Annotated in this window: 56 protein-coding genes and 4 tRNA genes (2 of these 60 only partly in view); 16 read left to right on the top strand and 44 right to left on the bottom strand. The window is 71.0% G+C overall.

The window, feature by feature from the left end; all coding sequences use genetic code 11:
• Positions 1-283 carry the 5' portion of an ABC transporter ATP-binding protein gene (locus MT346_RS04800; RefSeq protein ID WP_243561683.1) on the bottom strand. The gene continues 1583 nt to the left of window position 1, outside the view, so 283 of the gene's 1866 nt are visible here — the first part of the coding sequence; it begins with the start codon at positions 281-283; its stop codon lies off the left edge, out of view.
• 179 nt (positions 284-462) lie between these two features.
• Between MT346_RS04800 and MT346_RS04805 the strand changes: the two genes are divergently transcribed.
• On the top strand, positions 463-1890 hold the full coding sequence (locus tag MT346_RS04805) for an APC family permease (RefSeq protein ID WP_243561684.1): 1428 nt from the start codon (positions 463-465) through the stop codon (positions 1888-1890).
• 193 nt (positions 1891-2083) lie between these two features.
• On the opposite strand, the gene MT346_RS04810 is transcribed toward MT346_RS04805, so the two are convergent.
• The 5 genes from MT346_RS04810 to MT346_RS04830 all read right to left on the bottom strand — a co-directional run bounded on the left by MT346_RS04810 (position 2084) and on the right by MT346_RS04830 (position 6750).
• Positions 2084-3001: a hypothetical protein gene (locus tag MT346_RS04810; RefSeq protein ID WP_243561685.1), complete on the bottom strand. Its 918-nt coding sequence runs from the start codon at positions 2999-3001 to the stop codon at positions 2084-2086.
• Positions 3002-3297: 296 nt separating this feature from the next.
• On the bottom strand, positions 3298-3681 hold the full coding sequence (gene rplL / locus MT346_RS04815; RefSeq protein ID WP_243561686.1) for a 50S ribosomal protein L7/L12: 384 nt from the start codon (positions 3679-3681) through the stop codon (positions 3298-3300).
• Between the two features lie 51 nt (positions 3682-3732).
• Positions 3733-4248: a 50S ribosomal protein L10 gene (gene rplJ, locus MT346_RS04820; protein ID WP_123655473.1), complete on the bottom strand. Its 516-nt coding sequence runs from the start codon at positions 4246-4248 to the stop codon at positions 3733-3735.
• Positions 4249-4538: 290 nt separating this feature from the next.
• Positions 4539-6002, bottom strand: coding sequence for a cell wall metabolism sensor histidine kinase WalK (locus MT346_RS04825; protein WP_243561687.1), 1464 nt, complete (start codon positions 6000-6002; stop codon positions 4539-4541).
• A 7-nt stretch (positions 6003-6009) separates the two neighbouring features.
• Positions 6010-6750 (bottom strand): response regulator transcription factor, encoded by a 741-nt coding sequence (locus tag MT346_RS04830; protein WP_308221875.1) that lies wholly within the window; start codon positions 6748-6750, stop codon positions 6010-6012.
• Between the two features lie 107 nt (positions 6751-6857).
• Here MT346_RS04830 and MT346_RS04835 point away from each other — a divergent pair, with 107 nt between their 5' ends.
• From MT346_RS04835 to MT346_RS04855, 5 genes are all read left to right on the top strand, one after another.
• Complete coding sequence (locus MT346_RS04835) at positions 6858-7901, top strand: acyl-CoA dehydrogenase (protein ID WP_243561688.1); 1044 nt, start codon at positions 6858-6860, stop codon at positions 7899-7901.
• Entirely contained in the window at positions 7898-9259 is a 1362-nt protein-coding gene (locus tag MT346_RS04840) for a bifunctional PIG-L family deacetylase/class I SAM-dependent methyltransferase (RefSeq protein ID WP_243561689.1), read from the top strand. The genes MT346_RS04835 and MT346_RS04840 overlap by 4 nt, the downstream gene beginning before the upstream one ends.
• Positions 9256-9945, top strand: a complete 690-nt coding sequence (locus MT346_RS04845; RefSeq protein ID WP_243561690.1) for a glycosyltransferase family 2 protein — start codon at positions 9256-9258, stop codon at positions 9943-9945. The genes MT346_RS04840 and MT346_RS04845 overlap by 4 nt, the downstream gene beginning before the upstream one ends.
• A 122-nt stretch (positions 9946-10067) precedes the next feature.
• A complete protein-coding gene (locus MT346_RS04850; protein ID WP_243561691.1) occupies positions 10068-11609 on the top strand; it encodes an ABC transporter permease in 1542 nt (513 codons plus the stop codon).
• 197 nt (positions 11610-11806) lie between these two features.
• On the top strand, positions 11807-12484 hold the full coding sequence (locus MT346_RS04855; RefSeq protein WP_243561816.1) for an ABC transporter ATP-binding protein: 678 nt from the start codon (positions 11807-11809) through the stop codon (positions 12482-12484).
• Positions 12485-12670: 186 nt separating this feature from the next.
• On the opposite strand, the gene MT346_RS04860 is transcribed toward MT346_RS04855, so the two are convergent.
• The 6 genes from MT346_RS04860 to MT346_RS04885 form a co-directional block, all read right to left on the bottom strand.
• The gene (locus tag MT346_RS04860) at positions 12671-13606 is read right to left on the bottom strand and encodes a biopolymer transporter Tol (protein ID WP_243561692.1); all 936 of its coding nucleotides are present in this window, start codon (positions 13604-13606) and stop codon (positions 12671-12673) included.
• A gap of 158 nt (positions 13607-13764) precedes the next feature.
• Positions 13765-14604 carry a carbohydrate ABC transporter permease gene (locus MT346_RS04865; protein WP_243561693.1) on the bottom strand — a complete coding sequence of 280 codons (840 nt, stop codon included), beginning with the start codon at positions 14602-14604 and terminating at the stop codon, positions 13765-13767.
• Complete coding sequence (locus MT346_RS04870; protein ID WP_243561694.1) at positions 14597-15592, bottom strand: carbohydrate ABC transporter permease; 996 nt, start codon at positions 15590-15592, stop codon at positions 14597-14599. The genes MT346_RS04865 and MT346_RS04870 overlap by 8 nt, the downstream gene beginning before the upstream one ends.
• A 135-nt stretch (positions 15593-15727) precedes the next feature.
• Entirely contained in the window at positions 15728-17029 is a 1302-nt protein-coding gene (locus MT346_RS04875) for an ABC transporter substrate-binding protein (RefSeq protein ID WP_243561695.1), read from the bottom strand.
• 130 nt (positions 17030-17159) lie between these two features.
• Positions 17160-18320, bottom strand: coding sequence for a Gfo/Idh/MocA family protein (locus MT346_RS04880; RefSeq protein WP_243561696.1), 1161 nt, complete (start codon positions 18318-18320; stop codon positions 17160-17162).
• Positions 18317-19063, bottom strand: coding sequence for a sugar phosphate isomerase/epimerase (locus MT346_RS04885; RefSeq protein ID WP_243561697.1), 747 nt, complete (start codon positions 19061-19063; stop codon positions 18317-18319). The genes MT346_RS04880 and MT346_RS04885 overlap by 4 nt, the downstream gene beginning before the upstream one ends.
• Before the next feature lie 142 nt (positions 19064-19205).
• On the opposite strand from MT346_RS04885, the gene MT346_RS04890 reads away from it, so the two are divergent.
• Complete coding sequence (locus MT346_RS04890) at positions 19206-20417, top strand: ROK family transcriptional regulator (protein ID WP_243561698.1); 1212 nt, start codon at positions 19206-19208, stop codon at positions 20415-20417.
• Positions 20418-20518: 101 nt separating this feature from the next.
• Positions 20519-21187, top strand: coding sequence for a YqaJ viral recombinase family protein (locus MT346_RS04895; RefSeq protein WP_374202502.1), 669 nt, complete (start codon positions 20519-20521; stop codon positions 21185-21187).
• A 28-nt stretch (positions 21188-21215) separates the two neighbouring features.
• Here the strand turns inward: MT346_RS04895 and MT346_RS04900 are convergent, their stop codons facing one another.
• The 8 genes from MT346_RS04900 to MT346_RS04935 form a co-directional block, all read right to left on the bottom strand.
• On the bottom strand, positions 21216-21575 hold the full coding sequence (locus tag MT346_RS04900) for a GntR family transcriptional regulator (RefSeq protein ID WP_243561699.1): 360 nt from the start codon (positions 21573-21575) through the stop codon (positions 21216-21218).
• Positions 21572-22417, bottom strand: a complete 846-nt coding sequence (locus MT346_RS04905; protein WP_243561700.1) for a hypothetical protein — start codon at positions 22415-22417, stop codon at positions 21572-21574. Before MT346_RS04905 ends, MT346_RS04900 begins: the two co-directional genes overlap by 4 nt.
• Before the next feature lie 59 nt (positions 22418-22476).
• Positions 22477-23085 (bottom strand): Pr6Pr family membrane protein, encoded by a 609-nt coding sequence (locus MT346_RS04910; protein ID WP_243561701.1) that lies wholly within the window; start codon positions 23083-23085, stop codon positions 22477-22479.
• 178 nt (positions 23086-23263) lie between these two features.
• Complete coding sequence (rplA, locus tag MT346_RS04915; protein ID WP_243561702.1) at positions 23264-23953, bottom strand: 50S ribosomal protein L1; 690 nt, start codon at positions 23951-23953, stop codon at positions 23264-23266.
• 103 nt (positions 23954-24056) lie between these two features.
• Positions 24057-24488 carry a 50S ribosomal protein L11 gene (gene rplK / locus MT346_RS04920; RefSeq protein WP_243561703.1) on the bottom strand — a complete coding sequence of 144 codons (432 nt, stop codon included), beginning with the start codon at positions 24486-24488 and terminating at the stop codon, positions 24057-24059.
• A gap of 143 nt (positions 24489-24631) precedes the next feature.
• Positions 24632-25753, bottom strand: coding sequence for a transcription termination/antitermination protein NusG (nusG, locus tag MT346_RS04925; RefSeq protein WP_243561704.1), 1122 nt, complete (start codon positions 25751-25753; stop codon positions 24632-24634).
• 131 nt (positions 25754-25884) lie between these two features.
• Positions 25885-26148, bottom strand: coding sequence for a preprotein translocase subunit SecE (gene secE, locus MT346_RS04930; RefSeq protein WP_243561818.1), 264 nt, complete (start codon positions 26146-26148; stop codon positions 25885-25887).
• Between the two features lie 36 nt (positions 26149-26184).
• Positions 26185-26257 (bottom strand) — tRNA-Trp (locus tag MT346_RS04935).
• 138 nt (positions 26258-26395) lie between these two features.
• Here MT346_RS04935 and MT346_RS04940 point away from each other — a divergent pair.
• Entirely contained in the window at positions 26396-27628 is a 1233-nt protein-coding gene (locus MT346_RS04940) for a pyridoxal phosphate-dependent aminotransferase (protein ID WP_243561705.1), read from the top strand.
• 116 nt (positions 27629-27744) lie between these two features.
• On the opposite strand, the gene MT346_RS04945 is transcribed toward MT346_RS04940, so the two are convergent.
• The 3 genes from MT346_RS04945 to MT346_RS04955 are packed head-to-tail and all read right to left on the bottom strand — an operon-like array spanning position 27745 to position 29647.
• Entirely contained in the window at positions 27745-28779 is a 1035-nt protein-coding gene (locus MT346_RS04945) for a UDP-N-acetylmuramate dehydrogenase (protein WP_279396731.1), read from the bottom strand.
• Complete coding sequence (locus MT346_RS04950) at positions 28776-29201, bottom strand: MaoC/PaaZ C-terminal domain-containing protein (RefSeq protein ID WP_243561707.1); 426 nt, start codon at positions 29199-29201, stop codon at positions 28776-28778. Before MT346_RS04950 ends, MT346_RS04945 begins: the two co-directional genes overlap by 4 nt.
• Positions 29198-29647 (bottom strand): MaoC family dehydratase N-terminal domain-containing protein, encoded by a 450-nt coding sequence (locus MT346_RS04955; protein WP_243561708.1) that lies wholly within the window; start codon positions 29645-29647, stop codon positions 29198-29200. Before MT346_RS04955 ends, MT346_RS04950 begins: the two co-directional genes overlap by 4 nt.
• A 106-nt stretch (positions 29648-29753) precedes the next feature.
• Here MT346_RS04955 and MT346_RS04960 point away from each other — a divergent pair, with 106 nt between their 5' ends.
• The gene (locus MT346_RS04960) at positions 29754-30134 is read left to right on the top strand and encodes a hypothetical protein (RefSeq protein WP_243561709.1); all 381 of its coding nucleotides are present in this window, start codon (positions 29754-29756) and stop codon (positions 30132-30134) included.
• Positions 30135-30381: 247 nt separating this feature from the next.
• Here the strand turns inward: MT346_RS04960 and MT346_RS04965 are convergent.
• From MT346_RS04965 to MT346_RS04985, 5 genes are all read right to left on the bottom strand, one after another.
• Positions 30382-30455, bottom strand: a tRNA-Met gene (locus tag MT346_RS04965).
• A 32-nt stretch (positions 30456-30487) separates the two neighbouring features.
• Positions 30488-30559 (bottom strand) — tRNA-Thr (locus MT346_RS04970).
• An 89-nt stretch (positions 30560-30648) separates the two neighbouring features.
• On the bottom strand, positions 30649-31887 hold the full coding sequence (locus tag MT346_RS04975) for a M23 family metallopeptidase (protein ID WP_243561710.1): 1239 nt from the start codon (positions 31885-31887) through the stop codon (positions 30649-30651).
• 135 nt (positions 31888-32022) lie between these two features.
• Entirely contained in the window at positions 32023-32844 is an 822-nt protein-coding gene (locus tag MT346_RS04980; protein ID WP_243561711.1) for an inositol monophosphatase family protein, read from the bottom strand.
• A 251-nt stretch (positions 32845-33095) separates the two neighbouring features.
• Positions 33096-33177 (bottom strand) — tRNA-Tyr (locus MT346_RS04985).
• A gap of 123 nt (positions 33178-33300) precedes the next feature.
• Here MT346_RS04985 and MT346_RS04990 point away from each other — a divergent pair.
• Both MT346_RS04990 and cls read left to right on the top strand, forming a co-directional pair.
• Complete coding sequence (locus MT346_RS04990) at positions 33301-33789, top strand: YajQ family cyclic di-GMP-binding protein (protein WP_243561712.1); 489 nt, start codon at positions 33301-33303, stop codon at positions 33787-33789.
• A 31-nt stretch (positions 33790-33820) separates the two neighbouring features.
• Positions 33821-35281, top strand: coding sequence for a cardiolipin synthase (gene cls, locus MT346_RS04995; protein WP_243561713.1), 1461 nt, complete (start codon positions 33821-33823; stop codon positions 35279-35281).
• 132 nt (positions 35282-35413) lie between these two features.
• Here cls and MT346_RS05000 read toward each other — a convergent pair whose 3' ends face one another.
• The 4 genes from MT346_RS05000 to MT346_RS05015 form a co-directional block, all read right to left on the bottom strand.
• Positions 35414-36511: a heparan-alpha-glucosaminide N-acetyltransferase domain-containing protein gene (locus MT346_RS05000; protein WP_243561714.1), complete on the bottom strand. Its 1098-nt coding sequence runs from the start codon at positions 36509-36511 to the stop codon at positions 35414-35416.
• Positions 36512-36515: 4 nt separating this feature from the next.
• Positions 36516-37889: an FAD-dependent oxidoreductase gene (locus tag MT346_RS05005; protein ID WP_243561715.1), complete on the bottom strand. Its 1374-nt coding sequence runs from the start codon at positions 37887-37889 to the stop codon at positions 36516-36518.
• A gap of 81 nt (positions 37890-37970) precedes the next feature.
• Complete coding sequence (locus tag MT346_RS05010) at positions 37971-39047, bottom strand: polyprenyl synthetase family protein (protein WP_243561716.1); 1077 nt, start codon at positions 39045-39047, stop codon at positions 37971-37973.
• A 44-nt stretch (positions 39048-39091) separates the two neighbouring features.
• A complete protein-coding gene (locus tag MT346_RS05015; RefSeq protein ID WP_243561717.1) occupies positions 39092-39883 on the bottom strand; it encodes a demethylmenaquinone methyltransferase in 792 nt (263 codons plus the stop codon).
• A 151-nt stretch (positions 39884-40034) separates the two neighbouring features.
• Here MT346_RS05015 and MT346_RS05020 point away from each other — a divergent pair, with 151 nt between their 5' ends.
• Complete coding sequence (locus MT346_RS05020; protein WP_243561718.1) at positions 40035-41294, top strand: isochorismate synthase MenF; 1260 nt, start codon at positions 40035-40037, stop codon at positions 41292-41294.
• A gap of 331 nt (positions 41295-41625) precedes the next feature.
• Here the strand turns inward: MT346_RS05020 and menD are convergent, their stop codons facing one another.
• Entirely contained in the window at positions 41626-43299 is a 1674-nt protein-coding gene (gene menD, locus MT346_RS05025; RefSeq protein ID WP_243561719.1) for a 2-succinyl-5-enolpyruvyl-6-hydroxy-3-cyclohexene-1-carboxylic-acid synthase, read from the bottom strand.
• Between the two features lie 58 nt (positions 43300-43357).
• Positions 43358-43711: a PLDc N-terminal domain-containing protein gene (locus MT346_RS05030; RefSeq protein WP_243561720.1), complete on the bottom strand. Its 354-nt coding sequence runs from the start codon at positions 43709-43711 to the stop codon at positions 43358-43360.
• 64 nt (positions 43712-43775) lie between these two features.
• Between MT346_RS05030 and MT346_RS05035 the strand changes: the two genes are divergently transcribed.
• A complete protein-coding gene (locus MT346_RS05035; protein WP_243561721.1) occupies positions 43776-44102 on the top strand; it encodes a DUF4229 domain-containing protein in 327 nt (108 codons plus the stop codon).
• An 11-nt stretch (positions 44103-44113) separates the two neighbouring features.
• On the opposite strand, the gene MT346_RS05040 is transcribed toward MT346_RS05035, so the two are convergent.
• From MT346_RS05040 to MT346_RS05055, 4 genes are all read right to left on the bottom strand, one after another.
• A complete protein-coding gene (locus MT346_RS05040) occupies positions 44114-45109 on the bottom strand; it encodes a 1,4-dihydroxy-2-naphthoate polyprenyltransferase (RefSeq protein ID WP_243561722.1) in 996 nt (331 codons plus the stop codon).
• 36 nt (positions 45110-45145) lie between these two features.
• Positions 45146-46276, bottom strand: a complete 1131-nt coding sequence (locus MT346_RS05045) for an AMP-binding protein (protein ID WP_243561723.1) — start codon at positions 46274-46276, stop codon at positions 45146-45148.
• Complete coding sequence (locus MT346_RS05050; RefSeq protein ID WP_243561724.1) at positions 46276-47205, bottom strand: 1,4-dihydroxy-2-naphthoyl-CoA synthase; 930 nt, start codon at positions 47203-47205, stop codon at positions 46276-46278. The genes MT346_RS05045 and MT346_RS05050 overlap by 1 nt, the downstream gene beginning before the upstream one ends.
• 141 nt (positions 47206-47346) lie before the next feature.
• Complete coding sequence (locus MT346_RS05055; RefSeq protein WP_243561725.1) at positions 47347-47904, bottom strand: hypothetical protein; 558 nt, start codon at positions 47902-47904, stop codon at positions 47347-47349.
• Positions 47905-48097: 193 nt separating this feature from the next.
• Here MT346_RS05055 and MT346_RS05060 point away from each other — a divergent pair, with 193 nt between their 5' ends.
• Complete coding sequence (locus tag MT346_RS05060) at positions 48098-49090, top strand: o-succinylbenzoate synthase (protein WP_243561726.1); 993 nt, start codon at positions 48098-48100, stop codon at positions 49088-49090.
• A 571-nt stretch (positions 49091-49661) separates the two neighbouring features.
• Here the strand turns inward: MT346_RS05060 and ccsB are convergent.
• The 6 genes from ccsB to MT346_RS05090 form a co-directional block, all read right to left on the bottom strand.
• Positions 49662-50663 carry a c-type cytochrome biogenesis protein CcsB gene (gene ccsB / locus MT346_RS05065; RefSeq protein WP_243561727.1) on the bottom strand — a complete coding sequence of 334 codons (1002 nt, stop codon included), beginning with the start codon at positions 50661-50663 and terminating at the stop codon, positions 49662-49664.
• Positions 50660-52324: a cytochrome c biogenesis protein ResB gene (locus MT346_RS05070; protein ID WP_374202505.1), complete on the bottom strand. Its 1665-nt coding sequence runs from the start codon at positions 52322-52324 to the stop codon at positions 50660-50662. Before MT346_RS05070 ends, ccsB begins: the two co-directional genes overlap by 4 nt.
• Before the next feature lie 43 nt (positions 52325-52367).
• Positions 52368-53069 (bottom strand): cytochrome c biogenesis CcdA family protein, encoded by a 702-nt coding sequence (locus MT346_RS05075; protein WP_243561819.1) that lies wholly within the window; start codon positions 53067-53069, stop codon positions 52368-52370.
• Between the two features lie 45 nt (positions 53070-53114).
• The gene (locus tag MT346_RS05080; protein WP_243561729.1) at positions 53115-53738 is read right to left on the bottom strand and encodes a TlpA disulfide reductase family protein; all 624 of its coding nucleotides are present in this window, start codon (positions 53736-53738) and stop codon (positions 53115-53117) included.
• Positions 53735-54391 carry a histidine phosphatase family protein gene (locus MT346_RS05085; RefSeq protein WP_243561730.1) on the bottom strand — a complete coding sequence of 219 codons (657 nt, stop codon included), beginning with the start codon at positions 54389-54391 and terminating at the stop codon, positions 53735-53737. The genes MT346_RS05080 and MT346_RS05085 overlap by 4 nt, the downstream gene beginning before the upstream one ends.
• Positions 54392-54458: 67 nt before the next feature.
• Positions 54459-55949, bottom strand: a complete 1491-nt coding sequence (locus tag MT346_RS05090) for a SulP family inorganic anion transporter (protein ID WP_243561731.1) — start codon at positions 55947-55949, stop codon at positions 54459-54461.
• Positions 55950-55990: 41 nt separating this feature from the next.
• On the opposite strand from MT346_RS05090, the gene MT346_RS05095 reads away from it, so the two are divergent.
• Positions 55991-56190, top strand: the start of a protein-coding gene (locus MT346_RS05095) for a MerR family transcriptional regulator (RefSeq protein ID WP_243561732.1). The gene runs 202 nt beyond the window's last position; the window shows 200 of its 402 coding nt (coding positions 1-200); it begins with the start codon at positions 55991-55993; its stop codon lies beyond the right edge, outside the window.

Consider the following 56190-nt stretch of genomic DNA (forward strand, 5'->3'; position numbering starts at 1 on the left):
TGACCAACCAGACCAGCACGGGCACGTCCGGGGTTCCCGACTTCGGGAACAGGCCCAGGTCGAACGCCTTCTGGGTCAGGAGCGGCGGGATCACCGACAGCGCGGCACCGATCAGCACCAGCACGACCGTGAAGACGATCGAACGGCGGTGCGGGACGAACAACCCGGCGATCCGACGCAGCAGGTGGGGGACCTCGGGCGCCTGGGCGTTCGCGGCGCGCTGCGCGTCGAAGTCGCCGCTCGAGATGCGACCGCCGTGGCCGCCGCCGCGCATCATGCTCATGCGAGTTCCCTTCCGCTCGGAGGGCCCGATCGGTCATCCGCGAGAGCAAATGTATCCCCGCGGTACGACAGCCGTGACGCGCGTCGGGACATCTGTGGAGAAGGCCGCTGACAGCGGAATTGACCCGTTCCAGAGGCCGTGCGAGCATGACCCGTCCCGTCCCCCGATCACGAGGTCCCATGTCGTCCGCGCCGCCCCGTCCTGCTCCGCCCCTCCGCCACCAGCTCGCCCGGCGGAAGCCGATCGACCAGCTGCAGGCCGACGCCGCAGCGGGTGTGGACGGCCAGCCGCTCCGCCGGACCCTGGGCGTCTGGCACCTGACGATGATCAGTGTCGGCGCGACGCTCGGCACCGGGATCCTGGTCGTCCTCGGCACGGCGGTCCCGCTCGCCGGCCCCGCGGTCTGGATCTCCTTCGTCCTGGCGGGTGTCGCGGCGCTGCTGTCCGCGCTGTCCTACGCCGAGATGGCTGGTGCGGTGCCGACCTCGGGCTCCAGCTACTCGTACACGTACGCGACGATGGGCGAGGGCATCGCATGGGTCTGCGGCTGGTGCCTCGTGCTCGAGTACGCCGTCTCCGTCGCGGCGGTCGCCGTGGGCGCGAGCGAGTACGTGGACGAGACGCTGCGGGTGTTCGGCCTGCACCTGCCGACGGCGCTCTCCGCTCCCCCGGGTGACGGCGGTCTGGTGAACCTGCCCGCGGCGGCGCTCGTGCTGATCGCCACAGCCGTGCTGCTGCCGGGTGCCCGTGAGAGCGCGTGGGTGAACACGCTCATGGTGCTCGTGAAGATCGCCTTGCTCGTCTTCTTCGTCGTCGTGGCGTTCACGGCGTTCCGGGCCGGCAACTTCGCGCCGCTCGCCCCGATGGGAGCCGCCGGCGTGACCGCGGCGGCGTCGCGGTTGTTCTTCTCGTACATCGGGTTCGATGCCGCGTCGACTGCCGGGGAAGAAGCGAAGGACCCGCGCCGCGACCTGCCCCGGGCGATCATCGGTTCGATCGTGATCATCACCGTGCTCTACATCCTGGTGGCGATCGCGGCGATCGGCGCCCGCCCGTGGGAGTCGTTCTCGTCGACCGAGGCCTCGCTCGTGCGCATCGTCGTCGACGTCACCGGTCGGCCCTGGGTCGCGCTGGTGTTCTCGATCGGCGCCGTCATCGCCATCGCCAGCGTCGTCCTGACGGTTCTGTACGGCCAGACCCGCGTGTTGCTGACCATGGCCCGCGACGGTCTGGTGCCGAAGGTCTTCGGTCGTGTCTCGCCGCGCACCGGCACCCCGGTCGCCAACACCGTCATCGTCGGGCTGGTCGTCACCGTCGTGGCCGCGCTCGTCCCGCTCGGCGAGCTCGCCGATGCGACGAGCATCGGCACGCTGGTGGCGTTCGCCCTGGTCAACGTGTCGGTGATCATCCTGCGCCGCTCGCAGCCACACCTGGAGCGCTCGTACCGCGTCCCACTGTTCCCGGTCGTCCCCGTCCTCGGCACCCTGTGCTGCGTGCTGCTCGCGGTCTTCCTCGGCGCCGGCACCTGGATCGCGTTCGGCGTGTGGATGCTCGCCGGTGCCGCGCTGTACCTGCTCTACGGCCGTCGTCACAGCACCCTGTCCTGAGCCGCCCGCGCCGCTGCCCCCCCCCCCCCTGCCCCCTGCCCCCTGCCCCCTGCCCCCGAACTGTCGACCTCGCAAAAGCGACAGTTCTCCGCGAACGTTCCGGCCCGAACTGTCGTTCTGACGGGAGGAACGGTGCGGGTCCGGCCCGATCTGTCCCTCTGGCGAGGTGGTCGCGGTGCCCAGCCCGCTGCGGTCAGTGACACGGCACACGGTGCTGACGGAGGTGTGCCCGGAGGAGTTCCGGGTCTGTCAGGTGGCGCCAGTGCACGCGGACGAACCCGTTCACCTCGTGCCGGGCACGGACGCGGTCTTCGCGCACCTTCTCCACCCACACTGCCTCGGCACCGCTGCGCCCGCCGAGCATCGCCGGGTCCTCGTACTTCTGCCGCCCGTCGAACTCGATGACGATGCCCTCGCGCGGCAGCCAGAAGTCCACCCGGTCGACGGTGCCGTCGGCGTAGCGGAACTCGTGCTGGGGCTCCATCTCCGGGCATCCGAGCTCGGCGGCGCGAGCGGCGAAGAAGGACTCTCCCACCGACTCGTGCCTGGGGTCGCAGACCACCAGCGCATGCTCGACACGGGTGCTCCCCCATGGTCCGGCGTCCAGCGCGAGCTGCGCGAGGTCGTCCAATGCGCCGCCGTGCCGGAGAGCGTGGTCGAGCACGACGACGGCCGTCGAGAACGATCCGCGTCGTGCGAGCTCGACGGTGGTCTGCGCGAGGTCCGTGTACTCGACGCCGTGGAACCGACCGCCAGACGGACGCGGTCGGCCAGCGTGCAGCGTCAGCCCGACGCGTTGGAGGTCGTGCGCAATGCCCGGATCCACGACGTGGACCCGATCAGGCCACTTTTCGAGCCGCGGGACGCCGAGGATCGCCGCCGCGGAGTCCAGAGCCCACACCGCGTCCGGCCGGAGCAACGGCAGCACCGCACGCATCCGGACGAGGTGACGGCCGCGGCCGTCAAGCGCCTCCCACGCCGTTCGCTCGACGTACACCCCGTGCCGCACCCGCACGAGCTCGCCGGAACGGCGACGGCGTTGCAGGTGCCGCGCCGCTGCGCGATCGATCGCGGTGGTCCGGAGCATGTCGATGGAGTTCGCTGGGTGCATGGCGGCACTCTGTCGCTGCGCGCTGCCGCGTGGACGGTCGTCAGCCGATCTGTGGAGAAGTGCCGAGCGTCCCGACAGCCCGTCGTGTGCGCAATCGCGACAGATCTCACCCCGCGCCATCCCTCACCCGCGCGAAAGCGACAGATCGCGCCGAACAGCTGCAACTGATCTGTCGCTTTCGCGAAAGCGACAGATCGAGACTCGGCGCCGGCACGACCCGCACGCCGCACGACCCACCCCGCACACGACGACGGCCGCCGCCCCGAAGGGCGACGGCCGTCATGCTGTGGAACGAGTTACGCGACCTCGACCGTGGCGCCAGCAGCCTCGAGGGCAGCCTTCGCCTTGTCAGCGGCTTCCTTGTTCGCACCCTCGAGCACCTTGGCGTCGGGGGTCTCGACCAGGGCCTTGGCCTCGCCGAGGCCGAGCGACGTGAGGCCACGGACCTCCTTGATGACCTGGATCTTCTTGTCGCCAGCCGACTTGAGGATGACGTCGAACTCGGTCTTCTCCTCGACCTCTTCGGCCGGGGCAGCAGCACCGGGCGCCGCGGCAGCGGCGACGGGAGCGGCAGCGGTGACCTCGAAGACCTCTTCGAACTTCTTCACGAAGTCCGAGAGCTCGATGAGCGTGAGCTCCTTGAAGGCCTCGATGAGCTCGTCCTGCGAAAGCTTCGCCATGATTTTCTCCTACTACTCAGTACGTGATGTGGTTGTGGAACGCGTGCCTGGTCAGGCCGCGGACTCCTGCTTCTCGCGGAGGGCGTCCACCGTGCGGACGGCCTGCGAGAGGGGTGCGTTGAACAGGTACGCAGCACCGAACAGCGAAGCCTTGAAGGCGCCGGCGAGCTTGCCGAGCAGCACTTCACGGGATTCGAGGTCGGCGAGCTTGTCCACCTCGGTCGCGGTGAGCGGGTTACCGTCGAAGTAACCGCCCTTGACCACGAGCTCGGGGTTCGCCTTGGCGAATGCACGCAGCGACTTCGCGACGGCGACGGTGTCACCGTGGACGAAGGCGAGAGCGGACGGACCGGCGAGCTCGTCGTCGAACGACGAGATGCCGGCGTTGTTCGCCGCGATCTTGGTCAGCGTGTTCTTCACCACGGCGTACGTGGCGTGCTCACGGATCGAGTTGCGGAGCTCCTTGAGCTGCGCGACCGTGAGACCGCGGTACTCGGTGAGCAGAACGGCGTTCGAGCTACGGAAGGACTCCGTGAGCTCGGCGACCGCAGCTTCCTTGTTCGCCATGGTTCTCCTTGGGGGTCTTGCCGGCTAGCCCCAGGTCCCCGGTTGCGACGTACACAACCCACCACACGAAAAAAGCTCCGGCGCAGAGGCTCGGAGCTGCTCCCCCGCAAGCGGATGGAGTGGTTCGGAACACCTGCGCGGGCTGCCTCGTGAGAGAGGACCTTCGGTTGTCATGCAAGCACGACAACGACCGGCGGTCTTTGGCTTCGAGAACTGTAGCAGACCGCGGTGGCCCGGACCAACCACCGGACTGGAGGCCCGGTGCCGGCCCGCACCGCGCCTCCTGTCCGTCAGCGGGTCGCGTCCGCGACCATCGGGGTCTCCGCCCAGGCACCCGCCTGCGGAGCGGCCGCGGGCAGGTGCACCGTGAACACCGTGTCCCCGGGCTCGCTCGTGACCTCGACCGAGCCGCCGTGCGCCTGCACGACCGCATCGACGATCGCGAGCCCCAGGCCCGTCGAGCCCGCGCTGCGGGACCGGGAGCTGTCGGCACGGGCGAACCGCTCGAACAGCTTCGGCAGGAACCCCGGGTCGATGCCCTGCCCGGTGTCGCGCACGGTCAGGTCGACACCCGCGGCGGTCGGAGCGATCCCCACCGTGATGCGGGTGCCGTCGGGGGTGTGGGTGCGGGCGTTCGTGACCAGGTTCACGATGACCTGGTGCAGCCGGGCGGCATCACCGAGGACGACCACGGGCGCGTCGGGCACGTCGACCTCGATCGGGTGCTCGGGCGATGCGGCGTGCGCGTCGTTCACGGCGTCGAACACCAGCCCGGTCAGGTCCACGTCGTCGAACTGGATCTCGCGGCCCTCGTCGAGCCGGGCCAGCAGCAGCAGGTCCTCGACCATGCTCGTCATCCGGAGCGACTCGCTCTCGATGCGGCTCATGGCGTAGACCACGTCCTTCGGCAGGTCCCCGCCCATGCGTCGCGTGAGCTCGGCGTACCCGCGGACCGACGCCAAGGGCGTGCGGAGCTCGTGCGAGGCGTCGGCGACGAACTGCCGGACCTTCTGTTCCGAGCGTTCACGGGCCTGCATGGCGCCGCCGATGTGCTCGAGCATCCGGTTGAACGCGGTGCCGACGCGGCCGACCTCGGTGCGGGGGTCGGTGTCGGGCACGCGGACGCCGTCCAGCGCGTCGCTGCGCTCCAGCGGCATGCGGGCGACGGTCGACGCGGTCTCGGCGACGCGTTCGAGCGGCCGCAGTGAGCGTCGGACCACGATCGCCGCTCCCAGCGAGGCCGCGAGCAGCGCGAGCGCGGTGACCACGAGGACCACCCCGAACAGCTTCCACACGCTCTGGTACACCGGCGCCATCGGCAGCCCGACCACCAGGACCGCGGGCCCGACCGTTGCGGCCGTGACGCGGTAGCGGCCGAGGTCGCCGCCGAGGTCGATCGTGTGCGGCTGCTTGTCGACGGTCACCGATCCGAGCGGTGCGACCACGGAGCCGGACAGGCGCTCGATGTTGCCGTCGTTGTCGAGCACGCTGCCGACGACGGCGTCCCCGTTCAGGAAGTACACCGTCAGCGTGCCCGAGGCCTGCCCGGACGGCCGGCCGATGTCGAGCCCGGGGCCGTTGCCGCCCTGCTGTTCCACCGACCGCTGCGCACGACTGGTGGCGTACCGGAGCTGCTCGTCGATCGCCGAGCGCTGGATCGAGAACAGCGCGATGATGCTGCCCGCGCCGATGACCGCACTGACGGCGACGACGAGGGCGACGATGCTCAGGACGAGCCGGCGGCGCAGGGTCACGGGGTGCTCAGGAGATCGGCTTGATGACGTACCCGACGCCACGCACCGTGTGGATCATCGGCTGCTCGCCGGCGTCGATCTTCTTGCGCAGGTACGAGATGTAGATCTCGACGACGCTGGACTTGCCGCCGAAGTCGTACGACCACACGCGGTCCAGGATCTGCGCCTTGCTCAGCACGCGGCGGGGGTTGCGCATCAGGAACCGCAGCAGCTCGAACTCGGTGGCGGTCAGCTCGATGGGCCGTCCGGCACGGGAGACCTCGTAGGACTCCTCGTCGAGCACCAGGTCACCCACGACGATGCGCGAGTCACCCGCCTCGGAGACGGAGATCTGCGAACGACGGATCAGTCCACGCAGGCGTGCGACGACCTCTTCGAGCGAGAACGGCTTGGTGACGTAGTCGTCACCGCCGGCGGTCAGCCCCGTGACGCGGTCCTCGACCGAGTCCTTCGCGGTGAGGAACAGCACCGGGGTGTCGTCGTTGTTCTGGCGCAGCCGGTTCAGCACCTGCAGGCCGTCGAGGTCGGGCATCATGACGTCGAGCACCATGGCGTCCGGCTTGAACTCGCGGGCCTTGGCCAGGGCGTCCTGGCCACCGTTCGCGCTCGTGACGTCCCAGCCCTCGTAGCGGAGCGCCATCGAGAGCAGGTCGGTGAGGCTGGCCTCGTCGTCGACGACGAGGATGCGCAACGGGGATCCGTCGGCACGTGTGAGGCGCGGGGCTGTCTGCGGCGGGGAGATGGTCACGTGTTCGAGTGTCGAAGGGATTCCTATGAGTGGTCTGTGGAGCACCCCTCCACGCTCTGTGGATGATCCGGCAGTGCGCGGAGGAGCGTCTCCGTAGCGTCGGCCGCATGATCCGTTCCGCAGCCTGGCCCGCCGGTGCCACCGCCGTCGACGTCGACGCGCTCACCGCAGCGGCCGGGAGGACCGGCTCGGCCCCGGCAGACCGGCTCGCCCTGGCGCGCGCGGTCGCGGCCACCACCCCACCACTGACCGCAGGCACGGCCGGCCGGGTGTTCGTCACGCTCGCCGCGGTCGCCGCGGTCGACGTCGCGCTGGCCCGCACCGTCGAACCGCACCTCGACGCGCTCGGGATCCTCGCGCAGGCCAGGGTCGCCGCGCCGGCCGGGTCGACCTGGGGCGTCTTCGCTGCCGAGGCGTCCGGCGTCCGGTTGACGGCGATGCCCGCCGCCGACGGCTCCGTGCTGCTCGAGGGCACCAAGCCGTGGTGCTCGCTCGCGTCGTCGCTGTCGCACGCACTGGTGACCGCGCACGTCGGGGACGCTCGGCAGCTGTTCGCCGTCGACCTTCGCCAGGACGGTGTGACCCCGCACGACGAGGCCTGGGTCGCGCGCGGGATGCCCGACGTGCCGAGCGGCCCCGTCGACTTCGACGGGGTGTCGGCGAGCGCCGTCGGTGGACCCGGCTGGTACCTGACCCGTCCGGGCTTCGCGTGGGGCGGCATCGCGGTGGCGGCGTGCTGGTGGGGCGGTGCGGTGGGCCTCGCACGGGTCCTGCGTGCGCACGCCGGGGCCCGCCCGGACGCGGAGCTGCTGCACGTCGCGCTCGGTGGGGTGGTGGCGGACCTGGCCGACGCCGAGGACGCCCTCGCCGATGCCGCAGCCCGGATCGACGTCCGGCCGACGGACGCTCCAGCCGCCCCGGACGTCGACTGGGCGCTGCTCGCGCAGACCGTCCGCTCGCGGGTCCGCCGTGCCGTGGACGCCGTGCGCACCAGGACCGTCGGCGCCGTGGGCCCGGGTCCGCTGACGTCCGACCCCGCGGTGGCGGCCCGGGTCGCCGACCTGGAGCTGTACGTCCTGCAGGACCACGGCGACCGGGACCTGGCGCGCATCGGCCGGATGGTCCTCGAGCGCGGCGGTGTCGCGTGGTGACGTTCGACCACCGCGAACCGGGTACCGCGCCCGAGGACTGGACGGCCTTCCTCGACACCCTCCACCCCGTGCTGGTCGACCTGACCGACATCGCCGCCGTGCTGGTCGTCGCGCCGCACCCGGACGACGAGACCCTCGGCGCCGGTGGACTCATCGCCGTGGCGGCCGACGCCGGGCTGCCCGTGCACGTCGTCCTCGCGACGCTCGGCGAGGGGTCGCACCCGGACTCGCCCACCACCACGCCGTCCGAGCTCGCCGCGACCCGGGCCGCCGAGTTCCGGGAGGCCGTGGCGACGCTGCACCCGTCCGTCACGGCGGAGCCGCTCGGCATCCCCGACGTCGGGCTCCGTGAACGGCCGGACGTCCTGCGCGCGGCCCTGCTCGCCCGGCTCGACGCCACCGCCGGGCGCACGCTGCTCGTGGCGCCGTGGTCGGGCGACGGTCACCGCGACCACCGCGTCGCCGGCGAGGTCGCCACCGCGGTCGCCGCGGACCGCGACGACGTCGCGCTGCTGTCGTACCCGGTCTGGGCCTGGCACTGGGACGACGTCCGAGCGCCGGCCGCGCCGTGGCACACCGCCCGCGCGCTGCCGCTCACGGCGGCGATCCGTTCCCGCAAGCGCGCGGCCCTGGGGACCCATCGTTCCCAGGTCCTGCCGCTGTCTCCGGCGCCGGGTGACGAACCCGTCGTCGACGAGCGGCACGCTGCGCACCACCTGCGCGACACCGAGTGGTACTTCGGTGCGATGGGCTCGGGGTCGGGCTCGCGGTCCCGTGCGTCGTTCGACGAGCACTACGCGCGGAAGCCCGAGGGGTGGGACTTCGACGGGTCCTGGTACGAGCGGCGGAAGCGTGCCCTCACCCTCGCCGCGATCCCCCGCGAGCGCTACCGGTCCGCAGTCGAGATCGGCTGCGCCACCGGCGTGCTGACGGCAGCGCTCACCGAGCGTGCGGACGCGGTGCTCGGCACGGACATCGCCGCCGCTCCCCTCGCCCGGGCTCGGATCCGGGCACCACGGGCACGGTTCGTGCAGGCGGCGCTGCCCGACGAGTGGCCCGCGGGACACTTCGACCTGGTCGTGCTGTCCGAGGTCGGCTACTACCTGTCGCCAGCGGACCTCGACGCCACGATCGACCACGTCCTGGCGTCCCTGGACGACGACGGCGTGCTCGTCGCCTGTCACTGGCGGCACCCCGACGACCAGGCGGTGTCGAGTGGCGACGCCGTGGATGCCCGGCTCACCGCGCGTTGGCCCCGCGCAGCCCTGGTCCGCCACGTCGAGGACGACTTCGTGCTGAGCGTCCTGCCCGGTCCAGCGGTGTCCTCGGTCGCGCGGGCCCAGGGACTCGTCCGGTGACGGCCCGCATCGACGTCGTCGTCCCGGCGCACGACGAGCAGGACCGGATCGGCGCGTGTCTGGCAGCGCTCGAGGTCGCCGTGGGGCGGCTGCACGGCGAGCGGCCCGGCGTCGAGGTCGGTGTCACCGTCGTCCTCGACGGCTGCTCGGACGACACCGCCGGCCTCGTTGCCCGGCACCGGGTGCGGGTCCTCGAAACGCCGCACGTGGGCGTCGGGCGAGCGCGGTCACTCGGCACGGCGCAGGCGCTGGCGTCCGCACCGGGTGGGCTGCATGCGGTCTGGCTCGCCCACACCGATGCCGACTCCCGCGTCGACCCGGGCTGGCTCGTGCAGCAGGCCGACGCCCTGTCCGACGGCCTGCACCTGCTGGTCGGTGCGGTGGTGCCGGACCCCGACGACCTGACGGCCGACGTCCTCGACCGGTGGCGACTCGCGCACCCACCGGGCGCCGCACTCGGACACGTGCACGGGGCGAACCTCGGCATCCGCGCGGACGCGTACGTGGCGGTCGGCGGCTTCGACCCGGTGCGCGAGCACGAGGACGTCCGGCTGGTCGAACGGGCTCGCGCGCTGGGTCTGCAGGTGCGGGCGACGACCGAGCTGCCCGTGGTGACGAGCGGCCGGTTCGACGGACGGACCCCGGGCGGCTACGCCGAGCACCTCCGGCGGACCTACGCCCCTTAGACGACTCATGGGAACGCCTTGGCCCGGTCATCGCCGGCGTCCCTAGCTTCTCCTCAGGTCGGCCCCGCCGCGCTCCCGATGCGCGACCGGTGACCAGCGAGCCGGCCCCACCGAGGAGAACCATGTTCCTGACCTACCTCCGGCGCGAACTCACGAACCGCCGGAAGCAGACCGTCATCATCGCGATCGGCATGGCACTCGCCATCGCGCTCGTGGTCATCGTCTCCTCGATCGCGGGCGGCGTGAAGGCAGCGCAGTCGAGCGTGCTGCAGTCCGTGTACGGCGTCGGCACCGACATCACCGTGTCGAAGACCGAGACCCCGTCGTCGACGAACGGTGGACGCCCGAGCTTCGACTTCGGCGACCAGGGTTCGACCTCCGGCGGCAGCACGGACCTGTCGCAGTCGCGGCTCGCCGTCTCGCGGGGTGCGAGCACACTGACGACCGCGAACGTGGCGACGGTCGCCGGCACCGACGGGGTCAAGGCCGCCACGGGTGTCCTGACGCTCGAGAACAGCACGTTCTCCGGGTCGGTCCAACAGGGCAGCGGCACGGACGGCAGCTCCGGCACCAGCGGGGGCACCAGCACGGGCACGCAGCAGGGACCGCCGAGCGGTGGCACGGGCGAGAGCGGCGGCGGCTTCGGCGGCGGGTCGTTCAGCGTCGACTCGTTCACCGTGACCGGCATCCCCGTCACGGGCGACGCCGTCGGTCCGCTGACCAGCACCGAGATCACGAAGGGCCGCACCTTCACCAAGGCCGACACCGGCAAGGACGTCGTCGTCCTCGACGCCGCCTACGCCAAGAGCGAGTCGAAGGCCGTGGGAGACACGCTGTCGATCGGTGGCAAGGACTTCACCGTGATCGGCATCGTCGCCTCGACGGGGTCCGCCAGCACGACCGGGTCGAACACCTACATCCCGCTCGACACCGCCCAGACGCTCGCCGACCTGGACGGCAAGGTCACCTCGATCTACGTCTCCGCCGACTCGTCCTCCGACGTCCAGGCGATCAAGACCGCACTGCAGGCGAAGCTGACCAGCGCGACCGTGTCCACCGAGTCCGACCTGGCCTCGAGCGTCTCCGGTTCGCTGTCGACCGCGTCGACCCTGGTCTCGAACCTCGGGACCTGGCTGTCGATCGTCGTCCTGGCCGCCGCGTTCCTCATCGCGATCCTGTTCACGATCTCGGGCGTCACCCGTCGCACCCGCGAGTTCGGCACCCTCAAGGCGATCGGCTGGTCGAACGGCCGGATCACCCGCCAGGTCGCCGGCGAGTCCCTCGTCCAGGGCCTGATCGGTGGGGTCATCGGCGCCGCGGCAGGCTTGCTCGGCATCCTGGTCGTCAACGTCATCGCACCGACGATCTCGGCGAGCGCCTCGACCTCGACCGATGCCCGGCCGGGTGCCGGCGGCGGGATGCCCGGCAGTGCAGCCACAGGGGCAGCCGGCAGCGGTGCCGCGGGCGGTGCGCCCGCGGGCGGGTTCGGGGGTGGCGGGGCGAGCGCATCCACCACCGACGTCGTCCTGCACGCGCCCGTGACCGTCGAGGTGATCCTGCTCGCGATCGGACTCGCCGTCCTCGGGGGCCTGATCGCCGGCGCGCTCGGCGGGTGGCGTGCGTCGCGTCTCCGTCCGGCCGAGGCACTGCGGAGCGTTGCGTGATGCCGGGCCCCACCACCGGGACGAACCCGACCGCACCGCACCCCACCACCGGGACGAACCCGACCGCACCGCACCCCACAACCACTGACCGGACCGATCCGGCCACACCCGAGAAGAACCGACAGACCGGAGGACCCACCGTGACCAGCACCGAGACCGCACCGTCCGCGGCGGACGCCAGCCGGGCCTCCCGGCCGATGTACCACCTGACCAACGTGAGCAAGACCTACCAGCAGAAGAACCGGACGGTCACTGCGCTGACGAACGTCGACCTGACGATCCCGCAGGGGCAGATGGTCGCGGTGCAGGGTCCGACGGGTGGGGGCAAGTCGACGCTCCTGCAGATGCTCGGTGCGCTGGACCGGCCGACTGCCGGATCCGTCGCGCTCGGCGACCGCGACGTGGCGAAGCTCGGCGACCGCGCCCTGACCGACCTGCGCGCGACCGAGATCGGCTTCGTGTTCCAGAGCTTCAACCTCATCCCGACGCTCACCGCGCTGGAGAACGTCGAGACCGCGTTCGCCGGGTCGCTGGCGAACCGCAGCCGCGCCGAGATCCGGCAGCGGGCGACCGATGCACTGCAGGAGGTCGGCCTCGGCGAGCGCCTCGACCACCTGCCGGCCGAGCTGTCGGGCGGGCAGCAGCAGCGCGTCGCGATCGCCCGCGCGCTGGTGAAGAACCCGAGCGTGCTGCTGGCCGACGAGCCGACGGGTGCGCTCGACGAGGGCACGCGCGACGAGATCATGGGGCTCATCGAGCGGCAGTGGAAGGACCGTGGGCTGACGGTCGTCATCGTCACGCACGACTCGTGGGTGGCGCGCCGCGCCGAGCGGCGGCTGCACATCAAGCAGGGGCAGGTGCGCGAGGTGCAGTAGCGTCAGCAGACCTGCGCGGGCCTGGAGGCTCGGTGCGCGCCCGCCGCGCACGTCGCGTCCGCCGGACCGCCCCCCTTGGCCATCGCGTGCCCCGCCCACGGACCGCACCCCCGCACCGACATCGCGCCCCGCTCCAACGGGGTGCGATGTCGGTGCCGGGGTGCGGTGTGCCGGACTCCCGGAGTGTCAGCGGGTCGTCGGGTAGTCGCAGTACGCGAACCAGGTCGAGTCGGGGGCCCACGGCGGGACGTTGACGGTGCCCTGCCCGCCCTCGAGCGACACGAGGGTCTCGGGCACGACCGCCATCCGCGCGCCGCGCACCAGCACCCCGGGCAGCAGCCGGAGCTCCACGCGGTGGTCGGCCGGGTGCCCCTGCACGCCGGGCTCGTACGACAGGTACAGCAGGTGGGCGCCGTCCGGTGACACGTGCGGGAACCAGTTCACCCGGTCGTCCGCCGTGATCCGCACGGGGTCGGTCGCACCGGGCGCGAGGGCGACGAGCTGCGCCGTGCCGGGGGTGAACACCTCGGAGTTGAACACGAGCGTGTCGCCGGCGAACGAGCAGCCGTCGGCCGGGAACGCGTCGCGGGTGACGAACGTCGGCGCTCCCGTGGCGGGGTCGACGAGCGCGACGTCGGTCGTCCAGACACCGTCCTCGGACAGCTCCCCCACGATCGACGCCAGCGAGGACCCGTCGGGCGCGATGCCGTGCAGGTAGAACTTGCGCTTGACGGGCAGCTCGGCGGCGGCATCGGTGAGCTGCTCGGTCGCGCCGCCCGCGGGCAGCGGCACGCGGTACAGCTCGCCGTTGCGGGCACTCACCACGACGGCGTCCCCGGACGGCTCGAGCACGTGGTCGTTGTTGATCTCGTCGACGCCGTCCATCGGGACCGGCACCAGGGCGGTTTCGTCGAGCACGGTGCCGGGCTCGGGCAGGTGCAGCAGCCACAGGTCGCCGTTGCCGTTGAGCACGAGCGTGTCGGCGTCGAGCACGTTCGGCGCCTCGACCAGCACGGTGTCCGACGCGAACACGAGCCGACTGGTCCGTGCGGCGACGTCGTACACGTGCACGCGGCTGGTCTGGCCGGGCAGCAGCTGCCGGCCGCGGGGAGTGTCGGTCATGGTCTCATCCTGTCGTGTGCGTGGTGCCGTGGCTGGCGTGGGCAGGCTCCCGACGCAGACGAGTCTCGGCCCGGCGGACATCCTGCGGCGTCTGGGAGCCACATTCTGTCCGCCGAGCCGAGACTCGGCGGTGCGGGTGGTGCGTTGTGCGCGTGCGGCTACTTCACGGCACCGGCGGTCAGGCCGGCGACGAACTGGCGCTGCACGATCAGGAACGCGATGACGACCGGGATCGACACGACCAACGACGCCGCCATGATCTGGTTCCAGTACACGTTCGTCTGCGTCGAGTACTGCTGCAGGCCGACCGCCAGGGTCTGCCCGTTGCCGTTCGTCATGACCGAAGCGAACAGGACCTCACCCCAGGCGGTCATGAACGAGTAGATCCCGACGGCCACCAGACCCGGGCGGGCCGACGGCAGGATGATCCGGAACAGTGCACCCATCGGGCCCGAGCCGTCGACCATCGCGGCCTCGTCGAGCTCGCGCGGGATCGTCTCGAAGTACCCCGCCAGCATCCAGATCGAGAACGGCAGCGTGAACGTCAGGTACGTGATGATCAGGCCGGTCCAGCTGCCGACGAGCTGGATGCCGAGCGAGTTCCCGAGGTTCGTGAAGATCAGGAACAGCGGGAGCAGGAACAGCACGCCGGGGAACATCTGCGTCGACAGGACCGTGGTCGTGAAGGCGCTCTTGCCCTTGAAGTCCCACCGCGACACCGCGTAGGCGGCGAACGTCGCGATGATGAGCGAGAACACGGTCGCGACCGTGCAGACCACGAGCGAGTTGATGAAGTACTGCCCCAGCGGCACCGTCGACCACATGTCGATGAACGGCTGGAACGTGATGTTGGTCGGGATCCACGTGAAGTCGTTCTGCACGTCACCGAGCGGCTTGATGGCCGTGGTGATCATCACGTAGAGCGGCACGACCGTGAACACGGTCAACAGTGCCAGGACGATGATCTTGAAGGACTTGGCGCCCACTGTTTCACGCACGGACGGACCTCCGGTTGGTCACGGCGAGGTAGATGCCGGTGACGACGAGCAGGAACAGCAGGAGCAGCACGCTCATCGCGGCGCCGGAGCCGAAGTTCCAGGTGATGAACGACGCGTTGTAGATGTGGAAGCTGAGCAGGTCGGCCGCCGGGGGCTGCGCCGTCGAGCCGAACAGCACGTAGGGCGTGTTGAAGTCGTTGAAGGTCCAGAGGAACATCACGAGCACGAGCGTCACGTTGACCGGGCGCACCATCGGCAGGGTGATCGAGCGCCACTGCCGGAACGGCTTCGCACCGTCGACCGAGGCGGCCTCGTACACGTCGGCCGGCACGGACTGCAGGCCCGCCATGAGCATGAGGAACGCGAACGGCCAGGTCTTCCAGATCGCCACGACGACGACGGCCACGAAGGCGTTGTTGCCGATCAGCCAGAAGGGACCGCTGCCGCTGAACAGGTGCAGCTGGTCGACCAGGATGTGGTTGATCGCACCGGAGTCACGCTGGAACATGAACTTCCACGTGATGACACCGGCGTACATCGGCAGCGCGTAGGGCACCAGGAACAGCGTGCGGAACAGGCCGCGACCCTTGAAGGGCTTCTGCAGCGCGACCGCGGCCATCATGCCGAAGCCCCACGACAGGCCGACCACCAGCACGGTGAACGCGCAGGTGATCAGGAACGAGTTGAGCAGGCCCTTGCCGATGGCCTGGTTGAAGTCCACGGCCACGGAGTAGTTGTGCAGCCCGGCGAACGGCGCAGCGCCCCAGTTCGCGATGAAGTACTTGGTGAGCTGGATGAAGCTGATCCAGATGCCGGTGAGCATCGGGACGATGTGGATCAGGAGCTCGAAGAGGATGGCGGGACCGACGAGGGCGTACGGCAGCCACGTGATGCGGCGCTTCCCCTTGGGCGGAGGCCCCGACAGTGTCGGTGCCTTCGTGTGCAGCAGGTCGGGCGCCTCGGATTCCGGCAGGACCGTCGTGGACATGGGCAGGGCCTTTCGGCGTCAGGGGTGTTCGTGTTCGGGTGCTCCGCCGACCGTGGCAGCGGTCGCGGCGGTGGGGGGAGGAGACCCGGGGCGTTCCCTGCGGACGCGCCCCGGGCCTCCTGGCTGAGTGCTGGATCAGCCGTTCGCCTGGGACACCTGGTCCTGGGCCGTCTGGAGCGCCGACTTGATGTCGCTGTCCGAGACCGTGCCGCCGGTGGCGATCTTGGCGAACATGTCGTTCATCGCCTTGCCCACCGTGGACTCGAACTGGTCCTCGGCCGGCACGAGCGGGAGCGGCTTCGCCTTGTTGTTGTAGATGTCGAGGAACGTCTTCGTCTGCTCGTCGGTGACCGAGTCAGCAGCGGAGGCGAGCACCGGCAGTGCCGAGTACGGCTTGTCGAGCGTCGACTGCGTGTCCGCGCTCGTCATGTACTTGACGAACTTCAGCGCGCCGTCCTTGTTCTTCGTGTTCTTGAAGATCGACAGGTTGATGCCGGCCGGGAACGAGGCGATGTCCTTGCCGCCCTTGGGGGCGGGGAAGGGGACCACGCCGAACTCGTCGGCGGACATGCCGTTCGACGTGATCGTCGCGTTCGCGTTGTTCTGCGTCAGCATCATCGCGGCCTTCTTGTTCGCGAAGTCCGAGACCGCCTGCGTGCCGTTGTCGTACTGGGCGTTCGAGGTGTTGACGACCTTGTCGCTCTGCATCAGGTCGATGTAGCGCTTGATGCCGTCGACGTTCGCGGACGAGGTGAAGGTCGGCTTGCCGCTCTTGTCGAACCACTCGCCGCCGTTCTGCGCCGAGTTGATGAACGCGAAGTGCGCGTTCTCGGTGTACGAACCACCCGCGATGGTGAAGCCGTACTTGCCGCCCGTGGTGAGCTTCTTGGCGTCGGCGGTCAGGTCCTCCCACGTGGTGGGGGCTTCGATGCCGGCGTCCTTGAACATCTGCTTGTTGTAGTACAGGCCGTACGCCAGGCCGTAGAGCGGGACGCTCGTGACGGTCTTGCCGGGCGCACCGCCGGTGGACAGCGCGACCTTGCCGAACTTGTCGGCGCCGCCGATGGCCTTCATCTCGGAGCTGCCGAACTCCTGGAAGGCGTTCGTCGCCTGGAGCGAGGTGGCCCAGGTGTTGCCGATGTTGACCACGTCCGGACCCTGGCCCGAGGTGACGGCGGTCTGGATCTTGGTCTGCAGGTCGTTCCAGCCGATGACCTGGAGGTTGACCTTGATCCCGGTCTCCTTGGTGAACTTCTTGAGCTCGGGGGTCAGGACCTCCTTGTCGTTCTGCAGGGAGGTGCCCTGGTTGGACGCCCAGTAGGTGAGCGTCTTGGAGTCGCCGGACGAGCCGGATCCTCCGGCTGAGCAGGCTGCGAGGCCGGTCACGGTGAGTGCCGCGGCCGCGGTGATGGCCAGTGCGCGGATGGCAGTGCGCATGACTCTCTACTTTCTCGTCGTTGAGATGGTGCAGGGATGGTGCGTTCGGGTGCTGCTGTGTGGTGCTGCGGGTCGGACCGGAGTCCGCCCCACGGTGCGGGTCAGACCGGAGTCCGCCCCACGGTGCGGGTCAGACCAGGGTCTTCTCCGCGGGGTCCCACCCCTCGTCGAGGGTCTGGGAGGGCGACACGGTGCTCGTCACGAGCACCGCCTCGCCACGTTCGGCTGCCTCGGCGATGGAGACCATCACGTCGAGGACGTGGAAGGCGAGCGCACCGGGGACCCGGTTCGTCTCGCCCGCGCGCAGGGAGCGGGCCAGGTCGACCACGCCGGTGCCACGCGAGTAGGTGGACCCGACGGCGGGGATCGTCTCGGGCTCGTCGGCGCCGTGTGCGTAGAGCTCGGTGTCGCCGTCGAAGTTGTTCGGGTCGGGGAACACCACGGTGCCCGTCTCGCCGGCGATCTCGACGAAGCCGGTGCGTCCGCGGTCGGACTCGAACGAGAACACGCTCTGCGCGCTCCCGCCGTTCTCGAACTCGATCAGGGCGGAGTGGTTCGTCGGGACCTCGACCGGGAACTCGGTGCCCGCCTTCGGGCCGGAGCCGATCGTGCGCGTGGCACGGGACTTCGACGCCGTCGCGGTGACCTTCGACACGGGGCCGAAGGCCTGCACGAGTGTGGTGATGTAGTACGGGCCGATGTCGAACAGCGGGCCGGCACCCACGGCGAACAGGAACTCGGGGCTCGGGTGCCACGACTCCGGCCCGGGGCTCTGGAAGAGCGTCAGACCGTTGAGCGGCGTGCCGATCCGGCCGTCGCGGATGGTGCGCAGGGCGGTCTGCAGTCCGGCGCCCAGGAAGGTGTCCGGAGCGACGGAGACGGTGACGCCGGCGGCAGCAGCGGCGTCACGCAGCTGCGTGGCGCTCGCACGGTCCAGCGCGTACGGCTTCTCGCCCCACACGTGCTTGCCGGCGGCGACCGCCTGCAGTGCGACCTCGACGTGCGCGGCGGGGATCGTCAGGTTGACGACGATCTCGATGTCGTCGTCGGCCAGCAGCTGCTCGACCGAACCCGAGGCGGGCACGCCCCACTTGGCGGCCTGGGCGGCGGCGCGGGGCTCGTCGATGTCGGCGATGAAGCGGACCTGCACGTCGGGGAAGACGGTGAGGTTGCCGAGGTACTGGTCCGAGATGACGCCGGCACCGATGACCCCGACGCCGACGGGGCCCGTGCGGCGGGTCGTGGCGGCAGCGGTCGTGTCGGCCGGAGCGGTCGTGGTGGTGTCGGTCATGCGCGGACCCCCTGCAGGAACGAGTACGAGTCGGTGACGGCCTGGAACACGTCGCCGTCGTGGTCGTCGAGTTCGACCACGTGCTGCGCGTCGGGCGCAGCGGCGAGGATCTCGCGGATCGGCATGATGCCGTTGCCCACGGCGACCTGCTGCTTGTCGTCGTGCGAGCCGTCACCGTCCTTGACGTGCAGGAACCGGACCTTGTCGCCGTACTTGCCGATGACGGCCACCGGGTCGTCACCGCCGACCTTGACCCAGTAGGTGTCGAGTTCGAGCACGACGTCGTCGGACAGCGCGTCGGCGAAGACCTCGTAGGCGCTGACGCCGTCGATGCGGTTCGAGAACTCGAACGCGTGGTTGTGGTACCCGAGCGTCAGGCCGTGGTCGGCTGCGCGGGGTGCGAGTGCACTGAGTTCGCGGGCGATGGCCTCGACGTCCTCGCGGGTGGTCCAGCGGGCCTCGTCGATGTGCGGGTCGATGAGCGTTCCGGTGCCGACCGTCGCGGTGGCGTGGAAGATGCGCTCGAGGCCCTGCTCGCCGGCGTCCAGCAGACGGGCGTGGCCACTCGGTGCGACCAGCCCGGCGTCCTTGAGGGCCGTCGCGTACTCGTCGGCGCGGTCCACGTAGCCGAAGAGCTCGACGTCCGTGAAGCCGATGCCGGCGATGCGCTGCAGGGTGCCGGGCAGATCGGCACTGAGCGCGTCGCGGACCGTGTAGAGCTGGACCGAAAGCGGTTGGGTCACCAGTGTTCTCCTCATCGAGTGGTGCGGTCGTCTCTGACCGATCGTCACACTACGAGCACTTCTGTCGGCGGTCAAGCAGAAGTCCGCAATACTTCGACGCACTTCATTGCGTGGCTCGTTCGATGTGTGTTTCACTCCCTGCATGGTCGACTTGACTCGGACGGCAGCGTCGCCGCCGGTCGGGGCGAGCGAGTTGTTCCAGATCCTGCGCGACGGTGTCCCGCGGACCCGGGCCGAACTCGCTGCACTGACGGGTTCCGCACGCTCCACCATCGGCGTGCGCCTGGACGCCCTGCTCGACGTCGGACTCGTCGGTGCCGTCGAGACCGCCGCGTCGACGGGCGGTCGTCCTCCGGCGCAGGTCGCCCTCGTGCCCACCGCACGCCTGGTCATCGCCGCCGACCTCGGCGCCTCGCACGGTCGGGTCGCGGTCACCGACCTGGTCGCCGCCCCGCTCGCCACGCGCGAGGCGCAGATCGACATCGCCGCCGGCCCCGTCCCCACGCTGACGTGGCTGGTACAGGCGATCGACGAGCTGCTCGACGAGGTCGGCCGGACCCGCGACGACGTCGTCGCGATCGGCATCGGCGTGCCCGGCCCGGTCGAGTTCTCGACCGGGCGCCCCGCGAACCCCCCGATCATGCCCGGCTGGGACGGCTTCGACGTGCCGTCGTGGCTCCGGCAGCACATCCAGGCGCACGTCCTGCTCGACAACGACGTCAACATCGCCGCCCTCGGGGAACGCGAACACGGCTGGCCCGACGTCGACCACCTGCTGTTCGTCAAGGTCGCGACCGGCATCGGCTCGGGCATCGTGTCCGAGGGCCGGCTGCAACGCGGCGCGCAGGGCACCGCTGGTGACATCGGGCACGTGCGGGTGTCGCGCGCGGGCGACGTCCCGTGCCGCTGCGGCAACACGGGGTGTCTCGAGGCCGTCGCCTCCGGGCCCGCCATCGCCCGCGCGCTCCGGGCGAAGGGCCACGACACCCACACGAGCGCCGACGTCATCGCGATGGTCAACCGTTCCGACCTCGACGCCATCTACGCGGTCCGTCAGGCCGGCCGCGACATCGGCGAGGTCCTGGCGACGTGCATCTCGCTCATCAACCCCTCGGTCATCGTGCTCGGCGGTTCCGTCACCCAGGCCGGCGAGCACCTGCTCGCCGGTGTCCGCGAGGTCGTCTACGCGCGCTCCATGCCGCTCGCGACCGAGCACCTGGTCATCGCGCCGTCGCGTGCCGGGGGTGTGGCGGCCCTCCAGGGCGCAGCGTCGCTGGCCATCGGGTACGCGCTCTCCCCCGCCGGCGTCGACGAGCTCGTCGCGTTCGCCGAGGGCCGCCAGCTCGTGTCCTGACCGTCGTCCCGGTCGGGGGCGCCGGACGCAGTGCGCAGTCCGCCCGGCCCGGTCGGTGCGCCGGTTCGGTGATCGACGGTGGTCGGGGGGAGAATCGTCCGGTGACGATCGTGCAGCCCACCCTGTGGGACGACCTGGAGGCCCCACCCGGGTCCGCCACGTCGGCGCGCGCCGTCCACGACGCCTTCACCGCCCTGCGCGGCCACACCGAACGGATCGTCGCGCACTCCTCCGACCGCGTCGCCTGGCTCCGCGCCCGCGCCGCCGGCATCACCGCGACCGACGTCGCCCGGCTGGCGTCGCTGCGCGCCGTCGACGCCGTCGTGCTCGACAAGCGGTACGGCTCCCGGTTCTCCGGCAACGTCTACACCGAGCACGGCAAGGACCGCGAACCCGTCCTGGCCGCCTGGGTCGCCGCCACGCACGGCATCCAGCCCTCGGCCCACCTGTTCCACGCCGCCGCCAACCGTGCTCACCTCGCCACACCCGACGGCGTCGGGCACGACCGCGACGGGCGCCTGCTGCTCGCCGAGATCAAGACGACCTCGCACGGCTGGAAGCGCGTGCCGCGGCACTACCTCCGGCAGGTCTGGTGGCAGCAGTACGTGCTCGGCGCCGACCGCACGTTGTTCGTGTGGGAGAAGCACGACGACTTCGTGCCGATCGCCGACGAACCCGAGTGCACGTGGATCGACCGCGACGACGACCAGATCCGCGGGCTCGTCGCCCTGGCCGACACGGTGCTCGACCGCCTGCGCTCCGCGCGCTGACGCGCCGGGCCGCGCGTGTGGCGCGGCGTCAGAGCGGCTCGCGCAGCACGGTCCGCACGAGGGCCTCTGCCCGCGCCGATGACACCCCGAGACGGCGCATGTCGTCGGCGAACCGTCGCGCGGCGGCCTCGGCCTGGTTGCGGACCTCGTCGAGCGACTGCGCGACCACGGTGCCGGCTCGACCCCGCGACCGCACCAGGCCGTCCGACTCCAGCTCGCGGTAGGCCCGGGCGACCGTGTTCACCGCCAGGCCGAGGTCCGCGGCGAGTCGCCGGACGGTCGGCAGGCGCGTACCCACCAGGAGGGAACCGTCGGTGATCATCGTCCGGTACTGCTGGCGGATCTGTTCGTAGGGCGGCACGCCGGACCCGACGTCGACCCGGATCACTGCGGCGCGCTCCGGACCGCCCGGACACGTGGGAAAGCCACCACGACGAGCACGGCCGCGGCCAGCGAGGTCACCGTCCAGGTCACGGCGGCGAACGCACCGGGTCCGATGAACGGCACGTCGAGTGCACTGATCAGCTCGGGGACGGTGAGCAAGGCCGCTGCGACACCGGTCGCGATGGCTGCAGCCGAGGCGTCCTGCGCCACGAGTCGACGCACCAGGTCCCTGGTCTGCAACTCGGCCTCGTCAGCGGCGCGCTGCGGGGTGCCTGCGACCACCTTGGCGGTCACGAGGGACGACACGAGCACCAGGACGGCCACCATCGTCAACAACAGCGCGGGCGACGGCACCGGCTGCAGCCCGGAGAACCGCGGCGACGTCACCATCGCCAGCACCGTCCAACCGGACAGTCCCACCGCCGCGAGCACCGCGATCAGCGCCGCGCGCCGCATCCGCCGCGGGGTGAGGTCCCGCGCGGGCAGGGCGACCGCCGAGGCGACACGCTGGTCACCCACATGGTGGGACCGGAGCCCCAGTCCCGCCAGCGCGCCGAAACCCGCCGCACCGACGACCGCGCCGACGAGCAACAGGTCCGGGACAGCGCGACCACGATCAGCTCCGGTCCCCCACACGTACACGACCGAGACACCGGTGCCGACGGCGATGCCGATCGCGAGTGCGACGAGACGCCGCCGGTACCAGGCGCGGAGCACCCGATGCGTGGGATCCGTCGCCCGGACCGAACGGCCCACCACCACCGCGAGCACGACGAGCAGCAGTGCGACGCCGATCTCCCCCGCGGCGAGCCAGGCGGTCGAGGCAGAGACGAACGGTGACGGCATGGTGAGGATTGTATTGCTACAGACATTGCGACACAATGCCGCATCCGGCGCGCCGCGCGTCAGACCTTGACGAGGCGCAGCCGGCTCATGCCGACCACCAGGATCCCCATCAGCGCGATGAACACGGCGACGCCCAGGCAGTAGAGCGCCACGACGCCGTAGCCCAGCGCCGGGTCGAGGAACGGGTACGGCACCCACCCGTCTGTGGCGCCACGGATCAGGATGACGATCAGCCAGACCGCCGGGTAGAGCAGGAACCACCACACGTGCTGCAGCAGCAACCGGGCCCGGTCGGAGAACAGCAACCAGTCGAGCACCGCGTACACGGGCAGCACCCTGTGCAGGACGTCGTTCGACCACGGCACCGACGCAGACACGTCGGCGTTGACGAGCAGCGTGTTGTAGACGATCCCCGTCGTGGCGATGTACACGGTCGCGGCACCGCGGAACACGCTCAGACCCGTTGAGCCGCGCTTGCGCCGCGCCGCGCCGATCAGCGTCAGAGCGAACGCGACGGCGATGAACACGTTCGACTGGATGGTGAAGTACCCGAAGAAGTTCCAGAACAGGTACGACTCGAGTTTCGAGCTGACGAGCCACTGGGCGACGATCGCGGCGACGACAGCGATGACGGCGATCAGTCGCAGGGCGTTGACGAGGGTGCGCACACCGCAAACCTATCCGGCCCGATCCCGGACGGGCACGCCGTCGTGGGCACAGACGCAGAACGGCCCCGCATCTGATGCGATGCGGGGCCGTTCGTGGTGTCGGTGACCGTGATCAGCGACTCAGATGCTGTTGACGTCCAGCGGGATGGGCCTGTGGACCCTGTTCCGCAGGTCGTCGTCAGATGCTGTTGACGTCCAGCGGGATGCCCGGACCGAAGGTCGTCGAGACGGCGCCCTTCATGACGTAACGGCCCTTCGAGGCGCTGGGCTTGAGGCGGTTGATCTCCTCGAGCGCGGTCGAGATGTTCTCGTCGAGCTGCTCCGGCGTGAACGAGGCCTTGCCGACGACGAAGTGCACGTTGGCGTGCTTGTCGACGCGGAACTCGATCTTGCCGCCCTTGATGTCGTTGACGGCCTGCGCCACGTTCGGGGTCACGGTGCCGGTCTTCGGGTTCGGCATGAGGCCACGCGGGCCCAGCACCTTGCCCAGACGACCGACCTTGCCCATGAGCTCGGGGGTCGAGACGGCGGAGTCGAAGGACGTGTAGCCCTCAGCGACCTTGGCGATGAGCTCGTCGCCACCGACCTCGTCGGCGCCGGCGGCGATGGCGGCCTCGGCCGCAGCACCCGTCGCGAAGACGATGACGCGGGAGGTCTTACCGGTGCCGTGCGGCAGGATGACGGTGCCACGGACCATCTGGTCCGCCTTGCGGGGGTCGACGCCGAGCTTCAGCGCGACCTCGACCGTGGAGTCGGTCTTCGCAGAGCCGGTCTCCTTGGCCAGGGCGACGGCCTCGGTCGGGGTGTAGAACTTGTCGGCCTCGATCTTCGCGGCCGCGGCCTGGTAGGCCTTGGACTTCTTCGCCATGGTGGTCTCCTTGCGAGATACGTGGTTGGCGAGCCGGCGAGGCTCTCCCACGGAAGGGTTTGGGGTGTGGACCTGAGGGGTGAGCCCTAGTGCTTGGACAGCACTACGCCTCGACCGTGATGCCCATCGAACGAGCAGTGCCGGCGATGATCTTCGCGGCCTGGTCGATGTCGTTGGCGTTCAGGTCGGCCTGCTTGGTCTCGGCGATCTGACGGACCTGCTCCATCGAGATCTTCGCGACCTTGACCGTGTGCGGGGTCGAGGACCCCTTCTGCACACCCGCGGCCTTCTTGATGAGCTCGGCAGCCGGCGGGGTCTTGAGGATGAACGTGAACGAACGGTCCTCGTAGACGGTGATCTCCACCGGGACGACGTTGCCGCGCTGCGACTCGGTCGCGGCGTTGTACGCCTTGCAGAACTCCATGATGTTCACGCCGTGCTGACCGAGCGCCGGACCGATCGGGGGGGCCGGGTTGGCGGCTCCCGCGTTGATCTGCAGCTTGATCAGGCCCGTGACCTTCTTCTTCGGTGCCATGGTGTGTTTCCTCCTGGGATCGAACGCACGGGATTCCGTGCACTCTCCCGCTGAGCCGGCGGTTCCGACTCGCGGTGACGAGCCTGCGACACCCGGGGGTGCGCTGGCCCAAACTCGATGAGTGTACCCGATGTGGGGTGGGGCTAGAGCTTGGTGACCTGGTCGAAGCTGAGCTCGACCGGGGTCTCGCGCTCGAACAGCGAGACCAGCACCGTGAGCTTGCCGCTCTCCGGCTTGATCTCGGCGATCGATCCGGGCAGACCCGCGAACGAGCCTTCCTTGATCGTGATCGTCTCGCCGACCTCGAAGTCGACCTCGGCGGCCGGCTGGGCCTGCGTGAGGCCGGAGCCCTTGCCGCCCTTGCTCGGCGCGGTCTCGGCGACCTGCACCAGGGACTTCAGCATGCCGAAGGCCTCGTCGAAGCGGAGCGGCGTGGGGTTGTGCGCGTTGCCGACGAAGCCGGTGACACCCGGGGTGTGCCGGACGACGGACCACGAGTCTTCGTTGAGGTCGAGGCGGACCAGCACGTAGCCGGGGATCCGCACGCGGGTGACCAGCTTGCGCTGCCCGTTCTTGATCTCGACGACGTCCTCCATCGGGACCTCGACCTGGTAGATGTAGTCCTCCATCGACATCGACACCATGCGGTTCTCGATGTTCGACTTCACGCGACGCTCGAAGCCCGCGTACGAGTGGATGACGTACCACTTGCCCGGCTTCATCCGCAGTTCGGCCTTGAAGGCCTCGTACGGGTCGACCTCGGCCGGCTCGTCGTCCTCGAGTGCGTCGGGGTCGGCCTCGATGGTGACCTCGGTGTCGGGGGCCAGGTCGACCTCGGACTCCGGGGCGATGGCACCGAGTGCGTCGGCGGACTCCTCCGCGGCGATCGTGGCGCTGGCCTGCTCGGGCGACTCGTCCTCGAGCTCGGACTCTTCCTCGTCCTCGACGGCTTCGACGGCGGCCTCGGCCTCGTCGGCGGAGTCGATCTCGAGCGCGTCGTCGACGACGGCGTCGGCCTCGGCGTCGCGGGACTCGGCGAGGGCCGTCAGGGTCTCGTCGATGCCGTCGACGTCACCGTCGTCCGGCTCGGCGGACAGGCCGAGCGATTCGTCGTCCTCGTCCTCGACCTCCATCGCACGCTCTTCGGCGGACTCGGCCGAACGGAGCTCGCCCGTCTCGACGTCGCCTTCCTGGTTCTCTTCCACCTCGGAGGACTGCTCTGCAGCGGTCGCGAGGTCGATGTCGTCGCGGGAGTTGTCAGACACTGTCGGTTCTTTCCGTTCGGTGGTGCGGATCGGGTCGGCGTGCGCCCTGGTCGGTGTTCGCGCCGGTCAGGTCGCGGTCGGGCTGCGTCGTGGTCGACCAGTGCGGACGGCCGCGACGGGTGCGACCCCGATCAGGCAGTGGGGCCGTTGCCGAAGACGTAGCCGACGCCGAGGCCGAACACGAAGTCGAGGATCGAGACCAGCACCATCATCACGACGACGAACACCAGCACGACGCCGGTGTAGCTGAAGAGTTCCTTGCGGGTCGGCGTGACCACCTTGCGCAGTTCGCCGAGGACCTGGCGGATGAAGAGGGCGATGGCCGCGAACGGACCCTGGCGCGTGGCCCGGTCCTGCTTCGCCTTGGCGACGACGTCGTCCGCCGTCGTCTCCATGTCGTTGCTCGCCAACTCTTCACCCTTCCAGCGTTGCAGGGCGGACAGGACTCGAACCTGCAACCTGCGGTTTTGGAGACCGCTGCTCTACCAATTGAGCCACCGCCCTTCAGAAGACGAACTGCCTTCCGGGTGGAGCACGTCCGTCATCAACGGGGCGCGACCACCGCAGACGAGTGTACGGGAGTGCGTCACACGGTGTCCACTTGAGGGGTGCTCCGGCGTGCCGCGCCGATAGGCTGGACGGGTGAGCACCGCAGCCGAAGGCCCCGAGTCCACCACCGCCCAGCGACCCCGGATCGCGTCGCGCATCGCCGCGATCGCCGAGTCCGCGACGCTCAAGGTCGATGCGAAGGCCAAGGCCCTCAAGGCCGCCGGACGCCCGGTGATCTCCTTCGCCGCGGGTGAACCCGACTTCGCCACGCCCGCCCACGTCGTCGAGGCCGCCGTGGCCGCCGCCCAGGACCCGAAGAACCACCGGTACACGCCGGCGACGGGTCTGCCCGAGCTCAAGCAGGCCGTCGCGGACAAGACCGCACGCGAGTCCGGCATCACGGTCGACCCCGCCCGCGTGATCATCACGAACGGTGGCAAGCAGGCCGTCTACCAGGCCTTCCAGACGATCGTCGACGACGGCGACCAGGTGTTGCTGCCCGCGCCGTACTGGACCACCTACCCCGAGGCCATCCGACTGGCCGGCGGCGAGCCGGTCGAGGTCTTCGCCGGCAGCGACCAGGGGTACCTGGTCACCGTCGAGCAGCTCGAGGCCGCGCGCACCCCCAAGACCAAGGCGCTGCTGTTCTGTTCGCCGTCCAACCCGACGGGCGCCGTGTACTCCGCCGAGCAGACCCGCGCCATCGGCGAGTGGGCGCTCGAGCACGGCATCTGGGTGATCAGCGACGAGATATACCAGGACCTGGTCTACGACGGCATCACCTTCACCGGGATCCTCGAAGCCGTGCCGGACCTGGCCGACACCACCATCCTGGTGAACGGCGTCGCCAAGACCTACGCGATGACCGGCTGGCGCGTCGGGTGGTTCATCGGCCCGGCCGACGCCGTCAAGGCCGCGTCGAACCTGCAGTCGCACCTGTCCAGCAACGTGTCGAACGTGTCGCAGCGTGCCGCGATCGCCGCACTCACGGGTCCGCAGGAACCGGTGACGGCCATGCGCGAGGCCTTCGACCGGCGTCGCCGGGCCATCGTCGACGGGCTCAACGCGATCCCGGGCTTCGTCACGCCGACGCCGCAGGGCGCCTTCTACGTCTACCCCGACGTCACCGCGCTGCTCGGACGCGAATGGGCGGGCTCGACGCCCACCACGACGCTCGAGCTCGCGGACCTGATCCTCGAGCACGCCGAGGTCGCGGTGGTCCCCGGCGAGGCCTTCGGACCCTCGGGGTACCTGCGCCTGTCGTACGCGCTGGGCGACGACGACATCGCCGAGGGCGTCGCCCGTCTGGCGAAGTTCTTCAGCTAGGCCGACTCCGCACCCCCACACGCACATCGCGCCCCGTTCGCACGGGGCGCGATGTCGTTCCGGGGGTGCGACTCCGCAGCTCCGGCGGAACTGCCGGCCGGGAGGCCCGGTGCGGCTCAGGCGAGCAGGTCGCCGACCACGACGGGTTCCGGCACGAGCGACACCCCGAAGCGGTTCAGTACGCTCACCTGCACGTAGCGCGCCAGCTCGGCGACCTGCGCCGCGGTCGCGCCGCCGCGGTTCGTCAGGGCCAGCGTGTGCTTGGACGAGATCCCGGCGCGGGACCCGGCGAGCGCGTACCCACGGTGGACGCCGGCGTGCTCGATGAGCCACGCGGCGCTGAGCTTGACGTCCTGCCCGGCGGGCCAGCGCGGCGCGTCGGCCGGCAACGACTCGGCGAACCCGGCCGACACGATCGGGTTCGTGAAGAACGAGCCGGCACTCCAGGTGTCCTGGTCGTCGGCGTCGAGCACCATGCCCTTCGACGCCCGCAGCGACAGCACGGTCGACCGGACCTGGGCGGGGTCGACCCGCTCGCCCAGCGACACCCCGAGCGACCCGGCCAGCTGCGCGTACCGCACGGGCACGCCGTCCTGGACGTCAGTGCCGAGCGCGAACTCGACGGTCAGCACGACCCCCCGACGCCCTTGCTTGAGCGTCGAGGTGCGGTAGCCGAGCGCCAGCTCGGCCGCATCCAGCCACGCGCGCTCCCCCGTGGCCGCATCGAGGAACTCGACCCGGGTCAGCACGTCGGAGAGCTCGACCCCGTACGCCCCGATGTTCTGCACGGGGGACGCGCCGACGGTGCCCGGGATGCCGCTCAGGGCCTCCAGTCCGGTCCAACCGTGGTCGACGGTCGACGCGACGAACGCGTCCCAGGGTTCGCCGGCGGCGACGCGGACGGTCACGCCGTCCGCGGTGGCGTCATGCTCGATGCCGCGTGTGCGCACCAGCACGACCGTGCCGTCGAAGCCGGCGTCGGCGACCAGCAGGTTGCTGCCACCGCCGACGACCAGCCAGTCGTCGTCCGACCAGGCGTCGAGCGCGTGCGCGACGAGCTGGTCGGTCGTGTCGGCGACGAGGAGACGCCCGGCTGGTCCCCCGACGCGCAGGGTCGTCAGGTCGGCGAGGGTGCTCGGTGCCACGGTCAGCGGAACACCACCGTGACCTGCGCCTTGCCGAGCACGGTCTGTCCAGCGGCCGTCACGGTGAGGTCGATGCGGTGGGGACGGCCCTGCTCGTCGACGGTGCCGACCTTGGCCACGACGCCGACGGTCGCACCCTGCTCGGGATCGACGACGACGGGGCGGGTGAAGCGCACGCCGTACGAGGCGATCCACCCGTGGTCGCCGAGCCACTCGGACACGGGCTGCACGGCGAGGCCCATCGTGAGCATGCCGTGCGCCAGGACGCCGGGCAGGCCGACCGAAGCGGCGACGTCGTCGCGGTAGTGGATCGGGTTGAAGTCACCCGAGGCACCGGCGTAGCGGACGAGCGCGTCGCGGGTGATGTGGACCTCGCGCTCGGCGACGACCGTGCCGACCTCGGCCGCGGTGGGGGCTGCGGTGCTCATGCGTCGTCTCCTCGGACCACGAGGGTGGAGGTCGCGGTGACGACGTGCTCCCCCGTGGCGTCGCTCATGGTGCTCTCGGCGGTGACCATCGCGTTGCCGCCCAGGGTCTTCACGCTCGTCACGGTCAGGGTGGCAGTGAGCTCGTCGCCCGCCACGATCGGCCGCTCGTACGCGAACTTCTGCTCACCGTGCACCACGCGCGAGAAGTCGATGCCGGCGTCGGGTGCCGAGAGCAGCTGTGCGAGCGTGGCCTCTTGCACGACGACGGCGAAGGTGGCCGGGGCCACGACGTCGTCGTACCCGGCGGCACGGGCGGCCTCGGGCTCGTGGTGGACGGGGTTGGTCGCGAACGTGGCGCGGGCGAACTCGCGCACCTTCTCACGACCGACCAGGTACGGCGGGGCCGGCGGGAACGTCCTGCCGACGAGCTCGGGGTTCACAGACACGACGGGCAGTCTACCGACGGCAGGTCCTGAGGATGGATCGAGTAGGCTCGCGGGGCGCGGTGCCGGAGGGGGTGCCGACGCGACGTCTTCACTCTGGGAGGGTGCGATGGAGACCACGATCGAGTACGCGGTGCACACCGGTGACCGGCGGACCGCCATGGAGCTCGCCGGAGCAGCACTCCGGACTGCCGGGCACCGTGTCGAGGCCGCGCCGGGGACGATCGTCGCCGAGTCCGGCAGTCGTGTCCTGACGGTGCTGCTCGGTGCGCTCGTGCACCCCACGCGGGAGTACCGCCGCTACGAGCTGGTCGTGTCGACCGCCGGTGGGCGCTCGACCCTGACGCTGCGGCACGCCGACCACGGGCCTGCGGTGATCGGCGGGACGATCGGCGCCGCCCGACGGCACGAGCACTGGCGGCGGGTGACGGGCTTGGTCGAGGGGACGCTCCGCTCGGCGGGCCTGCTCGTCGCGCGCACCGACCGGTAGGGCCGGCCGCGGCCGCGCGCCTGTGCTTCGCACCCCCGCACAGCCGTCGCGCCCCCGCGGAACGGGGCGCGACCGCCGCCACGGGGTGCGAACTGCGTCCGCACAACGCAACGCACGCGGGACCACGCGATTGCGCGGCGCGAGGTGATCGCGGTTGTGCGAACCGCACCGGCGAACCGCGGCCGCCGCCGCCCGCACGCACTCCCCCGGGAACGACGAAAGCCCGGCGCGGACGCCGGGCTTGCGGTAGCGAGGGCGGGACTTGAACCCGCGACCCCACGATTATGAGTCGTGTGCTCTAACCAACTGAGCTACCCCGCCACAGATCCGGCGAAGCGTTCTCGCCGGGTCGGAGCCCCGAGTCAGGATTGAACTGACGACCCCTTCCTTACCATGGAAGTGCTCTACCACTGAGCTATCGGGGCGAGTACCGCGAGCGGCACCACACGAGGATAGCAGAACCCCGACGGTGGTCTTGAACCGACCGAGACGCCCGGGCGTGCCGTCCGTGGGGCTAGTTCGCGTTGGCCTTGAGCCACGCCAGCGGGTCCACCGGAACACCGTCGACGTGCACCTCGAGGTGCAGGTGCGGGCCCGTGGAGTTGCCGGTCGAACCGACCAGACCGAGCTCGTCGCCGACCTGTACCTGCTGCCCCTTCACGACCTTGAAGGAGTTGTCCATCATGTGCCCGTAGACGCTGGTGAACTGCTTGCCGTCGACGTCGTGCTCGACCCAGACGTCGTTGCCGAAGCCGCCGTCGTCCGGCTGCACCTTGATGACGGTGCCTGCGGCGATGACGCGGATCGGGGTGCCGGCGCCGGGGGCGAAGTCGACGCCCTGGTGGTTGGTGGAGCAGAAGGAGCAGCCCTCGACCTGGCGGCCGCCGAACCCGGAGGTGATCGGCACCCCGGTCAGGAACGGCCACTGGATGGTGCCGCTCGGGTCGTTCGTGAAGGTCGACGCGTCGACGTTCTTGTACTGCGTGGCATCCGAGACGGTGTACGTGTCGCGGTTCGTCTCACCCTCGGCGGCGTCACCGACGGCCAGCGACTGGGTGCCGGCAGCCGAGGTCGACTGCTTCGCGACGGACGCAGGCTCGGGCGTGAACAGCGCCTGCGCCGGCAGCGAGGTCGACACGACCAGGCCGGCGGCGAAGAGCAGCGCACCGACTGCGGTCACCCGCGAGGCGTTCCGACGGAAGGCGGTCCCCCGCGGCGGCGCGGTCGTCGTGGTCGGACGCGCGCCCGCGCCGAGGTGCCGGGTCGCGCGGTCGACGCGACGTTGCGCGGCTGCCGGCTGGGTGACGCGCGCGGCGGTCGGCAGCGGAGCGGCCGGACGAGCCGAGGTCGAGGCGGCCGGACGGGCAGCGGTCGGCGCCGACCGTCGGGGGCCGTGACCCGTGCTGCGCACGCTCGGACGGGAGGCCGTGGCTGCGGCCCGGCGGACCGCTGCCGGTGCGACGACGGGTGAGGTCGGCGCCGGGGGCGTCTCGGGCTGGGCGGTCGACGCCGGCAGCACGGGCGACGCGGGCGCGGGCGGCGTGACCGGCTGCGCCGGGACCTGGGCGCCGGGACGGACCGCCGCGACGGGCTGCGCGACCGGAGCCGTGTCGGGCTGGGCGCGACGGACACCCTGCTTGTCGGTGGCACGTTCCGCTTCGATCCGGGCCCGGCGGGTCAGATGGACGGCAGCGGCCGGTGCATCGGAGACCTGGTGGTCGGTGGCGACGGGCGAGAGCGGAGTTCGGGGCATACGTACGGTGCAGATCCTGATCGAGGCAGATGCGCTCGTTGGTAACGAGCAGATAACGGGACCTGTCGACGGTACCAGGGGTCATCGCGCTCCGCCAGTCGCGCCCAGCACCGTCGGAGGTCCTCGCCGCGGGTGTCAGCCCCGCAGGGCCTCGGCCTCGGCGGCCCGGACGAGCGCCTCGAGCGGACCGGCGATCGACGGCGCTGCGAACAGGAACGAGCGGGTGCCACCGGCGTCCCACGTGCGGAGGACCGCCCCCGCCGAGGCCGCGACCACCGCCCCCGCGGCCATGTCCCACGGGTTGATCCCCCGCTCGTAGTAGGCGTCGACGGTGCCGGTCGCGACGGCGCAGCAGTCGAGCGCGGCCGAGCCACCGCGGCGGATGTCGCGGACCTCGCCGAGCAGCCCGGCGAGCACCGCGACCTGCTCGCGTCGACGGTCGGCGGTGTAGCCGAACCCGGTGGCGACGAGGGTCTCGGCGAGCGAGGCCGGCTCGGAGGCGGTGATCGTGCTGCCGTTCAGCGTGGCGGGTCCGCCCGCGACGGCGCGGTACACGTCGCCGGTGGCGGGAGCGACCACCACGCCCGCGACGGGTTCCCACGCGGCGGGGTCGGGCTCGCCGCGGACGACCCCGATGCTGACGGCGTACTGCGGGCTGCCGTAGAGGTAGTTGACGGTGCCGTCGATCGGGTCGACCACCCACGTGATGCCGGTGGTGCCGGTGGTGGCGCCGGTCTCCTCGCCGAGGAAGCCGTCGTCGGGGCGGGCCGTGCGGATGCGGTCGTGCACGAGGGTCTCGACCTCGCGGTCGGCGGCGGTGACGACGTCGACGATGCTCGACTTCCGGTCGGCGACCTCGACGCCCTCGGCCCGGCGGCGTGCTGCGAGCGACGCGGCTTCGATGGCGATGGCCTCGGCCAGGTCGGCGAGTTCGGTCGGTGTCGGCGCAGCGCTCATGCCCCGATCCTCGCAGGGCACTCCCCCGACCGCCCCCAGCCCCGCACGTCCACGAACAGAACAGGACCCCGTCGAGGACGGGGCCCTGTCTCGTGTCCCAGCCACTCGCAGAGCGTTCTTCAGCAAATGAAAACAGAACAGGACCCCGTCTGCAACGGGGCCCGCCCACAAACAGAACAGGACCCCGTCGAAAACGGGGCCCTGTCTCATGTTCCAGCCACTCGCAGAGAGTTCTTCAGCGAATGAACACGTGGCGAGTGAGGGATTCGAACCCCCGAAGGCTACGCCGGCTGATTTACAGTCAGATCCCTTTGGCCGCTTGGGTAACTCGCCATGTGCGCTTCCGACCCGTGTAGTCACCAACCGGACGCGCCAGAACAGCATACCGGATGGCCGCCGGTGGTCGTGACCATCCGCGAGCGACCGTGATCAGCCTCGATGGCTAGGCTGTCGGGCATGGCAGACAGCTCCTTCGACGTGGTCAGCAAGGTCGACAAGATGGAGGCGGACAACGCCCTCAACCAGGCCGCCAAGGAGATCGAGCAGCGCTACGACTTCAAGGGTGTCGGCGCCTCGATCGCGTTCAGTGGCGAGGACGTCCTGATCAAGGCGAACACCGCGGAGCGCGCCACGGCCGTCCTCGACGTGTTCGAGTCGAAGGCGATCAAGCGCGGCATCAGCCTGAAGAGCATCGACGCCGGCGAGCCGTACGCCTCGGGCAAGGAGTTCCGCATCGAGGCGAAGTTCAAGAACGGCATCGAGCAGGACGTCGCGAAGAAGATCGGTGCGTTCCTGCGGGCCCAGGCCCCGAAGACGGTGAAGAGCCAGATCCAGGGCGACGAGCTCCGGGTCTCGTCGAAGAGCCGCGACGACCTGCAGAACACGATCCAGCTGCTCAAGGGCGAAGAGTTCGACGTGCCGTTGCAGTTCATCAACTTCCGCTGACGCGCCGACCCCCCGACGACTCGACACCCCCGTGGAGCACTGGCTCACCGTCACCCTGACCGTCCTGGCCGTCCTGCTCGACCTGGCGATCCGCGCGTTCTCGATCATCTACGTGCCGATCAACCGCAAGCCGCAGACGGCCACGGGTTGGTTGCTCGCGATCTTCCTGATCCCGTACATCGGCTTCATCGTGTTCCTGGTCATCGGGTCCACGAAGCTGCCGAAGGCCCGTCGCGAGAAGCAGACCGAGATCAACGCGTACATCCTCGAGCAGACCGAGGGCATCGAGCGCGTGCGGCGGGACCACCCGTGGCCGCCGTGGTTCGAGAGCATCACGAACCTGAACCGGACGCTCGGCGCGATGCCCCTGGTCGGCGGCAACTCCGCCGAGCTGTACCCGGACTACGACGAGTCCTTCGCCGAGATGGCGAAGGCGATCGACGAGTCCCGGCGGTTCGTGCACGTCGAGTTCTACATCGCGTCCCTCGACGACACGACGCGTCCGTTCTTCGAGGCCCTCGCGCGGGCCCAGGCGCGTGGTGTGACGGTGCGGTTCCTGATGGACCACTGGGCCAGCCGCGGCTACCCCGGGTACAAGGACACGTTGGCGTTCCTCGACCGTGCCGGCATCGAGTGGCACCTGATGCTGCCGTTGCAGCCGCTGCAGGGGAAGTTCCAGCGCCCGGACCTGCGGAACCACCGCAAGATCATGGTGCTCGACGGTTCGGTGGCGTTCACGGGGTCGCAGAACCTGATCGACCGGTCCTACGACACCAAGGCCCACATCCAGAAGGGTCTGGCGTACAAGGACCTGTTCGCGCGCTTCGAGGGTCCGGTCGTCGCGGGGATCAACGCCCTGTTCGTCACCGACTGGTACAGCGAGACCGACGAGCTGCTGCTGCGCGAGAGCGATCCCGTCCAGCGTGCGGACCGCGGCGACGCGCTGGACTGCCAGGTCGTGCCGTCCGGGCCGGGCTTCGACGGCGAGAACAACCTGCGTCTCTTCAACGCGCTGCTGTACGCGGCGCAGAAGAAGGTGTCGATCACGTCGCCGTACTTCGTGCCGGACGACTCGATGCTGTACGCCATCACGACGACGGCGCAGCGCGGGGTCGAGGTCGAGCTGTTCGTCGGGCAGATCGGCGACCACGCGATGACGTGGCACGCGCAGCGGTCGTACTACGAGGGCCTGTTGCGCGCGGGCGTGAAGATCTGGCTGTACCGGGCGCCGACGATCCTGCACGCGAAGCACTTCACCATCGACGACGACGTGGCGGTGATCGGCTCGAGCAACATGGACATGCGGTCGTTCTCGTTGAACCTCGAGATCTCGGTGATGGTGCGCGGCGAACGGTTCGTCAACGCCCTGCGCGGCGTGCAGGCCTCGTACCGGCAGGAGAGCATCCCGCTCGACCTCGAGACGTGGCTGGGTCGCACGCGCCGCTCGCAGGTGCTCGACAACGTCGCGCGGCTCACCGCGGCCCTGCAGTAGCGGTCCGTCCTGGAGGCCCGGCTCGCCGGGTGCGCGCCGGTCCGGTCCGCAGCACGGCCGGTCTGGGGCGGCGCCGGGTCAGGGGACGACGCCGCGTCAGGGGACGACGTCGGGTCAGGGGACGACGTCGGGTCAGGGGACGACGCTGCGGGCGATCCGGGCGACCAGACGCTCGGCCGGCCCGCGGCCGAGGAACCGCTGCCACAGCACCGCGACCACCACGGCGCCGAACACGAACCACCACCACGTCGCGGCCGACTGCGGCAGCCCGGGCAGCGCGGCGATGACCACCAGGTGCAGCGCGTAGACCGTCAGCGGCATCGACCCCACCGCGGACAACGGCGTCGCGATCCGTTCCGCCACCCGCCCGCGGCCGTCGACCAACAGGGTGCAGAGCGCGATGACGGCGACCGCGACCCCGGCTGATCCCACGACGTCGACGATCGACCCGGAGTGGTCGCGCGGCGACAGGAACACCTGCGCGAAGCCCTGCCCGACGCTGGAGCCCTGCGGGACGAACGGCACCCCGGGGAAGGCGTCCCCCGCGTCGACGGGAACCGGAGCCGCGATCGAGCCGACGACGTACGCGGTGGCGGCGACCACCGCGCCGGACGCGAGGAGCGCGACCTGGGTGCCCCGGGCCTCCAGTCCGGACCGCGCGACCGCGAGCCCGACCAGCACGAACGTCAGGAACGTGACCACGGGGTAGACCAGGCCGAGCTGCACCCCGAACGTGCCGGCGCCCGCGTACAGCGGCACGATCGCGATCGCCGCCGGGGCGGAGACGAGCGCGCAGGTGCCCGCGGCGACGAGCAGCGAGCGCCGTCGCCAGCGGAGCGCGGGCAGCACGAGCAGGAACAGTGCGCCGTAGGTGGGCAGGATGACGTAGACCGGGGTGCCGAGCCCCATCAGCACCAGACCGATGAGCACGATCACCGCGGCGCGGACCGCCAGCCGCCGGCGGACCCGCGAGATCTCCGGAGGGCCGGGTGGGTGCTGCCGACCGCTGACGAGGCCGACGGACACCCCGGCGAGCACCGCGAAGAGCGACGACGACCGGCCGTTGACCAGGGCCGACCACGACGACGGGTCGCTCCAGTCCAGCTGGTCGGCGATGCCCCCGACGTGCGCGGCGACCATCCCGAGCAGGGCGACCGCACGGGCCACGTCGACCCCGGACAGACGCGCGCCCCGCACCTCGGTGGCGAGGGCGGGGCGCACGGCGGTCATGGTGTCAGACCCGGTCGGCGGTCTCGCGGCCGAGGGACGCGTCGATCATGGCGTCGCGCGGGACGACCTTGATCCGCGCGCGGCCCTGGGGCTCGCCCAGCGCGATCTCGTGCGCGTCGAGACGGTGCCAGCCGTCGAGGTCGGTGTACTCGACGCCGCGCTCGCGCAGCAGCGCCGGGATCGCATCCGCGGACGGGTCCTCGGGTGTCCACCAGCTGGCCTGGTCGCGCACGATGTGCTGCACGGTCTCCATCGCGTCGGACTTGGTGTGCCCGATCAGGCCGACCGGGCCGCGCTTGATCCAGCCGGTGGCGTACAGACCCGGGATCTGCTGGTTGTCGTCGTCGAGGACCTGGCCCTCGTGGTTCGGGATGACGCCGTGGCGCTCGTCGAACGGCAGCCCCGGTACCGGGGAGCCGAAGTAGCCGACCGCGCGGTAGACGGCCTGGATCGGGATCTCGCGGATCTCGCCGGTGCCCTCGACGCCGCCCTGCCCGTTCGGCCGGGTGCGCTCGTAGCGGATCGCGGCGACGCGGCCCTGGTCGTCGCCGACGAACTCGAGCGGCTTGGCGTAGAAGTGCAGGTGCAGGCGACGGCTGGCCTGCCCGACCTCGCGCTTCCGCCACTGCTCGAGCACGCGGTTGATGACCATGACCTGCTTGTTGGTCTGGATCGCGGTCAGCGACGCTTCGTCGTGGTCGAAGTCCTCGTCGTAGACGACCATGTCGACGTCCGGGACCTCGCCGAGCTCGCGGAGTTCCAGCGGGGTGAACTTCACCTGCGCCGGGCCACGACGGCCGAAGACGTGCACGTCGGTGACGGGCGAGCGCTTGAGACCCTGGTAGACGTTGTCCGGCACCTCGGTCGGCAGCAGGTCGTCGGCGTGCTTGGCGAGGATGCGCGAGACGTCGAGTGCGACGTTGCCGTTGCCGATGACCGCGACGCTCTCGGCCTCGAGCGGCCAGGTGCGGGGCACGTCGGGGTGGCCGTCGAACCAGCTGACGAACTCGGCGGCGCCGTACGAGCCCTCGAGCTCGACACCGGGCACGTCGAGGTCAGCGTCCTTGATGGCACCCGTCGAGAACACGACGGCGTTGTAGTGCTGCTTGAGGTCGTCGAGCGTGATGTCCTTGCCGAACTCGACGTTGCCGAAGATCCGGATGTCGCCGCGGTCGAGCACGTCGCGCAGGGCGTTGATGATCCCCTTGATGCGGGGGTGGTCGGGGGCGACGCCGTAGCGGACCAGGCCGTAGGGCGCGGGGAGCTGCTCGAACAGGTCGATCGACACGTCGTACGCGTGCGCTTCCCGCAGCAGGATGTCCGCGGCGTAGATGCCGGCGGGACCGGCGCCGACGATGGCGAGGCGGAGGGTGGGCACTGAATCGTCTCCAGGTTCGTTCGGGGGTGGTGCCGGGCAACGGCGGGGTGTCGCTGGGGCGCTCCGGCCGGAGCTCGCCGGTCAGCGGCTGCGGTCGACGACGGACTCGGCGAACCGCGTGAGGGCGCGTTTCACGACCCCGTCGGGCAGCGGTTCCAGCGCGACGACCGCTTCGCCGGCCCACTGGGCGGCGAGCGCGCGGGTGGCGGCGGTGGCTTCGTGGTCGCGCAGGGCGGCGACCGCGGACAGGTACACGTCGCTGGTGACGGCGTCGTCCGGAGCGTCACGGACGTCGCGTTCGATGCGGGCGAGCAGGTCGGCGGCGCCGGGCTCGGTCGCCGCGCGGCGTCGGAGCTGCAGCAGGGGCAGCGTGTCGACGCCCGCGCGCAGGTCGTTGCCGGCGATCTTGCCGGTCTTGTCCTTCGCCGGGGCCAGGTCGATGACGTCGTCGACGAGCTGGAACGCGACGCCGACCTTCTCGCCGAAGGTGCCCACGGCGTCGAGGTAGGCACGGTCGGCCCCGGAGAACAGCACGCCCGCGCGGGCCGCCGTCGCGATGAGGGAGCCGGTCTTGTCGCTGAGCACCTGGATGTAGTGCTCGACCGGGTCGTCGTCGGGCTGCGGGCCGGTGGTCTCGTGCAGCTGCCCCATGCAGAGACGCTGGAAGGTCTCCGCCTGCATGCGGATGCCCTCGGGGCCCAGGTCGGCGGTGATCAGGCTGGCGCGGGCGAAGAGCAGGTCACCGGTCAGGATCGCGACGTTGTTGCCGTAGGTGACGTGCGCTGCCGGCACCCCGCGGCGCACCGGCGCCTCGTCCATGACGTCGTCGTGGTACAGCGACGCCAGGTGCGTGGTCTCGACGCTGACCGCGGCCTTGACGACGTGGTCGGTCACCCCGTTGCCGAGCTGCGCGATGAGCAGGGTCAGGGTGGGGCGGATGCGCTTGCCGCCCGCCGACAGCAGGTAGCGGCTGGTGGTGTCGGCCAGGGTGTCGGCGGAGCGCATGGCGTCCTCGAGCTCCTGCTCGACGAGCTCGAGGCCGTCGTCCACGGCGGTGATGAACCGGCGCTCCGACGGGCTGGCGAACATCCGCTCGCCGATGCCGAGCGACGCTCGGAGACTCGGTGCGCGGCGTGCGACCGGGACGCTCGGGTTCAAGTGGTGCTCCGTGTTCGGGGGCCGTGTGCGGGAGGAGGTGCCGGTCAGCTGTCGGTCGGCTCGACACGCGGCTGCTCGCCGGTGCCCTGGTGCTCGCGGCGCGCCTTCGCACGACGGGCGACGGATTCGCGGACGGGCTCGGCGACGGGCTTGCGTCCGCGGTGCAGTGCGACGATACCGGCCGTCAGGTTGCGGTAGGCGACCATCGTGAAGCCGACGCCGCGCAGCCACTGGCTGAGCACCTGCTGCTCGGGCCAGGCCTCGATCGACTCGGCCAGGTACCGGTAGGCGGCGGGGTTGCTGCTCGAGACGCGGGCGATCCCGGGCAGGACACGCTTGAGGTAGGCGCCGTAGCCGAAGCGCAGGGCGGCGAGGGGCGGCGTCGAGAACTCGCAGATGACGACACGACCGCCGGGCTTCAGGACCCTTAGCATCTCGCCGAGGGCCTGGTGCGGGTCGTTGACGTTGCGCAGACCGAACGAGATCGTGACGGCGTCGAAGGTGTCGTCCTCGAACGGCAGGTGCTCGGCGTCCCCCTCGACGAAGGTGATCTCGGGGTGGCGCTCGCGTCCGACGGCGATCATGCCCGCGGACAGGTCGAGTGCCGTGACCTCGGCACCCTTCTTCGCCAGGACCGCCGCACTGGTGCCGGTGCCCGCGGCGATGTCGAGGACCTTCTCGCCCGGCTGAGGGTCGACGGCGCGCACGGTGGCGACCCGCCACAGCGGGGCGTTGCCGGCGGAGAGGATGTCGTTGGTCAGGTCGTACTTCTCCGCGACGTCGTCGAACATGGCCGCCACTTCGTCCGGCCGCTTGTGCATGTCCGCTCTGCTCACCCGCCCAATCCTAGAGGTCCGTCCCGTGCGTTGCCGGAACGCCCGGCGCCTCCCGCGCGCGTCTCGCGTCGCGGCCCGCGCGTCTCGGGTCCCGGCCCGCCCGCGTCCCGCGTCGCGGCCTGGTGTCGGCTGCGCCGCGTACGATCGGTCCGTGACCCGAACCGCCACGGCGGCCCCGCCGCTCACGGTCTCGACCCGGATCCTCGACGACCCGGGCGCCGTGCTCCGCCACACGCTCCCCGACCACCCGCTCGCCTTCGTGCGCGGCGGCGACGGCATCGTCGGGATCGGCGAGGCCCTCCGGTTCACGTTCAGCGGCCCGAGCCGGATGCGCGACGCCGCGGCGGTCTGGCGCGACATCGTGGCCGACGCCGACGTCGACGACACGGTGCAGCTGCGCGGTTCGGGGCTGGTGGCCTTCGGCGCGTTCGCGTTCGCCGACGACTCCGCAACCAGCAGCGTCCTGATCGTCCCCCGTGTCGTCGTCGGGCGCCGCCGCGGCAAGGCCTGGCTCACCGCCATCGACACGACACCCGACCCCGCTCCGCTGCCGTTCACCCGGACCTCGGCACCCGTCCCCCGCGTCGGGCGGCACCTGTCCGTGACCCTGCGCCCCGGCCGCATCGACGAGGACGCCTACGCCGCGTCCGTCGCCGAGGCCGTGCGTCGGATCACGGCCGGCGACGCACGCAAGGTCGTGCTCGCACGCGACCTGGTCGGCACGCTCCCCGCGGGTGCCGACCAGCGTGCACTGCTCCTCGACCTCGCCGACACGTACCCGCAGTGCGTCGTGTTCGCTGTGGACGGGCTGGTGGGCGCGACCCCCGAGACCCTGGCGCGGACCGACGGCACCCGACTGACCGCCCGCGTGCTGGCGGGCAGCGCCGCCCGTGGCGAGGACGCCGCGTCCGACCGCGCCGCCGCCGAGGCCCTGGCAGCCAGCGCCAAGGACGTGCAGGAACACGCGTTCGCGATCTCGTCGCTGGTCGACGCGCTCCGGCCGATCGCCGCCGACCTGCGCGTCGATCCCGAGCCCTTCCGTCTGCAGCTGCCGAACCTGTGGCACCTGGCGAGCGACGTGCAGGCCACGCTGCCCGTCGGCACCACCTCGCTCGACGTCGCCGACGCCCTGCACCCCACCGCGGCCGTCGCCGGCACGCCGACCGACGTCGCGGTGCGGCTGGTCGCCGAGCTCGAGGGCGTCGACCGGGGCCGCTACGCCGGTCCGGTGGGGTGGTTCGGGGCCTCGGGTGACGGGGAGTGGATGCTCGCCCTGCGCAGTGCGCAGATCGACCCGGACGGCACCGTCACGGCGTGGGCGGGGGCGGGCATCGTCGCCGGCTCGGACCCGCAGCGCGAGGTCGCCGAGACGGCGCTGAAGTTCCGCCCCATCCGCGACGCACTCGCGTAGCGGCGCGGCGGCGCTTGCCGCGCGAGCACCGTGCGAGGTCCGCGGCCGGTGCGAACTTGCCCGGCCCGTGCCGGGCAACAAGCCCGCACCACGCGACCGTCGACGCACGCACGCACGCCGAAGCGCGCACCGTGCGCGGCATCGCGGTCGCACCCACCGCCGGACGGGAGGCTCGGCGCAGGTCCGGCACCGAGCCTCCCGTCCGACACAGCACCGGCGCGCACCGTGCGAGGTCCGCCCCCGGTGCGAACTTGCCCGGCCCGTGCCGGGCAACAAGCCCGCACCACGCGATCGCCGGCGCACCGTGCGCGGCGTGGCGCACCGCACGCCGTCAGTCAGCCAGCGGCACCTCGATGACGACGCGGTCGGCCGGGTCCGTCAGGACGCGCTCGAGGTCGCCCCACGTCGCGGCGCGGCGGTACTCCCACCCGAGGCCGGTGACGACGCGCTCGACGTCGACGTGCTGCGGTGTGGTCATCATCCGGCGCATGTCCTCGGGCGGGGTGGTCTGCGCCACCTCGAGCCCGCGGAAGATCGCTCCCCCGGCGTCGTTGCCGACCACGACCTGCACGCGGTGCGTCGTCTCGTCGGTGCCCGTGACGAAGGCGCCCAGGTCGTGCAGGAACGTCAGGTCGCCGAGCAGCACGCGGGTGGTGCCCCCGGCGGCCTGGGTCGACGACAGCGCCGCGGCGATGCCGAGTGCGGTCGACACGGTGCCGTCGATGCCGGCCAGTCCCCGGTTGGCATGCACGTGGATCTTCTTGCCGGCGACCCGTCCGTCGGCGACGCGGATGATCTGCGACGCACCGAGCACCAGGCGGTCGTGCGGCCAGGTCACGCCCCATACGGCATCGGCGAGCATCGCTCGGTCGACCGGACGGCGTCGGAGTGCCACCTCGTCCTTCAGGAACCGGTTCCGCTCAGCGCGGTCCTCGGACCGCTTGGCGTCGAGGTCCGGTCCGGCGTCGCCGTCGCCGAGCGCAGCCCGGCTGGCAGCCACCCACCGGCCGACCCACGCACGGTGCTCGGGGCCGGTGCGGCCGGTCACGCGGACGTCGGACACCAGCCGGGAGGCCCGGCTCGGGTCGTACGCGTCGGCTCCCGCCCCGCGGACGGTCACCACCTCGACGTCGTCGCGCTGCAGCAGCGCGGGGACCTCGCGCGAGAGCGTCGGGTGGCCGAGCACGACGGCACGGCGGACACGGCCGCCGAACGCCGGGTCGCGCAGCAACTCGCGGTACGTGACGACGAGGTTCCGCCCGAAGTGCGCCCCGCTCGAGACCTCGGCCACCAGCGGCGCACCGAGCTCCCACGCGATCCGTTCGGCGCCCGCGCCGGCGTCGTGTCCGGCGATGACGACCGTCGCGGGCCGGTCGTCCGGCGTGAGGTCGGCGACCGGCAGCCCGGAGTGGGTCCTCCGGGTGGCGAAGTCCACGTCGATCTCGGTGTCCGGCACGCCCTGCACGTCGACGAGGGTGGCGGACAGGGGCTCGCGGAAGGCGACGTTCAGCTGCGCGGGCCCGGGCTGGCCGGTGTGTCCCGACGCAGCGGCAACGGCTTCGCGGACGACGCCGCGGATCATGCCGCGGGTGTCGTCGTCGACGCCGTGCGCGGTCGGGGCCTCGATCTCGCGGACGAACGGCACGGCCTGGGCGAAGATGCCCGGCTGCACGGTCGTCTGGTTGCTCCCGATCCCCCGCAGTTCGGTGGGGCGGTCGGCGGAGACGACGATCATCGGCACGCCGGAGTGGTGGGCCTCCGACACGGCGGGGTGCAGGTTCGCCACCGCGGTGCCCGAGGTCGTGACGACCAGCGCAGGACGCCCCGTCTCGACCGCCAGCCCCAGCGCGAAGAACCCGGCCGTGCGCTCGTCGAGCCGGACGTGCACGGTGATCCCGCCGGCACGCTCGAGCGCGACCGCCGCGAGGGCGAGGGCCTGCGACCGCGAACCGGGACTCACCACGACGTCGGTCACCCCGGCGCGTGCGGCTTCCTGCAGCAGCACGAGGGCGAAGTCCGACGCGGGGCTGCCCGAGGTCGGCTGACCCGAGCCGACGGGACCGTCAGCGATCGGTGCGGCCGTCGTCGTCGGTGTCGTGGAACTGTTCTTCGAGGTCTCGGAGGGTGACGTCGTCCTGGTCCTTGTCCGTGCGGGGCCGCTCGGGAGCCTGCTCGCCGAGGAAGTCCGGGTCGTCTTCGGGACCACGGTACCGGGCGGTCGGCTGCGGCGACGCCGGTGCACGACCGAGCAGGAACCAGAGCAGGGCGCCGAGGACCGGCAGCACGATGACGAGCAGGACCCAGATGCCCTTGCGGAGCGAACGGACGCGGGCCTTGGGCATGGTGGCGCAGTCGATGAGCGCGTACACCGTGAACGCCACGGCGGCGACTGCGACGACGAGCCACAAGCGGATCATGCACGGAGTCTAGGTCGCGAGTCTGTGACGGAACTCATGGTCTGGGGGTCCGTAGACTTGCCGCGTGAAAGCGTGGCTCGTCTACACCCTCGCCCGTCTCGGGATCTTCGCGGCGGCGCTCGTCGTCCTGTTCGTGATCGGGCTCCCCTGGTACTGGGCGACCATCGGCGCGGCGTTGATCGGGCTGCTCGTGTCGTACATCGCGCTGCCCCGCCTGCGCAGCGAGGTGACCTCGAGCCTGGCGTCGCGACGACCCCGACCGGCCCACGACGCCGACTCGGACTTCGAGGACGACTTCGTCGACGCCGAGGACTCGGACGCCCCGATGACCCGTCCGGTGTCCGACGCCGACCGGCACGTGGACCGCCGCGAGCACCCCGCCGCGGACTGACCCGACCCCGGCTACGGCTGGACGGCGAGCGTGATGCCGAGCACCACGCCGTAGACCAGTGACGCGAACGACGACAGCTGCAGTGCGGTGATCAGCTCGCGGGGCTTCTTCGACGTCACGCCGATCAGCAGGGCGGGCAGGGCGAGCAGCAGCGAGAAGTACGTGAAGCCGGTCCGGAAGTACAGCAGCACGAACCACAGCAGCGCCACGTACGGCAGCATCAGGAACACGCCGTACAGCGTCCGCGCCACGCCACTGCCGAGCACGACGGCCAGGGTGCGCTTGCCGGCCAGCCGGTCCTCGTCGATGTCGCGGATGTTGTTCACCATGAGGACCGCGCACGCGAAGAACCCTGCCGCGACGGCCGCCGCCCAGCCGCTCGTCGTGACCTGCTGGATCTGGGTGTACTGCGTGCCGAGCACCGCGACCAGGCCGAAGAACACGAAGACGAACACCTCGCCCAGCGCGTTGTACCCGTAGGGCTTCTTGCCGCCGGTGTAGAACCACGCGGCGACGATCGCCGCGGCACCGACCAGCAGCAGCCACCACAGCTGGGTGAGCACCACGATCGCGATGCCGGCCACCGCGGCCAGGCCGAAGAACGTCAGCGCCACGGTCAGCACCGTGCGGGGCTTGGCGAGTCCGGCACCGGTGAGACGAGCGGGCCCGACGCGGAACTCGTCCGTCCCGCGCACGCCGTCGGAGTAGTCGTTGCTGTAGTTCACACCGATCTGCAGGAACAGGGCGACCGCCAGGGCCAGCAGCGCCACGGCCAGGTGGCCGTCCTGGGCCAGGTACGCGCCGAAGTCACCCGAGATGCCGCTGTCGACGAAGCCGACCGCGGTGCCGAGCACGACGGGGACCACGCCGAGCGTGAGGGTCCGGAGCCGGGCGCCGCCGATCCAGTCGCGCGCGGTCGCCCGGCGCCTGGTGTTCGTCGGCGCAGCGGCCTTCGCGGGGTTGCCGGAGCGGCCCGGCCTGTGCGTTGCGTTCTTGGATCGTGCCACGGCCGTCAATCCTATTCGCCGACGCGTGCGGGGACCCTACCCGTCGACGAGTGCCCGGATCGCCCGTCGGTCGGGCTTTCCGGTGCTGAGCATCGGGAGCGGGTCCGCGACGACGACCTCGGCCGGTCGAGCAGCACGGCCGAGGGCCCGCTCGACGTGGTCGCGCACCTGCTGCAGGTCGATCGGGACCGGGGTGACGACGACGGGGACCTCACCCCACGTCGCCGACGTCCGCCGGGTGACCACGGCAGTGTCCTGGCCCGGCAGTTCGCGCACGTGACGCTCGACCAGGCCGAGCGGGACCTTCTCACCGCCGGAGATGATGACGTCGTCCAGCCGTCCGAGCACGCGGAGCACCTCGTCGGTGACGGTCGCCGCGTCACCCGTGCGGTACCAACGCAGGCCGTCCCGGACCACGAAGGTCGCCGCCGTACGGGCGTCGTCCCCGACGTAGCCCTCGGCGAGCATCGGTCCGTGCAACCAGAGCTCACCGTCGACCAGCCGGGTCTGCACCGTGCCGAACGCCACACCGTCGTACACACATCCCCCGCTGGTCTCGCTCGCACCGTAGGTCGTGACCATCCGGACGCCGGCCGAGCGGGCACGCTCACGGAGCGGGGCGGGGGTGGCCTGTCCGCCGACCAGCACGGCGTCGAACCGGGCGAGTGCGGCCGTCGCACGGGGATCGTCGAGGACCCGGGCGAGCTGCACCGGCACGAGCGAGGTGTACCGCCGGGGTGCGGCCGGCCCGACCTCGAGCCGGTCGGCAGCGTCGGCGAACGCCGTCGCGGTGAAGTGCCCCGGCGCCACCACCGCGGGCGTGGTCCCCGCCACGATCGACCGGGTCAGCACGTTGAGCCCGGCGATGTAGTGCGTCGGCAGCGCCAGCACCCAACTGCCCGCTCCGCCGAGTGCCTGGTCGGCGGCGGCGGCGCCGGCCAACAGCGCGTCCGCAGACAGCGCCACGCGCTTGCCGGTGCCGGTGGACCCACTCGTCTCGACCACCAGGGCGACCCGCTGCGGGACGGAGACCGGAGCCGGTGTCGGCAGCGCGGGTGCACCCTCGGCGACGGGGAGCAGTGCGGGGCCGCCGGCGAGGGCAGCCTCCAGGCCGCGCAGCACGCGCACCGGGTCGGACGCGCCCGTCGTGACGAGCGATCGGGCCATCAGTAGTGCCAGGGGAAGGACGTCCACTCCGGGGCGCGCTTCTGCAGGAACGCGTCGCGGCCCTCCACCGCCTCGTCGGTGCCGTAGGCCAGCCGGGTGGCCTCGCCCGCGAAGACCTGCTGGCCGACCATGCCGTCGTCGACCGCGTTGAAGGCGTACTTGAGCATCCGGATCGCCGTCGGCGACTTGCCCAGGATGGTCTCGCCCAGACGGATCGCCTCGCGCTCGAGCTCGGCGTGCGGCACCACCCTGTTGACCGCACCCATCTCGTAGGCGCGCTGGGCCGAGTACTCCTCGGCCAGGAAGAAGACCTCGCGTGCGAGCTTCTGCCCGATCTGCTTGGCGTAGTAGGCGCTGCCGTACCCGCCGTCGAACGACCCCACGTCGGCGTCGGTCTGCTTGAACTTCCCGTGCTCGGCGCTCGCGATGGTCAGGTCGCAGATCGCGTGCAGGGAGTGCCCACCGCCGGCAGCCCAGCCCGGGACGACCGCGATGACGACCTTCGGCATCATCCGGATCAGGCGCTGCACCTCGAGGATGTGCAGCCGGCCCATCGACGCCTGGGCCGCCGCGGGGTCGACACCCTCGGGCGGGGCGCCGTCGTCGCCCACGTACTGGTACCCGCTGCGGCCCCGGATGCGCTGGTCACCGCCGGAGCAGAACGCCCAGCCGCCGTCCTTCGGGCTGGGGCCGTTGCCGGTCAGCAGCACGACGCCGACGCGGGGGTCCTGGCGGGCGTCGTCGAGCGCGCGGTACAGCTCGTCGACGGTGCGCGGGCGGAATGCGTTCCGGACTTCGGGCCGGTCGAAGGCGATCCGGACGATGCCCTGCGACACGTGCTTGTGGTAGGTGATGTCGGTGAAGGACGCGGCCGCGGGGGCGGTCGTCCAGACGTCGGGGTCGAACAGGTCGGACACGGTGTCGGGCATGCTCCCAACCTATCGCCGGGCGGTGCGGGCGCGCCGCGGGGCCGGGCCGTGGTCGGCACCGCCGGTCAGGGCCGGGTGCCGCCCAGCCAGTGCCGGCCGCCGGTCAGGGCCGGGTGCCGCCCAGCCAGTGCCGACCGCCGGTCAGGGCTGGGTGCCGCCCATGTCGGTGAGCATCTCCGGCGCGACGATCACCAGCAGCACGATCAGGATCACCGGGTTGGCGAAGAAGGCCAGCACGACACCGATCGAGCCGTACCACCGCCCCATCCCACCGACCGCGGCGATGAACCCGAGGATCGCGGCGATCAGGGTCAGGAACACGACGACGAAGCAGATGCCGAACGCGAAGGTGGTGTCGCCGCCCATGAACACCGCGAAGGCACTGGCGTCGACCGCAGCCGACACGATCGCCAGTCCGAAGGCGATCTTGCCCACGATGGGGTTCCGCCGCCGACGACGCTGCTGGGCGGCCTGGGCGCGGACGTCGACGGTGCCGCGCTGCATGAGCCGCTCGAAGTCGGTCCCCGCCCGGGTGCGACCGGCCGACGGCGTGTCGCCGGTCTGCCGGGTGCCGGTCGGCCTGGTGGCGTTCGCCGTGGCCGCGTTCGACCGTGCGGCGTTCGACCGTGCGGTGCTCGACGTGGTCCGCGATGCCGCTCCGGACGCCCGAGGTGGCCGCTGCTGCGGGTCTGCCGCCACGGAGCCTCCCTCTGGTCGTGCCGTGTGTGCTGGTTGTGCTGGTCGTGCCGTGCGTGCTGGTCGTGCCGTGCGTGCTGGTCGTGCTGTGTGTGCTGTCGTGTCGACCGTGAACCGTCGCTGACCGCATGATGCTAGTGCGCCGCCCTGGCCTTCCCCTCCGAGGAACTGTGACGTCCGCTGCGAGGATGGACCGGTGCTCCCCGACCTCGCCGACCTGTTGTCCGACGCGCACGTCGTCGCCCTGCCGATGCGGGTGCGGTTCCGCGGCATCACCACCCGCGAGGCACTCGTGCTGCGCGGCCCCGAGGGCTGGACGGAGTTCTCGCCGTTCGTCGAGTACGACGACGCCGAGGCCGCCGCGTGGCTCCGTGCGGCGATCGACTTCGGGTGGACACCGCACGCGCCCGCGGCCTCGTCCGTCCTGGTGAACGCCACCGTGCCGGCCGTCGCGCCGTCGGCGGTCGAGGGTCTGCTCGCGCGGTACCCGGGCTGCACCACGGCCAAGGTGAAGGTCGCCGAACCCGGAACCGGCATCGAGGACGACGTCGCACGGGTCGCCGAGGTCCGTCGGGTGATGGGTCCCGACGCGGCCGTCCGGATCGATGCCAACGGCCTGTGGAGTGTCGACCAGGCCGTTGTCGCCCTCGAGCGCCTGGCCCCGTTCGACCTGCAGTACGCCGAGCAGCCGTGCCGGACGATCGCCGAACTCGCTGCGCTGCGACGACGCACCGCGGGTCTCGGTGTCCGGATCGCGGCGGACGAGAGCGTCCGCAAGGCCTCGGATCCCCTCGCCGTCGCCCGTGCCGGTGCCGCCGACGTGCTGGTCGTCAAGGCGCAACCGCTCGGCGGGATCACCGCGGCGCAGCGCGTCATCGCCGCAGCCGGACTGCCGTGCGTGGTGTCCAGCGCCCTCGACACGTCGGTCGGGCTCGGGATGGGGGCGTTCCTGGCGGCTGCCGCGATGAGCCCGGGCTACGCCGCGGGGCTCGGGACGGCGGCCATGTTCGCGGGTGACGTCACGACGGATCCGCTCCTGCCCACGAACGGGAGGATCGGGGTGCGTCGCGTCGACGTCGCCCCGTCCCTGCTGGAGCAGTACACGGCGTCACCCGAGCGGACCGCCTGGTGGCGGGCACGGGTGGAGCGGGTGCACGCACTGCTCGCAGACACGTCGGCGCGGGAGTAGGCGGCTCCGCACGAGGTTCCGCAACGGTTTGCTGCGCGACTCCGGCCCGAGTCCACCGGTCACAACACCCCGCTCAGGTCCGCCGGCCGGTCACATCCTGTCGCTCGGCCGACGCTCGAGCGACGTTTCGCGACCACTCACCGATGCCGTCCCGGTCGCGAGGCGCAGAACCGCGCAGATCAGCCCAGGTGGCAGTCGACCGGTCACGGCACCCCGCTCACGTTCGGACTCCACCGCGCGCGGCCTCGCCGACCGGTCACGACACCCCGCTCACGTCCGGACTCCACCGCGCGCGGCCTCGCCGACCGGTCACGGCACCCCGCTCACGTTCGCCGGCCGGTCACATCCTGTCGCTCGTCGACGCTGCGAACGACGTTTTCTGACCGGTCGCCGCCCGCGTGCGACGTGTCGTGACCACTCGCGCACAGGGCCGCCCACGGGACACGAACAGGGCGCCCGCGGGGCGCGGGACGCGGGACTCGGGACAGCGCACGCGAGTGGCTGCCCGTGCACGGAACAGGCGCGGCACGGGAAGGTCCCGCACCGCGCCTGTTCGACGATCGTCAGTGGTTCACAGCCCGGAGTAGCTGTGCAGCCCCTTGAAGAACACGTTGACGACGGCGAAGTTGAACATCACCGCGGAGAACCCGACGAGCGCCAGCCACGACGACCGGGCGCCGCGCCAGCCACGGGTGGCCCGAGCGTGGATGTAGCCCGCGTAGATGACCCAGATGATGAAGGTCCAGACTTCCTTGGTGTCCCAGCCCCAGTACCGGCCCCATGCTCGTTCGGCCCAGATGGCACCGGCGATGAGCGTGAAGGTCCACAGCACGAAGCCCACGAGCAGGACGCGGTAGGTCAGGACCTCGAGCCGGTCGGCGTCGGGCAGGGTCTCCATGAAGCGCAGCTGCTTGGATGCACCGCTGTGGCTGAGGCGGTACGTCTGGATCAGCTGCGACACGGCCAGACCAGCACCCAGGGCGAAGAAGCCCGTACCGGCGATGGCGACGAACACGTGCAGGACGAGCCAGTACGACTCGAGCGCAGGCACGAGCGGGCGGACCGGCACGTAGTAGTTGACCGTCGCGATGCCGAGCAGGATCAGCGTGAGTCCGGTGATGAAGACGCCGAGGAACTTCAGGTTCTGCCACAGCTGCACGAGCAGGAAGATCGCGATGATCAGCCCGGTGCCCGTGAGCGAGAACTCGAACATGTTGCCCCACGGCACACGGTCGGCCGCGATGCCACGGAGGACGATCGCGCCGACGTGCAGCACGAGTGCCAGGATCGTCATCGCCATGCCCACGCGCTCGAACCGTGAGCCGCGTCGACCGGAGCCGGTCTTGGCCGGGGCTTCGACCCGTTCGAGGACGACGGTGCCGCCCTGGACCGTGGCGACGGTCTTGGCCTGCTGCTGACGCGCGGTCGAGGCGACGGCCGCGCCGTCGGCACCGACCGTGACCTCGCCGGACCGCTTGGCCATGTCGAGTGCGAACGAGATGAACGCGACCACGTACACGGCCATGGCCGAGTAGGTGAGCACGACCGAGTAGGTCGCGAGGTTCGTCGTCATGTCCACGAGGGAATCCTAACTCCGAGGTCTGACACGTGCTTGGCGGCGATGTCCGCCACGGCCCGTTCGAGATTGGGGTCCTCGCCGCGGGCCAGCCCCGCGTACTCGAGGTCGTACTCGCCGTGCTCGGCTCCGGTGCGCGGCACGACCTTCACCCACACGCGACGGCGCGGGACGAACAGCGAGGTCAGCAGCCCGAGCACGCTGAGCACGGCGAACCCGCCGACCCACAGCTGCGACGGGTCGTGGTGCACGTCGAGCGAGACGTACCGCTTCACGCCGTTGAACGTGATCGACCCGGCACCCTGCGGCAGCGTCTTGGTCTGCCCGGGCTTCAGCTCGACGCTCTTGGCCTCGGACTTGGTGCCGGCGATCTGCTTGAGTCCGCTCGTGTCGAGCTGGTAGACGCTGCGCGGCACGCCGTCGTCCAGGCCGAGGTTGCCCGTGTAGACCTGCAGCGTCAGCAGCGGGTTCTCGGCGTCGGGGTAGTTCGACGTGAACGCGCCGGTGCCGAGCTTGACCGCGGTCGGGTAGAAGAACCCGACCATGCCGAGTTGGTCCGGTGCCGCGTCGGGGACCTTGATGACGCCGGTCGAGGTGTAGTTCGCGTCGGCGGGCAGGAAGGGCACGTCGTCCTGGAACGCCACGTTGCCGTCGCCGTCGCGCACGGTGACGTCCATCGCGTAGCCGTTGCCGAGCAGGTACACGTTCGTGCCGCCGATCGACAGCGGGTCGTTGACACCGAGCCGGCCGGTCGTCGGCTGACCGCCCTTGGACTGCGAGGTCACCGTCGCCGAGTAGTCGGTCGCCTGCCCGAGGGCGTCGAGGTTGCGCTCTTCGTACTTCGTGACGAACTTGTCGAGCGTCAGGTTGTAGCCCTGCAGGTCGCTCTGCTGGAACCAGCGCCCCGGGTTGAACGAGTCGTACGAGCCGAGCACGTTCGAGAACGTCTGCCCCTCGACCAGCAGCCGCTGGCCGGTGTACCCGAACCCACCGCCGATGCCGACGGCGACCAGGACCCCGACGAGTGCGGCGTGGAAGACCAGGTTGCCGGTCTCGCGCAGGTACCCGCGCTCGGCGCTCACCGAGTCGCCGAACCGCTCGACGCGGTAGCCCGAGCGCTTGAGCATCGCCATGGCACGCGTGACCGCGTGGTCGGCGGACGGGAGGCCCGTGGCCGGGTCCGTCCCGCGCGCGGCGTCCGTCATGGTGTCCGGCTCGACTGCGACGGTGCGGTACCCCGCCAGGCGGGTCAGCCGTGCCGGGGTCTTGGGCGGCCGGGTCCGGAGCGCCTGCCAGTGGTGCTTGGTGCGCGGGATGATGCAGCCGATGAGCGACACGAACAGCAGCAGGTAGATCGCCGAGAACCACACCGAGGTGTAGGTGTCGAAGACCTGGAGCTTGTCGAGGACCGGGAACAGCTGCGGGTGGTCGGCCTGGTACTGCACGACGCCGTTGGGGTCGGCGGTGCGCTGCGGCACGAGCGACCCCGGGATCGCCGCGAGCGCGAGCATCATCAGCAGGAACAGCGCCGTGCGCATGCTGGTCAGCTGGCGCCAGAAGAACCGGATGTACCCGAGGATGCCGAGCTTGGGCTGGTTGACGTCGCCGCCCGCGCCCTCGGTGGGGCCGGAGCCGTCGACGTGGTCCGACGGCCGCATCGGGTCGGACGCGGTGCCGTTCTCGAGCCGGCTGTCGTCGGTGTCAGACTGCCGGGACATAGCTCTGGATCACCACCCCGACGCTCGACATGACGGCCGACCAGATGCCGGTGACCATGAGCAGACCGATGACGATCAGGATCGCTCCTCCGATGATGTTGACGACGCGCATGTGGCGCTTCACGACGCGGATGGCCCCGGCCGCCCACCCGGCGCCGAGCGCCACGAGCAGGAACGGGATGCCGAGGCCCAGGCAGTAGGCGACGCCGAGCCACATGCCCTGCCACGCGCTGCCCGCCTGCACGCTGAGCAGGTTGATCGCGGCCAGGGTCGGCCCGAGGCACGGGGTCCACCCGAGACCGAAGACGATGCCGAGCAGCGGTGCGCCGACCAGTCCCGTGGCGGGGGTCCAGGACGGCTTCAGGGTGCGCTGCAGGAACGTGAAGCGCCCGATGAACACCAGGCCCATCAGGACGACGACGACCCCGAGCACCTGTGTGATGAGGTCACGCCAGCGGACGAGCCAGAAGCCGAGTGCGCCGAACACGGTCGTGTAGGCGACGAACACCGCGGTGAAGCCGAGCACGAAGAGCAGCACCCCGAGGACCACACGACCCCGACCCCGGTTCCCCGCGTCGGCGATGCCGCTGACGTACCCCAGGTACCCGGGGACGAGCGGCAGGACGCACGGCGACAGGAACGACACGAGCCCGGCGAGCAGCGCCACGGGCAGTGCGACGAGCATCTGCCCACTGAGGATCGCGTCGGAGAAGGGGTTGCTGCCCACGGGTCAGGACGCCTTGCTGCCGCTGAGCTCGTCACTGACCAGGGTGTCGAGGATGCTCGTGCCGTCGATGGCGCCGAGCACGCGCGCGGCGACACGGCCCTTGGTGTCGAGCACGATCGTCGCGGGGACGGCGTTCGGCGCGATCTGCCCGGACAGGGCGAGCTGCATCGTGCCCTTGTCGGCGTCGAGCACCGTCGGGTAGTCGATCCCGAAGGTGCGCTCGAAGGCCGCGGCGGTCGCTGCCTGGTCGCGCACGTTGACCCCGATGAACTGCACGTCCTTGTCGGCGTACTTGCGCTGCACCGTGTTGAGGTACTTCGCCTCGGCACGGCAGGGCGGGCAGCTGGCGTACCAGAAGTTGAGCACGACGACCTTGCCGCGCAGGGCCTTGGCCGACAGGGTCGCCCCGTCGGTGTCCTTCGCGGTGAAGTCGACGGTGTCGGTGCGCTTGTCGGCGGCGACCTCGGTCACCGCGCCGTCGCCGGAGATGTAGTTCTGCGTGGTGCCCTTGCCGTACTGGTTCGCCAGGGAGTCACTGCCGCTGGAACACCCGGCCAGCGCGAGGGCGGCGACCACGGCAGTCGCTGCGGTCGCGACGAGACGTTGCTTGACACTGCGGACGATCACACTGCTCCTTCGTCGACTGCACGTTGGCGGAGTTCCATCGCCGGGTCCGCGTACCCGACCTCGGTGAAGCGACCGCCGGACGTGGCGGGCACGCGCTCGAGGGTCGTGATGCTGGAGAGGTCGCACCGGCGTCGGCGCGGGTCGTGCCACAGGGACTCCCCCGCGAGACGACGGTGGACCATCCAGATCGGCAACTGGTGGCTCACGAGGACGACGTCGCCCTCGTCGACACTCTCCCACGCACTGGTGACAGCGGCGAGCATGCGGTTGGCGATCGACTCGTAGGCCTCACCCCAGCTGGGTCGCCACGGGTTCGCGATCCAGGGCCACTCGGCCGGTCGGCGGATCGAGCGCTTCGTGAACCCGGGAGGCTGTCCCTCGTACCGGTTGGTGGGCTCGATGAGCCGTTCGTCGAGTGCGACGTCGAGGCCGTAGGCGGCAGCCCAGGGCGCGGCGGACTCCTGCGTCCGCTGCAGGGGTGACGCGACGATCCGGCGGACGTCGACGCCGGCGTCCTTCCACGCGGTGGCGGACGCGGCGGCCATCTGGTGCCCGAGTTCGCTCAGTCCGAAGCCCGGCAGCCGGCCGTACAGCACACGGTCCGGGTTGTGGACCTCGCCGTGCCGGACGAGGTGGATTCGGGACGCGGGCATGGGTTCCAGTGTAGGTCGCGCCGTGGTTCCCACTGCCCACACAGCGGATTGACGGCTTCGGGACCCCTCAGCCGAGGTGCCCGGACAGTCGGCCGTGGATCGCGACCGACCCCGTGTTGAGGTTCACGACCTCGACGCTCGACCCGTGCTTGGCGAAGCGCTGTTCGACCCCGTCGAGCGCCGCCACCGTGCTGGCGTCGTACACGTGTGCCTCGGACATGTCGATGACGACGTGCGCCGGGTCCAGGGCGTACGAGAACCGGGTGACCAGGTCGTTCGACGACGCGAAGAACAGCGCGCCGCGCACGCGGTACCGCACGGTGTCGTCGTCGACGGGTTCGCGGACGACCTCGACCACGTGGGCGACCCGGCGGGCGAAGACGAGCGCGGCGAGCACGACCCCGACGAGCACGCCGGTCGCCAGGTTGTTCGTGACGACGACCACGACCACCGTGATGAGCATGACGGCCGTCTCGCCGAGCGGCATGCGGCCGAGCGTGCGGGGACGGATGCTGTGCCAGTCGAACGTCGCGACGCACACCATGAGCATCACGGCGGTGAGTGCCGCCATCGGGATCCGGGCGACGACGTCGTGCAGCACGATCGTCAGCACGAGCACCGAGACCCCCGCGGCGAAGGTCGAGATCCGGGTGCGGGCGCCGGCGGTCTTCACGTTGATCACCGTCTGGCCGATCATGGCGCAGCCGCCGGTGCCGCCGAAGAACGCGGAGGCGATGTTGGCGATGCCCTGGCCCCACGACTCGCGCCACTTGCTGGACCCGGTGTCGGTCAGGGCATCGACGAGCTGGGCGGTGAGCAGCGTCTCGATGAGCCCGACGATCGCCATGCCGAACGCGTACGGCGCGATGATCCCCAGGGTGTCGAACGAGATCGGCACCGTGATGCCACTGAACCCGGGCAGCGCGGTCGGGAGCGCCCCCTCGTCGCCGACGGTCGGCACCACGACGCCGAACACGACGGTGATCAGGGTGATCACCACGACGGCGATGAGCGGCGCCGGCACGGCCTTGGTCAGGTACGGGAAGCCGACGATCACCGCGACCCCCAGGGCGGTCAGGGGCCAGACGACGAACGGCACGTCGTGCCCGAGCAGGTTCGGCAGCTGTGCGGTGAAGATCAGGATGGCCAGGGCGTTGACGAACGCGACGTTCACGCTGCGCGGGATGAACCGCATCAGCCGGGCGACACCGAGGAACCCGAGCACGAGCTGGATCACGCCACCGAGCACGACCGTCGGGACCAGGTAGGCGATGCCGTGGTCGCGGACGAGGGGGGCGATGACGAGCGCGACCGACCCGGCGGCTGCCGACACCATGGCGGGACGACCGCCGACGATCGCGATGACGACCGCGATCACCACGCTCGAGAACAGTCCGACGGCCGGGTCGACACCCGCGACGACGGAGAAGGAGATCGCCTCGGGGATGAGGGCGAGTGCGGTCACGATGCCGGCCAGGACCTCGCGCGTCAGCATGCGCGGCGATCGGAGGGCCGACAGGACGCTCTGGGCAGGCGGGGCCGTGGTGAGGGAGGTCATCGCTGCCAACCCTACCCTCACGTCAGGGTAGGGTTGGTCGCATGACGGAAGCGCAGGACCCGGGCACGATGCACATCGGCGAGCTGGCCGACCGCGCCGGCATGTCCCTGCGGACGATCCGCCACTACGACGAGGTGGGGCTGCTGGTGCCGAGTGGCCGGACGACGGGTGGCTTCCGCGTGTACACCGAGCGTGACCTGGAACGCCTGCTCGTGATCCGCCGGATGAAGCCCCTGGGGTT

It is taken from the genome of Curtobacterium sp. VKM Ac-2922, from assembly GCF_022815645.1.
Lineage (GTDB): Bacteria > Actinomycetota > Actinomycetes > Actinomycetales > Microbacteriaceae > Curtobacterium.

Bases quoted from the DNA above. Each gene is read 5' to 3' on its own strand.
- MT346_RS05075 (WP_243561819.1), bottom strand. From the start codon at position 53,069: ATGCTCGTCGCACTGCCCGTGGCGCTGCTCGCCGGGCTCGTGTCGTTC.
- MT346_RS05090 (WP_243561731.1), bottom strand. From the start codon at position 55,949: ATGACCTCCCTCACCACGGCCCCGCCTGCCCAGAGCGTCCTGTCGGCC.
- MT346_RS04975 (WP_243561710.1), bottom strand. From the start codon at position 31,887: ATGCCCCGAACTCCGCTCTCGCCCGTCGCCACCGACCACCAGGTCTCC.
- MT346_RS04890 (WP_243561698.1), top strand. From the start codon at position 19,206: ATGGTCGACTTGACTCGGACGGCAGCGTCGCCGCCGGTCGGGGCGAGC.
- MT346_RS04855 (WP_243561816.1), top strand. From the start codon at position 11,807: ATGTACCACCTGACCAACGTGAGCAAGACCTACCAGCAGAAGAACCGG.
- MT346_RS05030 (WP_243561720.1), bottom strand. From the start codon at position 43,711: ATGATCCGCTTGTGGCTCGTCGTCGCAGTCGCCGCCGTGGCGTTCACG.
- MT346_RS04990 (WP_243561712.1), top strand. From the start codon at position 33,301: ATGGCAGACAGCTCCTTCGACGTGGTCAGCAAGGTCGACAAGATGGAG.
- MT346_RS04810 (WP_243561685.1), bottom strand. From the start codon at position 3,001: ATGCACCCAGCGAACTCCATCGACATGCTCCGGACCACCGCGATCGAT.
- MT346_RS04960 (WP_243561709.1), top strand. From the start codon at position 29,754: ATGGAGACCACGATCGAGTACGCGGTGCACACCGGTGACCGGCGGACC.
- rplK (WP_243561703.1), bottom strand. From the start codon at position 24,488: ATGGCACCGAAGAAGAAGGTCACGGGCCTGATCAAGCTGCAGATCAAC.
- MT346_RS04860 (WP_243561692.1), bottom strand. From the start codon at position 13,606: ATGACCGACACTCCCCGCGGCCGGCAGCTGCTGCCCGGCCAGACCAGC.
- MT346_RS04850 (WP_243561691.1), top strand. From the start codon at position 10,068: ATGTTCCTGACCTACCTCCGGCGCGAACTCACGAACCGCCGGAAGCAG.
- MT346_RS04870 (WP_243561694.1), bottom strand. From the start codon at position 15,592: ATGTCCACGACGGTCCTGCCGGAATCCGAGGCGCCCGACCTGCTGCAC.
- rplA (WP_243561702.1), bottom strand. From the start codon at position 23,953: ATGGCGAAGAAGTCCAAGGCCTACCAGGCCGCGGCCGCGAAGATCGAG.
- rplL (WP_243561686.1), bottom strand. From the start codon at position 3,681: ATGGCGAAGCTTTCGCAGGACGAGCTCATCGAGGCCTTCAAGGAGCTC.
- MT346_RS05085 (WP_243561730.1), bottom strand. From the start codon at position 54,391: ATGCCCGCGTCCCGAATCCACCTCGTCCGGCACGGCGAGGTCCACAAC.
- MT346_RS05050 (WP_243561724.1), bottom strand. From the start codon at position 47,205: ATGCCCGACACCGTGTCCGACCTGTTCGACCCCGACGTCTGGACGACC.
- rplJ (WP_123655473.1), bottom strand. From the start codon at position 4,248: ATGGCGAACAAGGAAGCTGCGGTCGCCGAGCTCACGGAGTCCTTCCGT.
- MT346_RS05070 (WP_374202505.1), bottom strand. From the start codon at position 52,324: ATGCGGCCGTCGGACCACGTCGACGGCTCCGGCCCCACCGAGGGCGCG.
- MT346_RS04950 (WP_243561707.1), bottom strand. From the start codon at position 29,201: ATGAGCACCGCAGCCCCCACCGCGGCCGAGGTCGGCACGGTCGTCGCC.
- secE (WP_243561818.1), bottom strand. From the start codon at position 26,148: ATGGAGACGACGGCGGACGACGTCGTCGCCAAGGCGAAGCAGGACCGG.
- MT346_RS05000 (WP_243561714.1), bottom strand. From the start codon at position 36,511: ATGACCGCCGTGCGCCCCGCCCTCGCCACCGAGGTGCGGGGCGCGCGT.
- MT346_RS04835 (WP_243561688.1), top strand. From the start codon at position 6,858: ATGATCCGTTCCGCAGCCTGGCCCGCCGGTGCCACCGCCGTCGACGTC.
- ccsB (WP_243561727.1), bottom strand. From the start codon at position 50,663: ATGACGACGAACCTCGCGACCTACTCGGTCGTGCTCACCTACTCGGCC.
- MT346_RS04875 (WP_243561695.1), bottom strand. From the start codon at position 17,029: ATGCGCACTGCCATCCGCGCACTGGCCATCACCGCGGCCGCGGCACTC.
- MT346_RS04980 (WP_243561711.1), bottom strand. From the start codon at position 32,844: ATGAGCGCTGCGCCGACACCGACCGAACTCGCCGACCTGGCCGAGGCC.
- MT346_RS04805 (WP_243561684.1), top strand. From the start codon at position 463: ATGTCGTCCGCGCCGCCCCGTCCTGCTCCGCCCCTCCGCCACCAGCTC.
- MT346_RS04905 (WP_243561700.1), bottom strand. From the start codon at position 22,417: ATGCCGTCACCGTTCGTCTCTGCCTCGACCGCCTGGCTCGCCGCGGGG.
- MT346_RS05045 (WP_243561723.1), bottom strand. From the start codon at position 46,276: ATGGCCCGATCGCTCGTCACGACGGGCGCGTCCGACCCGGTGCGCGTG.
- MT346_RS04880 (WP_243561696.1), bottom strand. From the start codon at position 18,320: ATGACCGACACCACCACGACCGCTCCGGCCGACACGACCGCTGCCGCC.